Below are 57,671 nucleotides of genomic sequence, written 5' to 3'. Positions count from 1 at the left end.
TAGTAATACCAAGCAGGTAGTAAGCCACTATATCTAGATCTCGCTTAATACTGTAACGGTACCCAATGCCCGGCATAAGGGTATCCATTCGAGTTGTTGATTCATCTGGGTGAATGAAACGAGCACTGTAGTCACCCAACAATAGCCAATCATCCGTTATCGCATAGCTAATACCTAATCCATAGGATGATGCATTGTTATTGCTGCCTGCATCTTCATTCAAACTTCCCGAATGAGCGGTGGCGTATATATGGTCATAATCAAGAATATCCACACTGTGAGTTTCGGCCCACGAACTTGAAGAAAACATAAAAATTGCAGACACTAAACTAAGTTTCCACTTCGGCATTCCTATCATCCTTTAACTGTCACCCTATTATTTGAAAGATTAGTCTATCCCTAAGACTTTAAAAAGGTTTTAGCTCACAGATTGATTTGTGACGGCAAAATATTATCAAATGTTGTACCATGAAATCATACAAACCAATGGATGATCATTATGGATGCTGAGTTATTAGAGATTCAAAACTTTCTGGCACAATACCCCCCTTTCACAGAACTCCCAGAGGAGATGTTGGCGAAAGTGACCAGTAACGTCGAAATTTCTTATTACCGCCAAGATACCCCTATCATTCACTTTGGTGATCAGATTAACGACCTTTACATTGTTCGAAGCGGCGAAGTAGAAGTCTATCGTCGTAAAGGTGAGCTCTATAACCGGCTGGATGAGGGACACTTATTTGGCCAAATGGGGCTACTCACCAACAATAAAGTTCGCTTCCCGGTAAAAGCAACAGAAGACACCCTACTCTACTGTATCCCTGAACCTATTTTCCAAGAACTCTACGACAACTATGATTCATTCGCTGACTTTGTCGAAGTAGAAGATAATGCGCGACTGCGTCAGGCTAACTCAGACAGCAACGACGCTAACGATCTAACCACGTCAAAGGTAAAGACGCTGCTGACTAGCGAAGCGCCAATGATCGAAAAAACACGAACCATCCAACAAGCTGCTACCATGATGGCACAAGATAATGTTTCATCTTTGCTGATCATCGACCCGGATATTGTTGAAGATGATGAAGACGATTCTACGCCCGTTATTGGCATCATTACCGACCGTGATCTGTGTACCCGAGTTTTAGCAGAAGGACTCGATCCATCGGATGAAGTATCAAGTGTAATGACAGCAGAGGTTATCTCGCTCGATCATAATGCCTATGTCTACGAAGCCATGATGACCATGCTTCGCTACAACGTGCATCACCTACCAGTACTAAAAGACAAGAAGCCTATTGGTATTATTGAAGCGACCGATATTGTACGTTACGAGTCTCAAAACTCGCTGTTATTGGTAAGCAGCATCTTCCAACAGCAAAGCATCGAAGATCTTAAAGTCCTTTCTGAGCAAGTAAAAGACAGCTTTGTGCGCTTAGTTAACGAAGACGCCAACGCCCACATGGTGGGTACCGCAATGTCGGTAATTGGCCGTAGCTTTAAACAACGAATTATTGAACTAGCCGAAGATAAACTCGGTAAAGCGCCGATCCCTTATTGTTTCCTCGCGCTCGGCTCAATGGGGCGTGATGAGCAGCTGCTCGTTACTGACCAAGATAACGCAATTATTCTTGATGATACCTACGATGAGAAAAAGCACGGTAAGTACTTTGAAGAGCTGTCGACCTTCATTTGTGATGGCTTAGACCAATGTGGCTATGTGTACTGTACCGGTGACATCATGGCCACTAACCCAACTTGGCGTATGACACGTCGACAATGGGAAGAATGCTTCGCTGATTGGATTGATGATCCAAACCCGAAAGCACTGCTGAACGCCTCTATCTTCTTTGATTTAGATGGTGTTTATGGCCGCTTAAAATGGGCAGAACAGTTAAATAGTTTTATTGTAAGACGTGCGCGTAAGAACAACCGTTTCTTGGCGTGTCTTGCTCGTAACGCACTCAACCGAACACCGCCTCTGGGTTTCTTTAAAGATTTCGTAATGGAGAAAGATGGTCGTCATAACAACTCGATCAATCTTAAACGTCGTGGTACCGCACCACTTGCCGATCTAATCCGTGTTCACTCTTTAGCCGTCGCATCTCGCTCTAAGAACTCATTCGAACGTTTAGATGACATTATCGACGCAGGTATTTTGCCAAAAGGTCGAGCTCAAGACTTGAAAGATGCGATGGAATTCATCTCTTTAGTTCGTATTCGCCACCAAGCACACGATGTCGACAACAACATTGAGCCTGATAACAACATTGAGCCAGAGAACCTTTCTGACTTCGAGCGACGTAACCTGAAGGATGCATTCCAAATATTAAGTAATGCGCAGAACTTCCTTAAGTTTCGTTATCAAGCTAGCAATAAGTTTAAGTAGGCGCTATGAACAAACTATTCAGATCACCTGCAGTCGATTGGCCATTTAAGTTTGCTCAGAAATTGGAACGAGCGAGAGACGAGCGCTTAAAGCAATTTTATAGCCAGCCTCTTCCTGCACCTGATACGCCATTATCAGAAGTGACTTTCTTAGCTGTCGACTTTGAGACAACGGGTTTAAACCCAAACAAAGATGGCATCATTACCATTGGTCTAGTTCCGTTTACGCTAAATCGAATCTACCTAAGACAAGCCAAGCACTGGACCCTGAGACCAAAGCAGAAATTGGAAGAAGACTCGGTTGTTATCCATGGCATCACTCACAACGACATCATTGATGCGCCAGACTTAAGTGAAGTATTAGATGAGATCTTAGAATCAATGGGCGGCCATATCCCAGTCGTTCATTATCGCCGCATCGAGCGTGATTTCTTGGATAACGCGTTGAAGGTCAGATTAGGTGAAGGAATTGAGTTTCCAGTCCTCGACACGCTCGAGATTGAATCTCAAATCCAAAACAAACTGGCCGGCGGTCTATGGAATAAGCTAAAAGGTAAGAAGCCTGCGTCAGTAAGGCTTGGTCAGAGCCGTCGTAGATACCACTTGCCTGACTATACTCCGCATCATGCGTTAACTGATGCGATTGCGACAGCGGAGCTTCTACAAGCACAGATTGCGCACCATTTTAGCCCTGATATGCCTGTTAAAGATTTCTGGTTATAGCTAGATAAACTAGTCGCTGTTAGTTACTGACTAATAAGTGCTCACCTCAGAACTAAAAACGCTCACATCTTCTAGATAGTGAGCGTTTTGTTTTGCGCATGATTGTCTTTTAAGCATGAATAGAAAGTCTACTCGGCTGTCGGGCCAACCAATCTCATTTCCCAATCTTCAACTTCGCCAGTTTGAAGTCGACGTTCTACGAGCGTGCCCCAAGATTCCACTAGAGGCAGCTCCGCCAATTCTCTAAGCTCTTGTTTATCCAAACAACCCGTGAACACCGCACCCATAACCCGGCTTAACGGCCATTCTGGGTAAGGTCTTTCACACAGGATAATCTCGTCGCCGGAGCCGATATCACCCTCTTCCAAAACACGGAAGTACCAGCCAGTTCGAAGGGTGTCTTGTAGCCTTTTCGCCATATCATTTTGATCGAATCGTACATTGAGCTTCCAACAAGGCATACGACCTTGTGAAACTTCCAGCAAGGTTGAACCAATTCGAATCTTATCTTTTAAACAAATGGAAGCTTCAGTCACCCCACTTGAACTTATGTTCTCACCAAATGCACCTTCAGATTGGAAGATTGCTTTGTCGCCCAACTCCTCCTGCCAAATTAAGTAGTGCTCGCTTGGGTAGATATGAAGGGCTTTCTGAATACCACCATGAAAGCGAGGGTCGCCTTGCTCATCGTTAATAAATCCAAGCTCAGTGGTGTATTGGCGCTCAGATAAAACCTGCTTATTGATAGCACTCTGTGTACCGTGAGCAAAAGCAACAACCTTACCGCCCAAAACACTGTTTACTGTACCTAACTTCTTCATACCCTTCCTTTTCAGCAAGTAAAAAAAGAGGAGCTTTCGCTCCTCTTATTGTGAAATACGCCTTAATTAAGCGTATTTCTCTTCAAAGTTTTTCATGAAACTGACTAATACTTGCACGCCTTCCAGAGACATCGCGTTGTAAAGTGATGCTCGCATCCCACCTACCGCTCTGTGGCCTTTTAGTGATTTCAGACCAGCAGCATCAGCCAACTCTAAAAACTTAGCATCTAGCTCTGGTTTCGCTAATTGGAATGGCACGTTCATTCTTGAACGGTTTACTGTATGAACATCGTTTCTGTAGAAAGCTGAGCTATCAATCGCATTATAAAGCAGCGCAGCTTTCTCTTTGTTCACTAATTCCATCGCTTCAACACCACCTTGAGCTTTCAACCACTTGAATACGAGGCCTGATAGGTACCAAGCATACGTTGGCGGTGTGTTGAACATTGAGTCTTTTTCAGCAAGTACTTTGTAGTTAAGAATGCTCGGCAATACGTCGTTTGCTAGCTCTAGCAGATCATCACGCACGATAGCAATGCAAATACCAGCAGGGCCTATATTCTTTTGAGCGCCAGCGTAGATAACACCGTACTGAGACACATCGATCTTACGAGACAGAATGTTAGATGACATATCCGCTACGATTGGCTTATCCGTTTGAGGAAGCTCACTGATTTCAATACCATCGATGGTCTCATTTGGACAGAAATGTACATACGCCGCTTCCGGGTCGATTTTCCAATCTTTAGCTGGAACAACCGCTGCTTTGCCATCAATTGACGTCTTGGCGTTGAATACATCGATTTCGCAATATTTGCTCGCTTCAGTCACTGCACTTTCTGCCCAGTAACCCGCATCAATGTAAGTCGCTTTCGTCGCGTCACCTAAAAGGTTTAGAGGAACAGCAGCGAATTGAGCACGAGCGCCCCCCTGACAGAAAAGAACTTTGTAGTTGTCTGGGATGTTCAGAAGATCACGTAGGTCCTGTTCGGACTCGTCAGCAACTTGAATAAATTCCTTGCTGCGATGGCTGATTTCCATCACGGAAGTCCCTAAACCATTCCAATCAATAAAGTCCGCCTGCGCTTGTTTCATTACCGGTTTAGGCAGTGCAGCTGGGCCAGCACTGAAGTTGAATACGTTATCTAATGTAAGTTCCATGGGGATGATTGCTCCTGCTAAATAATAACTATGCAAGTAATACCATGTTTTACCCAACATAAAAACAACAAAAGAGGTCTTAAGACCTCTTTTGTTTTGTACCGTATAAAATGTTTAAGCTGAACCTGCTAAATCACCCTATCAGTATTCAGCCTTGTTCTGTTTATTGAACAAAAACCGGCATAAGTAGAGCGATTAATGGAATTTCTTGTCCATTTTCGAACACTAGGTTTCCATTTTCTAAGTCAGCGCTGATTTCATAACCACTTTCTGTTTCCTTGATCATTTCCATCACAAGCAATTCATCAATACCTTCACGGATGAATGGGTACTCTTCAACAAGCTCATTTGAGAAGCTAGAGTGAACGTTACCCTTTAATGCAGGTACAATCATCGAAGGATTACTGCTGATGTTTTCGGTTCCTTCCGGTACGCTCACTAACCACTTAGATTCGAATTGACCCTTACCTAGTTCTAACGACATATTGTTCATTGAAAGGTCGAAGCCTTTAGCGAACAAGATATCGATAAATGGAATGATCTCGGCAACGTCTTCTTGCGTCATTACTGGATTAGATTGGTAAATCTCAAAGATTTTCTCAAACGATTCGCTATCCAATTTAGACATTTCGAAATCGACGTTTAGGTTGTTCAACTGGCCTTCACTGGTCTCGATGTTTGCGATATCCAGCTTAAGGTTGCTGCGCAGACGCTTAGTCGCTTCATCTAGATGTGATTCAAAATCGTACTTAGAATTTTCAATGGTCATGAAAGGCTGCATTGCAGAGTCTGTAACCAAGAAGCTATCGATAGTAAAATTCTGAGAACCTAACCAGTAGCCTTTCGCTTGTTGACCTGAACCTACACCTTTTAGGTTTGACAGTGTTACCTCTTCACCGGTTTCAAAATCAATTTGAACTGAAGGGATTGAAAGCTCGTAATCAACTTGCCCTAAAACAGTGGCATGGCCAGACAGATTCGATTTCGTGATTGATACCGAAGTACCATTCTCATCAGAACCTTGATGATTGAACTGGCTTAACTCGAAGTTAAAGTCAGTGTTGCCGTTTAGCTCAGTGCTAGTTGTCAGAGTTAGAGGCAGAATATCAGTATTATCAAACGTCGACAGTGCATTCAGGCTCACCAAACCGTGGCTAACCGCACTATTGATGACAAACTCACTCGGCAGCCCATCAATCGCGAGTTGTTCTTTCAGGCTTTCATCGGTCACAGTTAGGCGAGTAGTTACGTTAGAAGACAGGTAACCTCTATCGTACTCCACGATCTCCGCTTGAATGCTTGAATTGTTAAGCTTTGCAACACCATCGGTAATGGCATTTTGTCCAATTTGGCCAACCGCTAGTGGCCAACAAAGTGCCAATGAGATTGCGCCGCCAATTGCACCAATTTTTCTTAACTGTTCCATGAGTTCTCTTTCTACACGTGTCTGTTTTTTTTAGTCTAACCCATCAGTAGCAAACAAGAAACATTGAGTTAAATCAGTCTATTGCTCGATACTTCGATTGCCTCAATAAATTAGCGGCTAGCTCTCATCCTTATTAGGCGATTCTTGCTAGGCTTGAGACGTCGCTACTATTAAGGTTGAGCTGTGAATCAATACGCTGTTATCTGTTTGGACAATAATCCGGTTAGCATTGAAAGAATACGTTCGGAGCTGGCTCCGTTGGCTTCTGTATTCGATATTTATACTGCCGAGAACATAGAAGACGCACATCACGCATTAGAAGATATTCATGATCACAACCAAACCGTAGCCTTGGTGATCACTCATCATCATTCTGAATTTAATGGCGTGCAATTTCTGATTGAACTCGAACAGCTGCCCCATAGTAATACCGCAAGAACGATATTAGTCAGCGCTTCGTCAGACATTCAATCCATTCTAACCGCTGTAAATGAAGGCAGGCTCAACCACTGTCTAACCAAGCCGGTTCAAGATCAGGTTCTATTCAAATCAGCGCAAAAAGAGCTGACTTCTTTTGTTATCCAATACGACTCAGAAAACCTGTTGTCTTACAGCGACGCACTCGACCAGCAGCGCTTACTCAGAGCGCACATTGAACAAAAGATTCACTCTTTCCAATCGGGTTTCATTCACGATTACCACCAGCTTTCGGATAACGCCCTTGCAGAGCGTGTCGTCAGTGCCTTACAAGAAGTGTTTTCAAAAGATGATAAAACCAAGGCCATTCGTGACTATTCCCCCGAGCATTTGCTCACTGTGGAAGGCGAAGACAATCGCTTTTTATGGCTGATCATTGAGGGTGAAGCGGCTCTTTATAAGAAAGATGAACTTGGGCAACAACGGGAAGTGGTACGTCACTCCAAGGGGAACATTGTCGGCGGGATGTCATTTGTGACAGGTGAGCCTTCGTTTTCTACCGCGATCACCCTAACGCAAACACGCGTTATCAAGCTGGATAAAGATAGCTTTGCTCAGGTGATGCATTCAAACAATACCCTGCTGCCTTTATTTACCAATCTATTGCTTCGTCATTTCAATAGACGTTTGCAACGCAGCATCACCAATAAGATCAAACTCCAGCAAACACTGGAATCGTTAGAATCAGCCCATCAACAACTGATCGAAAAAGAGAAAATGGCGATGCTTGGGCAGCTAGTCGCGGGAGTCGCACATGAGCTAAATAACCCGATTGCAGCCATATTAAGAAGCATCGAAACTCTGTCAGAACATCTCGACCAGATATTGGCAAACCTATCCGTTCCAGAGTCCAATAAAGGGACTGACGTACTGGCACATTCAAAGTTAGCTAAGCCACTATCGACGGCTCAAGAAAGACTGCTCGTAAAGCATCTTACGTCGACGATTGATGACCGTGCTTTAGCAAAAAAAGCCGTGAGACTAAACCTAAGCCAAGACTCTGCGGTTCTAGATACCTTAAAAGGCTCCCCAGTCGCAGGCAAAGAGCTACTTAATGACTTAGAGCATTATCACTATGTTGGAAACTCTATCCGCTCAATTCAAGTTTGCAGCAAACGTATTGCCGATATGGTCAAAAGCCTAAAAAGCTATGCCCGAGAAGATGAAGAGGTTCGCCACTACGCGGATGTTCACGAAGGACTTGAAGATACCTTAGTGATCTTTGAAAACAGGCTCAAACACCACCAACTAGAGAAGCATTACGACACCGACTTGCCGCCTCTATTGTGCCAGTCGCTCTCGCTGCAACAAGTGTGGACCAACCTTCTCTCTAATGCACTTGATGCTCTTTCAGAGCGAGGTAAAGTATCTATCACCACGTTTCAAAAAACTAAAGGTGACGACACGTTTCTTGTGGTGCAAATATCGGACACTGGACACGGTATCGCCAAAGAAGACATCAACACTATTTTCAACCCAAACTTTACGACAAAAAAAGAAGGCAACTTCGGTTTAGGGATTGGGTTATCCATTTCTCAACAAATCATTTCGGCTCATCAAGGTTTTATTTTGGTGGAGTCTGAGGTAGGCAGCCATACACACATGCAAGTGTGGCTTCCATTCAAACAAGAAGGAGCACCTCATGAATAAGTACCTAATTTTATGTGTCGATGATGAGCCAGAGGTTCTCAACAGTGTCCTTCAAGATTTAGCACCATTTGAAGACAATTTTATTGTTGAAGGAGCCGAATCGGTCGATGAAGCTAAGCAAGTGATTAAAGAAATGGGACAGGAAGGTATTAAACTCGCCTTAATCTTGTGTGACCACATCATGCCTGACAAAACGGGTATCGATTTTCTTATCGAACTTAACCAGCACGACTCTACAAAGCCAACACGCAAGCTGCTGCTCACCGGGCAAGCTGGGCTAGAAGATACCGTCACAGCAATTAACAACGCGGCGCTTGATTTTTATATTTCAAAACCTTGGCAAGGCGATCAACTTAGAGACACGATTACTCAACAACTGACAGACTATGTCATTGCAAACGACAAGCAGTTGTTAAACTGGACTTCCATTTTAGATACTGAGCGAATACTGACATCAATGTCAGACAAGCGAACTAGTTTCAGTGAATAGCGATAGGTTGGTAAATAGAGGTTGTTTGCTGAATAGTGATTAGATGATGAATAGCGATTAGTTAGTCGCGATGCATCTTTGACACTAAGTGTATTTTGTATAACAGCGAGTAAATTAAGTGTATCTAATAGTTATCGATAACAAGTGAATGGATACTAGATTTTGTTAAATAACCCTAAAACATGAGATCTCTGTAACAGAGCAGTACTTTACTTGCTTATTTTTTAGCTAAATGACAAATGAATAGCATTTTTATGGGTTACTTTTCCGCGAGTTAGATTAAACTGTCTCAATGTTTATGGTTTGGCTGTTTTTTATCAAACCAAAGGGATCAACACTAATAAAGGTTTACGGTCGTTATGCGCAAAATTCTACTTACTACCGCTATGCTATTGGCTTCTAGCCAAGCACTAGCTGTCGATGGACAACCAAATGAACAAGCACAAGTAATGAGCAACTTTAGCTACGATTACTTTGACGCTCGTATCGGTGCGAGCCCAATTACATTTGGTGGTGCGTTCAGTAAGTCAATCCACCCGAATGCTCACGCAGTAGCGCGTATCGATTCAGAATTTGAAGGCGATTACGACTCTGCTGTAGGTCTTGGTTTCCACGCTCCAATTAACAACTGGGCAGATCTAACGGGTGAAATGCTAGCTCGTATAGTTCAACCAGCAGCGAAAAGCTCTCCTGATGTTGGTATGGAATTCAACGTTGGTGTTCGTCAATGGCTTGGCCCACAACTAGAAGTTGGCGGCAAAGGCGGTTACGTTTCTATCGATGATAAAGATGATTGGATCGGTTCTGCTTACGTTCGTTTCCACTCTACAGAACTATTCTCTCTAGGTGCAGAAGTTCGTATCAATGATTTCTACGGTGATCAGTTAATGTTCACGACTCGTTTCAAGCTTTAAGTAAAACGAGAAAGCTCTTCATATGGGCTTAGCCTTTAAACGGGCTAGATAGAAACAAAAAACCGAGGAAATCCCTCGGTTTTTATATATAAACAGTAATCTTATGCATATACAGGCGATATCTTTAGTGGCAGCTCTTTAATAATTGCTGCTTGCGTGGCTCTTGTAATAGTTTCCAGTGAATACCATCAATTGCACCCGCAAACTTCCAAAGTAATTTTAGGTCAACATCGTTTCCGTACGCTTCGCGAACCTTATTAAACACTTCAGATGCACCCAACTGCATAAACATTGAAACATCATCCACTCCAGCCTTTTTAACCATGCGTTCTAACGTCAGTTGCATGTTAGGCAAATCCCTTAATCTACGGCTCGCAGATGATTTTTTGAAGCTACGCTGCTGAATTGAATTATCGATTGAAGTACGAATAATACTATCCAATTCAGGATGCTCAGACGTAAAAAGATCCGTGATGTCGTAGTAATTCACGGTTGCTGTCGTCTGCTTTTTTACGTGACGATACTTTTCACAATCAAGCCCCGTCAGCTTTTTATCTAATAACTTCCCACCTCGAATGAATACACAATCTTCACTCAACAAAGCGAACATAGCGTCATTTTGAAAGAGGCCAATACCTCCAAACATAGAGCGCTTTTGATGTTCACCAAATTGATTCACGTAATTAATAAATGCTGTCTCGGTCATATCCGTTGATCCTTAATCAAATTACCCCGATTAGGTTGATCGCCAGACAAGCAGCTTTTTATGCGAAAAATTTTAAATCTATTTAATGTTTAGGTGAATATTATGGTTTCGTTTGTCACCTTTGAAATAAATGATACTTCGAAAAGAAAAATAAGTCAGGGCGCAGCTCACATCAATCAGTTGAATATCCTTGCTTTTAATGATTTACATCACATTAAACTATCAAATCACGCCAAGAATTTAATTCTTAGTGATACCCCCGTTCAAGTTATCAAAGCTTATGTGGTTCGATGAGTATTGCCTCGCAGCATCGCGGCTTGTAAAATGGTACGACATACATGTTCTTACTCTTAATATGAATCATTTATCATTTTTCTGGCTACCACAAAATAAAGCTCTTCTCCTTAAGGGCCTAGAATCCGAGTTTGCCCAACTTGTTGGACATTCCATCTCAGCGGGAAAAATAACTCTTCCTCCGATTCCTGAGGTTGTACTTAAAATTCAAAAGCTATGTACTCTTGAACCAACAGGCGTCGCCGAAGTTGCCGAGTGCTTACTTGAAGACCCAGGGCTGACAGCAATCGTGATCAGAGTTGCTAACTCAGTTGTCTTCAACAGACGCAATATTACTTGTGTCGATGTTATGACGGCCGTATCGCGTCTTGGTATATTGAGAGTGCGTGACATTGTCACGGCTCAGGCTATTGAACAACTTAAACATTCCGTCAATTTGAGTAAAGAGTGCAACGAGCTATTGGTTCAGAGTGCTTCTGTATCAAAAGAACTCGCCGCAACTATGGTGTTAGTCACTAACCTATTTAAAGAACTATCCCCTACCGAATACCGTTATCTAGAGCATGAAAAGTCACTACTTGTTGGGTTACTTGCAGACATTGGCTTGTTCTGTTTGGTTAGTGAATATCACCTCTACCTAGACAACGGGAACTATTTAGATCACGACATCGCACTGCAAATATTCCAAGGCCAATGTTCAGCAACCAGTAAGTTGGTCCTTAGACGCTGGGGTTTCGACAGCGACTTTATCGATGTGTGCAGCAACACCATTAATAATCACGAAGAGCGCGAGGTGTCTTACCTTGATATTGCGCGAATAGCTAACCACCTACTGATGTTTAGAAACAAGGATGAGAACATTGATGAGCACGAAGTAGAACTAAACGTGACAGGAGCGGAAGTACTTTATAAATTAAGCAACTTGAGCAAACAGGATTTTAATGCAAAGCTAAGTGACGTGATCAATACTAGCGGCTTCTAAGTTACTGTTAAATTGCTAGTAAATGCAATATGAAGTCAATGCAATGGGGAAAGCATGTTTACAGGGATGATCTTTATATTTGCGCCACTCGTCGTGGGGTATCTTTTTTCAATTTCGAACGCTCAGACGCTAGAATTTATCAACCGCTCTACTTCGCGGTTGATCTACGTGATTCTCGCGTTGATGGGACTAAGCTTAGCCGCACTCGATAACCTAGGCAGTAACCTGCAGACAATTCTTCTATACACGGCCACTTTCTTTGTCTGCTTAAGCGTTTGTAACCTAATGGCGCTACCTGCTATTGATAAGTTACTGCCACTCCAGACAGACAGCTGTAATAAGAAACTCCCCCTGTCTTCTATGGCGATGGAGTCTGCCAAACTCATATTAGTGGTCGGTTCCGGCCTTATTGCGGGTTTAGTTCTGCCTATTGGCCTTGATTGGGTTGATACCGCGAGTGAATGGATTCTGTTTGTTCTACTGTTCTTTATTGGCATTCAGTTACGCAATAGCGGACTAACACTTCGTCAAATCTTACTCAACAAGCACGGTATGGTAATCGCAATCGCAATCATCGCCACCTCAATGCTTGGTGGTATTATTGCGGCTTATATCCTTGATATCCCTCTGTTCAAAGCCTTGGCAATGTCTTCAGGGTTTGGTTGGTATTCTTTAGCTGGTATCTTGATGGGCGACGCCTTTGGTCCTGTTTATGGCGGCGCTTCTTTCATGCTTGAGCTGTTAAGAGAGTTAGTTGCTTTGGTACTTATTCCTGTGCTGATCCGGAGCTACCCATGCACATCGATTGGTTATGCAGGCGCAACAGCGATGGATTTCACATTACCTGTCATTCAAACCACAGGTGGCGTTCGGTGCGTGCCAGTCGCCATAGTCAGTGGCTTTATCCTCAGCTTGCTTGTCCCGATTTTGATGTTGTTCTTTGTATCTCTTGCTAACTAGATCGCAGGAATAGCGTTTGTTTTAGATTAGAATGCAACTCGAATACCGATGCCCAAGACACCGATACAGTTACCGAAATAAAAAGACACTAAGTGTCATTGCTCAACAAATAATGATCACGGTAATCTGTAACGACAACGTTATAAAAAGAATAAACTTACAAAAGGAACCGCTATGAAACGCCTTTGCGTCGCATTACTGCTAGCTTCAACTTCGACTTTCTCTTTTGCAGCAGATTCAATGTCTGAGACAAATCAGTGCCAAGCAAAAAAATATGATGCGTACATCGACGCCTCTTTAGGTTGGTATGCTGACCTCGCTACATTAACTTCTGAGCAATACCCAGAATTGACAGAAGTAAGCGAGTGGTTCCTAGAAGGTCGTAAGCACCACTTCGAGCTTAATCGCGCTGCGGTAAACTACTACCTTGTGAACGATTCAAGCAAAGTGGCAACAGAGCAACCGGTAGAAGGCTGGCTGCAACTGGAACAACACGACATTAAGACGTTATCAACACGTGATGATGAACTTGGTAGAATTGCGAAAACAACGTTCGACGACCGCCAATCAACACCTCACGCTCAAAACTACGAGCTACGTTCCGCCTTTGCTGAGCTGCTTAGTCACCCTAAGCAAATCGATACAGCACTGCAGCGTTACAACCAGTCGATCGCCAAACTAGAAGCGATTAAGTGTAAATAACCCTTAATTTACTATGCTTTTATGGGAAGTTGGATTTCATAATTAAGACGGGACATTGTTCCCGTTTTCGTTTAGATTATCCCGCTCGCGTCAATATAAGAAAAATAACTCGCTTGCTATGGTTACGGAACAAAAAACAGCAGATGTTAGCTTTGACAGTCTTCTACGTATCTTTACAGTACCAGAAGGCCCAGACTCAACACTCACTCAAATCGAAGACAAACTTTCACGAAACCTGAATCAATTCTTACGTGAACACATTGTGGCTGAAGAAAAGCCATTACGTGAGATTGAGAAAGATTTTTCGAATGCTCATATCCCAGAGCTGCCTGAGTTTGTTTCAGAACATACCGAGCATCTCCTCGATTCTCTTGTATCTCATTCGGTTCATACGTCGTCGCCAAGTTTTATTGGTCACATGACGTCTGCGCTACCCTATTTCCTGATGCCGCTGTCTAAAATCATGATTGCGCTAAATCAGAATCTAGTAAAAATCGAGACCTCAAAAGCTTTCACTCCCTTAGAACGTCAAGTTCTGGGTATGTTACATCGCCTGATATATCAGGATAGCGACCAGTTTTATTCTCGCTGGATGCACAGTGCCAACCACTCTTTAGGAGCGTTTTGTTCTGGCGGTACCATCGCGAACATAACAGCGCTTTGGGTTGCACGTAACAACGCGCTAAAAGCACAAGGTTCGTTCAAAGGTGTGGAAAAAGAAGGCTTGTTTAAAGCCATGAAGCACTACGGCTACGAAGGCCTTGCTATCTTGGTTTCTGAACGTGGTCACTACTCTCTGAAAAAAGCAGCGGATGTCCTTGGTATTGGTCAAGAAGGTCTAGTGTCTGTTAAAACAGATAACGACAACCGCATTTGTACGGACGACCTAAGACTCAAGATTGAACAGCTCAAGCAGAATAAGATAAAGCCTTTCGCTGTCATTGGTGTGGCTGGTACAACCGAAACCGGTAATATCGACCCTCTAAGAGACATTGCAGAAGTGTGTGCTGAATCCGATTGTCATTTCCATGTTGATGCCGCTTGGGGAGGTGCGACTCTAATGTCGAACAACCATCGTCACCTTCTTGATGGTATTGAATTGGCTGATTCAGTCACGATTGATGCGCATAAACAGCTTTATATCCCTATGGGTGCTGGCATGGTTTTGTTTAAGAAGCCAGATGCGATGACCGCAATCGAACATCATGCTCAATACATCCTTCGTAAAGGCTCAAAAGACTTAGGTAGCCATACGTTAGAAGGCTCTCGTTCAGGCATGGCAATGTTAGTCTACGCCTCAATGCACATCATCAGTCGCCCTGGGTATGAACTGCTGATCGACCAGAGCATCAATAAAGCGCGCTACTTTGCTGACCTGATTAAAGATCAAAACGACTTCGAACTGGTTTCAGAGCCTGAGCTTTGCCTACTGACCTATCGCTATGTGCCTGGATCAGTCAAAGCAGCACTACTCAAGGCTAAAGCACCAGAGCGTGTTGAACTGAATGAGCTACTGAATGAACTGACCAAGTTTATTCAGAAGAAGCAACGTGAAACGGGCAAGTCTTTCGTATCGCGAACGCGCTTAAACCCCGAAATATGGGCGCATCAGCCAATCATCGTTTTCCGTGTAGTATTAGCAAATCCACTGACGGGCAACGATATTCTCTCTTCAGTGCTTGAAGAACAGCGTGAAATCTCTAAACTAGCACCCAATTTGATGAGTAAAATCACCAAATTGGTTAAGCTAATCAACGCCTAGCCATTCAATTTTAGTTGCATCAAATTGAAAATTTCTTTCTTTTTGATGTAACTTAGCTGTCAGTTCATACTCAATTTGCATTCTTTTTGCTCTAATCCTCTTCCAATTCTGTAGTTTTCTAAAATTTTGTTGAGGTTTGTCATATTCTTAAGCATTGATGCCGTGTTTTTGTATTAGTGAATAGTATCTTGGGTTTATACTGACTCTATGGTGCTAGTTAGCTTGATATCTATTTGATGCAGTAGAATTTACAATACCGAATGTAAGTTTGGTTTTGTATTTTCTTATATTTGTTTCAGCCATACCCCCTGGTAAAAGATATTAACTAGCAAGTTGTTCTCTATACCCTTGTGAACACTATGAATACATTAGAAAAAATACAAAAAAACCTGGAAAATTTCAGCAAGTCTGAGCGTAAGGTAGCCGAAGTAATCATGGCTTCCCCTCAAACTGCAATTCATTCTAGCATTGCTACCTTAGCGAAAATGGCTGACGTGAGTGAGCCTACAGTTAACCGCTTCTGTCGTCGTTTAGACACAAAGGGCTTCCCTGACTTTAAACTTCACCTAGCTCAAAGCTTGGCGAACGGCACACCTTACGTGAACCGTAATGTTGAAGAAGATGATGGCCCAGATGCTTACACGCATAAGATTTTTGAATCAACTATGGCTTGTCTAGATGTTGCTAAAAACAGTTTAGACGCGATGCAAGTAAACCGAGCGGTTGACTTACTGACACAAGCAAAACGCATTTCGTTCTTCGGACTGGGTGCCTCTTCTGCTGTAGCCAAAGATGCTCAAAACAAATTCATTCGTTTCAATATCCCAATCACTTGTTTCGAAGACATCGTGATGCAACGCATGAGCTGCATTAACTGCAGTGATAACGATGTTATTGTTCTGATCTCTCACACTGGCCGCACTAAAAGCCAAGTAGAGATTGCGAACTTAGCTCGTGAAAACGGGGCGACAGTTATCGCTATCACAGCAAAAGACTCTCCGCTAGATAAAGCGAGTTCTCTGTCTATCTCATTGGATGTACCGGAAGACACTGACGTTTACATGCCAATGGCAAGTCGTGTTGTTCAGATGACGGTTATCGATGTGTTAGCAACAGGCTTTACGCTTCGTCGTGGTTCTGGCTTCCGAGAGAACCTGAAACGAGTAAAAGAGTCACTTCGTGATTCACGTTACGAAAAGTACTCTCAGTTCTAATCTGTTAAGATGTGAGCTTAAGAATTAAATTCAATTGAAAAACGGAGCCTAGAGCTCCGTTTTTATTTGTCCCGCGTTAGCTTAGCTTTCTCGTTATGTGTGCTTTCTACTTTCTGCTATTAGATCGTCCAGCTATTACCTTTCTCTACTACATTATTTTCAGACGCATAAGAGTTGATAATGGTAAAACTCGACTCCGTAACCTGTTCTGGGGCACGTTGAGCACCTTGATTCATCGAGGCTGTCTCATGGTATTCACCTCCACAGTCACACTCCTCACAAACCTGCTGAAGAATATGTACGAGTCGTTCTTGGTTCAGCGGTAAAGGGTTCCCTTTAATCGCCACCGACTTGAGCGCGTCGGCAGACACCTCATCAAACTGGGCTTCACAGACACCAAATTCCAGTAAGCTTGGAAGCTTGAGCGTATCCAACACTTCAGACAACCAAGAAATTGCCTCTTCCTCTGTTGCTTCTACGTTACCTGTCACTATCTGAGAAATTCGCTGATAACGCGCTAGGATGTCACTCCTCTGCTGCTCCTTCGCAGCAGCTATATTCTCTAACATCACAAATGGTGCTAAACGTGCAGTTATCACACTATGAGGAGCCGAGATTTTGCCACCTAGCGCAGAAGCTAAACCATGCGCAGCGCCAAGTTTGGCGTTAGTTATCGCTATTCCCCCTAACATAGAGGAAAACGCGAGATCAGAACGCGCTTGAGGTTCATCGTAGATACACGCCTGAATGACAGAACCACTCAGCTTACGTAAGCCTTCTTCACAGATCATATCAGTCAGTGGGTTCGGTTCACCGCACACATAGGCTTCCATTAGATGGGTAAATGCGTCCATAGCACCTCGCCCCGATAAATACAGATTCGTACCATGAGTTAGGGTTGGGTCAACAATCGCAACGTCAGCCAGCATGTCTGGGTTTCTAAGGCTGATTTTTACTTGGTCTTGCCCTGATTTCAGCACCGCGTTTTTAGTGACTTCTGCACCTGTACTCGCTGTGGTTGGAATCGCAATGAACGGAAGCGGTTTGGTTTTAAGAGGGACATTACGCCCAACGACTTCAACATAGTCATACAAACTACCTTGGTTAGGTAAAACCGCGGCTAACGCTTTGCCCATATCGATGGCGCTACCGCCCCCCATAGCGACAACCATATCTGGCTTAAATCGACGTGCAGAAATAGCAGCCTCCTCAACCATTTTGATATTAGGTTCACCGGATACGGCAATGTGTTGATAGCGCATACTCTGTGCATCGAGATAGTCAGTGACTATTGAAGTGCGCTCTAATGTATTGCCAGTCACCAATAGCACGCTGTAACCGTATTGATTAAAGAGAGACAATGAAGCGGAGAGTGCTCCATCACCAAAGATGATCTTTGTAGATGTCATAAATTGAAACATGGTGCCTCCTGCGCCTATGACCGAACAAAACTGCGAACTCTTGGTTTTTAGGAAATTGGTCTCTTGGATTTCACATTTGAAATTTGAAATTTGATTTTCGTATTTACAACACAATCCCGGCACCCCAAATACGAATGCACTAAAACATCATTACTTCAGACTGCTTACAGAATATGGTTCCATACCTAGATAAAGGATGCCTCGTTCTGCGTTTGATTTTTTTGACAAGGTGCAACTTGTCGCACTAAATATCGACTAAAGTTGCAATCTTAGGGGTAATTCACATATTAATATTGAGGGGAATTCACGATGACAGTGGCCAGTAAACAATACTCTAGCCTTTTATGATTAATATTTGCGCTGATAGGCAAAACCTATCGTATTAAGAGGCAATTCCATCTTTATTTCCCCATGCCATTGAGGCATAGTTGGTTTTAAGAAATTTTGAGTGGCATTCATAATAGAATAGTTAACATAAATGAGTTAACGAGCCTCATCCCGTATTTAGGAGAAATTAAATGTTTGTAGTTATTTTTGGTCGCCCTGCTTGTCCATTCTGTGTTCGTGCAAAAGAGCATGCTGAAACTCTTAAAGCTAAACGCGATGACTTCAACTACCGTTACGTTGACATCCACGCTGAAGGCATCAGCAAAGCTGACCTAGAGAAGACTGTTGGTAAACCTGTAGACACAGTTCCACAAATCTTCATCGACCAAGATCACATTGGCGGCTGCACAGAATTTGAAGCATACGCAAAAGAAAACCTAGGTCTTTTCGATTAATCTAGAATTTCTCATACGAGAATCGAAGCTAAAGCCTTAAACGGCTGATAACTAAAATAGTTAGACTGTATGATTGATATAGAGCCCGCTGATTGTAGCGGGCTTTTTTATGACAATTTTTCAACCGAAGTAAGATTAAGGTCAATATCGAATAAAATTGAAAATAGCACTTATAATTTATTTATATTTAGATACAATTCATTCCTCAAACTGATCCTGTGTTTCACGCTAATTATTGAGCAATCACTGTGAATATCGACGTTGTCTTGCTGTTAAAACAAAACCCCATCCTTCTCATTTTTGTTGTGTTATCTATTGGCCTCGCCATTGGTAAAATTCGTTTCGGTAGTCTCCAACTAGGAAATTCAATCGGTGTTCTGATTACTTCTCTTATCATGGGACATCTTGGCTTTTCCTTTAACGCCGACGCTCTCACAATTGGTTTCATGCTCTTCATTTACTGTGTAGGTATTGAAGCCGGGCCCAACTTCTTCGGTATATTCTTCAGAGATGGTAAGCATTACCTCATTCTTAGCCTCGTTGTACTTTCTACGGCCATTGCCCTTACTTATTTTTGCAGCGAATATTTAGGTCTTGGTTTCGGACTTTCCGCAGGCATGATGGCGGGAGCACTAACTGCAACACCAATATTAGTTGGTGCGCAAGATGCACTCAATTCAGGTTTAGCTGAAGTACCAAGAAACATGGACCTGGGTCTGGTCATAGAAAACCTCTCTGTAGGTTACGCGATGGCTTATTTAGTCGGCTTAATCAGTATGATTATGTTTGCCCGCCTTATTCCAAAGCTTCAGAAAGTAAACCTGCACGACTCTGCAGAACAAATAGCTCAAGAGCGCGGCCTAGGCACCTCTGGCCAGCGTAAGGTTTACTTACCCATTATCCGAGCTTATCGTGTGGGACCAGAGCTAATTACCTGGACTGATGGCAAGAACCTTCGTGAGCTTGGCATCTATCGCCAAACTGGTTGCTACATCGAGCGGATTCGACGTAATGGTATTCTTGCCCACCCTGATGGCGATGCCATTCTGCAAGAAGGCGATGAAATCGCATTAGTTGGCTTCCCTGACAGCCACGCTCGTCTTGATCCAAGTTTCCGAAACGGTAAAGAAGTTTTTGACCGTAACCTTCTCGATCTACGAATCGTTGAAGAAGAGATCGTCGTTAAAAGCGACAACATCGCGGGTAAGCGTTTATCTGACTTAAACTTATCGGAATACGGCTGTTTCCTTAACCGCGTAGTAAGAGCTCAAATTGAAATGCCGATGGACTTAAACATCGTACTTTCTAAAGGTGATGTACTGCAGGTGAGTGGTGAAAAGAGCCGTGTTCACGGCCTTGCAGAAAAAATTGGTTTCATCTCGATTCACAGCCAAATGGCCGATTTGACGGCTTTCTGTAGCTTCTTCATTCTGGGTATTTTGTTTGGTTTGATCACCATGACATTCGGGCAAGTCTCATTTGGTTTAGGTAATGCAGTTGGTCTTCTTCTATCAGGCATCATGCTTGGCTTCTTACGAGCGAACCACCCTACCTTCGGTTACGTTCCTCAAGGGGCGTTGAATATGGTCAAAGATCTCGGTTTGATGTTCTTTATGGTCGGTATCGGCTTGAGCGCCGGGGGTAAGATATTTGAGCATTTGACCCAAGTGGGTCCGCAAGTCATTGGGATAGCACTTATCGTGAGTGTACTGCCGGTATTCTTCGCTTACTTAGTCGGCGCTTACGCACTGAAGATGAACCGAGCTCTTCTTTTTGGAGCCATCATTGGCGCACGAACCTGTGCTCCGGCGATGGACATAGTGAATGACCACGCTCGTTCAACTATCCCAGCTCTGGGGTACGCGGGTACGTACGCGATAGCCAATATATTGATGACCTTAGCGGGTACCTTTATCATTATCATTAGCTAGTTTATTCAGCGTTATAGATTAGATATTTTAAATGCACTAATTCATCTTTGAGTTAGTGCATTTTTTATTACTTAATCTCTTTTCTCATTCCACACCTCTATACTACTTTCCTCAAACTACAGACAAAAAAAATAGGCGCTCAATGAGCGCCTATTTCGTTTATTTGATTTGTGAATTAGATGTCAGCTACATCAAATTCAACAGCTGTCTCTACATCAGCTTCGTAATCAACACCGTCAACACCGAAACCGAACAACTTCAAGAACTCTTCTTTGTACTCAACGTAGTCAGTCAGTTCTTTTAAGTTTTCAGTTGTGATTTGAGGCCATAGGTTACGACAATGCTCTTGAATGTCATCACGAAGTTCTAGGTCGTCTAGACGTAGACGGTTCACTTCATCAACTTCTGCTGCACTGCCATCTGCTTTGTATAAACGTTGGCTGAACATACGGAAGATCTGTTCCATACAACCTTCGTGAATGCCTTCTTCACGCATCTTCTTGAACACCATAGCGATGTAAAGAGGCATAACAGGAATAGCAGAGCTTGCTTGAGTCACAACTGACTTAAGAACAGCAACGTTCGCAGTACCACCAGTTTGGCCTAGTTTCTCGTTAAGCGCTGACGCTGCACGGTCTAGATCCATCTTAGCTTTACCTAGCGCGCCATCCCAGTAGATTGGCCACGTTAGCTCAGTACCGATGTAGCTGTAAGCAACAGTCTTACAACCGTCAGCTAGAACACCCGCTTCAGAAAGTGCGTTGATCCAAAGTTCCCAATCTTCACCGCCCATTACAGTAACAGTGTCTTTGATCTCTTCTTCAGTAGCAGGCTCAACGCTTGCTTCGATGATCGCATCTTTGTTTGTATCTACCGCTGTAGATGTGTACGTTTCGCCGATAGGTTTAAGAGATGAACGAATCACTTCGCCAGTCTCTGGCATTTTACGCACTGGAGATGCCAGTGAGTACACAACCATATCGATTTGACCTAGATCTTCTTTGATCAGGTCAATTGTTTTCTGTTTAGCTTCGTTAGAGAAAGCATCGCCGTTAAGGCTTTTTGAATACAGGCCTTCTTCTTTAGCTAGCTTATCGAACGCTGCTGAGTTGTAAAAACCAGCTGTGCCCGGCTTTTTCTCAGTACCGGCTTTCTCGAAGAAAACACCGATAGTTGAAGCGCCGCCACCAAATGCAGCCGCAATACGTGAAGACAAGCCGTAGCCACTTGAAGAGCCAACAACGAGTACACGTTTAGGTGCACTTGCAATTGGGCCTTGAGCTTTTGTGTAAGCAATTTGTTCTTTTACATTAGCTTCACAACCGACTGGATGTGTTGTAGTACAGATGAATCCGCGAATTCGAGGTTTGATGATCATATTCAACTTCCTTAAAAAATCAGGTTAAGGATAAGAGTTTCGTGCGCAAATGGCATCTAATTTCTGTAAAAATGTGGTGAAAATGCAAGTGGTTGGAGCACTCAACTGATATTTGCCGACTAAGTCACCATTTGTTAACGCTTCTATTGCGACTTCTACGACAAAAACAAAAAAGGCACCTTATTAGGTGCCTTTTATCATTTCGTTATCTAAGCAACGCTATTTAGCTTAGGTTTTAACTCTTTTCGCGTCAAAGTTTCACTAAAGTCATGACTAAAGTGGTCAACTTGAATCGCTGTATAACGAAGTTTATCAGCAGCAACAATTTGGTCGACTTCTTCTTGTGTCAGAACGTCAGCAGCAAGTGCTTGAGCCAGTTTGTCTGCCAACAAGCCTTTACGAGCCACTTTGCCCTCTTTCACTGCTTTGAAGATCTTACGCTCCAGAGGCTTGATGCTGTACATCGCATTGAACGCGTTCTCCATAAGGCCAACACTATCATCCTCTTCCTTGCCGATGTAGCAAAGGTGAGTCAGACGTTCACGGTGTGCTCCCGGAGTCATCAGGCTTTCTGCTAGTTGAACTGTTAGGTTATCACTTGGTTTTTCGAAGTGGTTACCTACAGGGAAAACTAGACCTCTAAGTACTTTACCAACCATCTTGTTCGGGAAGTTACGGTACGCTTCTTGTAACGACTGAGCCGCATTGTGGAAACAGTGTTGAACCGCGTAGTGTACGTAGTCTAGGTCAGCTTGTTGGCGACCTTCATCTTCATACTTCTTAAGTGCAGCAGACGCCATGTATAGGTAACTTAGACCATCACCCAAACGTGCAGAGATAAGCTCTTTACGTTTCAGTTCACCACCTAGCGTCAGCATTGCGAAATCCGCACTCACTGCAAGCGCGCGGCTCAAGCGAGTCAAATCTTGGTAGTAAGGCTTCGTTGGACCACTCATGTCGGCTTTAATGAACTTAGAGCCAGTCAGTGCTGCACCAAAAGCGCCAAACGTGTTTTTAGTTGCGTGTGAGATGTGCTTGAACAACAAGCTATCAAAGTCTTTTGCACCTTGCTTCTCATCTGGGTTCGCTGCCGCTTCCATTTCGCTCAATACGTATGGGTGACAACGTGTCGCACCTTGACCGAAGATCATCAGGTTACGAGTTAGAATGTTCGCACCTTCTACTGTGATAGCAACTGGAATACCTAGGTAAGGCGCAGCCAAGTAGTTCATTGGGCCATCTTGAATTGCACGACCTGAATGGATATCCATTGAGTCATTCAGAATAGTACGAGCCATCTCTGTCATGTGATACTTCGCGATAGCCGTTACGATACCCGGCTTCTCTTTCATATCAAGTGAAGTGGTTGTCAGTGTACGAGTCGCTTCTAGTAGATACGTTAAACCACCAATACGGCCTAAGCTCTCTGCAACACCTTCAAATTTACCAATCGACATACCGAACTGCTTACGAACATAAGCGTATGCGCCGGTCGTTTTCGCTGTTAGGTGGCCCATCGCCGTGCCCAGTGCGGGTAATGAGATACCACGACCTGCAGACAGACATTCCACCAGCATACGCCAGCCTTTACCTGCGTAATCTGCGCCACCGATTAGCCATTCCATAGGAATAAATACATCGTGACCGCGTGTTGGACCATTCATAAACGCAAGACCAAGTGGATCATGACGCTCACCGATCACAACACCTTCGTGGTCTGCCGGGATAAGCGCACAAGTGATACCAATGTCTTCTTTGTCACCCAGTAGCTTTTCTGGATCGTGCAGTTTGAAAGCCAAACCAAGTACCGTTGCCACTGGTGCTAGCGTAATGTAACGCTTGTTCCAGTTAAGCTTGATGCCTAGTGTCTCTTTACCTTCGTGCATGCCCATACACACAGTGCCGACATCAGGGATACCACCCGCATCAGAACCTGCTTCAGGGCCTGTTAGTGCGAAACAAGGGATATCTGTACCGTCAGCAAGACGAGGTAGCCAGTAATCTTTTTGATCTTGAGTACCGTAGTGAGACAACAGCTCACCAGGGCCAAGAGAGTTTGGAACCATTACCGAAACCGCAGTACTGATACTACGCGTAGCAATCTTGGTTACTATGGTGGAGTTTGCGTGCGCCGAAAATTCACGGCCGCCGTACCCTTTCGCGATAATTAGCGAGAAGAAACGCTCTTTGCGTAAAAAGTTCCATACTTCCTCAGGAAGGTCTCGGTCTTCTTTGACAATTTTGTGGTCATCGAGCATAGCGAGCAAAGTTTCAAGTTCATTGTCCATGAACGATTGCTCTTCTGCTGTCAGCTGAGGTTTTGGATACTGGTGAAGCTTAGTGAAATCTGGTTTACCAGAAAACAGCTCTCCGTCCCACCACACGCTACCCGCTTCCATCGCTTCTTTCTCGGTGCTAGATAGGGGTGGTAGTACTTTTTTAAAGAGTTTAAAAGCTGGGTCACTTACCCATTTTTGTCTTAGAGAGCTCATAGTTCAGATCCTTTTGTTCACTATATTGTTTGTGAATATTTTGCTTTTTATTGTTTTATTCTTTTGCTGACATGCCAGCGGCCAAATATGGAATAAGAATATCGACCACTGCCTTAGCATCTATCTTTCTGTCATAGTCATTCTCTGCAATTTCTATTAGAGCTTGGCTAGATGCCATGGTGAATACACAAGTCCCTAGGGTGAAGTGCAATCGCCAAAATAACTGTTCTTGAGTGAGGTTGGGATTAGCTTTCATTACTGAGTTGGTAAACAAAGTCAGTACTTCGCTATAACGAGTAGTAATGAACCAACGCAAATGGCCTTGCACATCTGTATAGCCTCGACCGATGAGTAACATAAATCGGCTCGTACCATTTGGCCTTACATCATTGAGTGCCCTTAGTGGCTGCCTTAAAGACTCAAACACGTCACTCATAGAATACGTTTCGTTCAAATTTAAGTTCACTAGTGCATCTTGCAATGCTGGCATAAATGCTTCTAAGTAACGATTGAGTACCGCACGAACCAGAGTCTTCTTATCGCCAAAGTGGTAGTTCACTGAAGCAAGATTGACATTGGCTTTACTCGTAATCGTGCGTAAAGAGGTGTCATTAAAACCGTGCTCAGCAAATAAGCCTTCAGCCACATCTAAGATTTTGTCTTTGGTTGTACTTCTTGGTGCCATTTCAATCACTCGTATTAAACAACTGTTTGAAATATACGCTTAGAACATTTATTTAACAAGCAAGCAACATCACATTTTCACAAATTGGTCGTACCAGTTATAAGCATTACGTTCTAAGCGATTGAATAGAGACGCGTTTAATTAAAAAGAGAAAATTAATGAATTTTTTGGGGAACTGAAATGATAATCGAGGGTCATAAATTAAGTAGAAAACAGCGTATTTAGATGTTTAACAGGCCGTCAAACTTGTTTCTCACTGTTTTCTTAATTACTGCATTTTCCTTATTAACTCCTATACTTGTATCCGCCCAAACCGCGTTGGTTTGGGCTTTTTTTTGTCTAAGATCACGGTGTTTTTTTAGGTTAATAGTAGACACAAAAAAGCCCTCGAAACCGAAGGCTTTCATTACATTAAAGTTCAAAGCATTTCACGATCCGACTAGGCAGCATCATTTTTGATTAACTCGGCTAGCACCGAAAGATCATTGCCGAGATCAACCGAAGCTCCCATTTCCGTTGCAATACCTTCAACCACTATGGTTTGAGTATCACTGCCGCCATTGATTGGAATCGATAGTGCGATATCGTCTCCATCAACAGACACTTCAATCATGCCAAGCAGCTCGGCCATTTGAGTTTCATCTTGTGGGTCTTCAAGTAGATCATTGAGGTCAATCAGATCACCGGCGCCCTCCGTATAAAGCTCAAAGTCTTTAATGATATCGGTCCCATTGTCGAGCGTAGAGTCTAGCCAAGTGAAGATGTTGTCTCCGCTATCTCCAATCAGCAGATCGTTGCCTGACTCGGCATACAAAGGTTCATTACTCGCTGCACTGATCACGTTATATTGCTGCGGTTCTTCGATATCTATGTTGACCGTCTCTACCGTGCTTTCTGCGCCATTAGAGTCGACCGCGACATAATCAAACTGCGGGTCTTCAGTTACCGCCTCGTTACCTTGGACATAGCGTAACTCCCAACTGCCCCCTGTCGATGACAACTCCATTCCAACGATCGGATTATCTGGTGATGAATAACTGAAATCATAAAGTATTTGGCTGTTTCCGGTGTCTCCGGGGTCTTTCTGATACTGCTCTGTATGCGTTGTACCATCTGCAAAGGTATAGAGTACTTCAACATAAACATTACTATTGGTGTTAAATGAACCACCCAAACCATCTAGACCAAAATCAACAACCCCTAATGGATTATTCGTAAAATCGAGGACTAAGGTCTCCTGTTTGTTCATACCTCTACCATCGGTATCACCAATACCAAAACCGACATGAGACTGTTCACCTTGATACTGTTTCAAAGGCTTATTATTGTTGTCTTCAATCGTAACCGTAATCGTATTGCCGTTATCTAGGGTAATAAGTCTTTCGGTTGGTGACACCGCGACGCCCCAATTATAGAAACCATCAACGAGCTCTGGCATATCGTCAGGGTCACCACTGAAGCCCATTTCAAACATTTCTCCAGGCCCGGCAACGAAGCTGATATTGTTTGGGACAAACAACACACCGTTGTCGACGTCAGACTGCACAATTTCTCTCGTGACGCCATTTTCATCGGTATACAAAAGGCTGCCGTTGGTTGGCAAACTTTCTATCCGAATATGAAGCGGAATGTCGTCATGATCATCTTCTATATCTGAGATGTAATCTGGCATGCCGCCATCTTCAGAATCGAAGAGGATAGGTATAATCGCGTCCTCATCATTAACGACCGTAAAGCTGGTCGCTTCAGGTGCGTCATTGACACCATTGATTGTTATCTCGATAACATGCTCTACACCATCGATGGCGGTGACGACATATCGCTCAATAACCGTGTCGTCATCGTTCAAGTATTGAACCGCATCGTTATCAACGACATAACTCCATGCCCCTTCAGGAGTAATCGTTAACATTCCTAGTGCAAGTGCATAAGTAGATCCAACAGGGGTAAACACGCCATTAGGTTTAAATGCAGGCATGTCACTCGTGTCGACGTCAGTAATCGTTAAAGTACCAGACACCGAGAGTTCGTTGGTATCTTCATTGACATCGACGTCCTCTGTCACTTCTCCCACGTCAGAGTCACCTTCCCCAATCGTAATCTCAGATGGATCATCAGCACCATTAATAGTGATTGTCACTTCACTTGTGGTTCCGTCAATCGCAGTAACCGTGTAAACCTCGGTGATAAATTCATCGTCATCGAGATATTGCACATCATCGTTGTCGACGACGTAAGTCCATTCACCATCGTCGGTAATGGTCAACATACCCAACGCAGTATCATTGGTCGAACCTTCAGGATTAAACGTTCCGTTAGGTTGAAAAGCCGCGACATCGTTAGCATCAACATCGGTAATCGTCAGTGTTCCCGTCGCCATCAAGTCGTTACTCTCCGGGTCAACATCGACATCTTCCGTCACCTCACCCATGTCTGAGTCACCTTCCCCAACCGTAATCTCAGATGGATCATCAGCACCGTTAATGGTGATGGTCACTTCACTTGTGGTTCCGTCAATCGCAGTAACAGTGTAAACCTCGGTGACAAACTCATCATCATCGAGATACTGCACATCGTCGTTGTCTACGACATAAGTCCATTCACCATCGTCGGTAATGGTCAACATACCCAACGCAGTATCATTGGTCGAACCTTCAGGATTAAACGTTCCGTTAGGTTGAAAAGCCGCGACATCATTAGCATCAACATCGGTAATCGTCAGTGTTCCCGTCGCCATCAAGTCGTTACTCTCCGGATCAACATCGACATCTTCCGTCACCTCACCCATGTCTGAGTCACCTTCCCCGACAGTAATTTCGGATGGATCATCAGCACCATTGATGGTGATGGTTACTTCACTTGTGGTTCCATCAATCGCAGTAACAGTGTAAACCTCGGTAACAAACTCATCGTCGTCAAGGTATTGCACATCATCATTGTTGACGACGTAAGTCCATTCGCCACCATCGGTAATGGTCAAAACACCCAGAGCGGTATCATTGGTCGAACCTTCTGGGTTAAACACACCGTTTGGTTCGAAAGCAGCGACGTCGTTATCGTCGACATCGGTGATGGTTAGCGTCCCTGACGTCGCTAAGTTGTTGCTCTCTTGATCAACATCCACATCCTCAGTCACTTCTCCTGTGTCTGAATCACCTTCACCAACAGTTATGTCAGATGGATCATCGGCACCGTTAATAGTGATAGTCACTTCGCTAGTGGTACCGTCACTGGCTGTCACGGTATAAACCTCAGTAACGAATTCATCGTCATCCAAGTACTGAACATCGTCGTTGTTAACTACGTAAGTCCAAGCACCATCAGGGTCGATGCTCAATACGCCTAGCTGTGATTCGTTTGTTGAACCTACGAGGTTAAACTCACCGTCAGCTGAATAGGTAGGAGTGTCGCTGTCTACATCTGTAATTACGATCTGACCAGACGTCACTAATTGATTGGTGATCTCATCTACATCAATGTCCTCAGTCACACTGCCCGAGTCATCGGTAGCGACTGCCGCATCATCAGTACCAATGATGGTGACGGTGATGACTTGTTCGCCACCGTCGGAGGTTTGCACTGTCGTCGTATCTTGAATTTGCTCGCCATCAGCAAGTTCATCAAATGGACTGTTGGCCACGAATGTCCAGGAGCCATCCTCATTAACGACAAAAGACCCGAACCCATTTTCGCCTTCCGCATCTTTGGCGATAAAGGTAACGTCCGGATCGTCAATGGTTAAAGCGCCCCCGGTTTCAATAGGCTCATCCTGTTCAAACTCAATAACGTTGGTTTCACCTGAAACAAGCGCAAGAGCAATGATATCGAAAAGAGCAATACTTTGAGTTTCGGACAACCCTTGAGATTCAAGTCCGTCAGTTTCAAAGTTTGTTGAAGCCAGAGTTTCAGCCCCTGTACGTTCAATCCTACCGCTGTTGGTTAGACTTGAGCCTTGCTCACCTGCTGCGGCATCAAACTCTTCACCCAATTCTGTTGGATCAAACCCTTCTTCAATAGCACGTTGAACTTGAGCGATCGCATCATCAGTGTCTATCACGTTTTGCTGACCTTGGTCATCGACAAACCGTGCAGAAACGTTTGGCACGCTCTCTTCAGTTGTTTCGACAGTGACAATGACGTCGCTAGCAGCTGGTTGCTCGCCCGGAGGCAAACGTCTAACTTGGCCTTGAGCGTCGAGCACTATAACGCCGTTCGCAAGACCTAGTATACTTAGGTTGATATTTCCCATATCCATATTCCCACTTCTGCCCAGAACACACCAAACGCGGATCCAATCCCACTCTGCGCTGTGGCTATTTCCTACAATAAATTTAGTAGTGGCATTATTGATAATCAACTCACTAAAGGCATGGAAATGCGATGCTTTTTAAATTAGTCAATAGCAATAGCGACTTACATTCAAAAAAAAAACAACAAACTTCGCATTTTTTTGCAAATGTCCTAAGCTTCGTTTAATACCATTCACTCAATTCAACGGTAAACGTAGGTTGGGAAACGGATGAGGCATTGAAAGTAGAAGGAGAGCTACTTTGAAATTGTTTAAATTATCCATAATGTGTTGCTTAGTTGCTGCAGCACCACTCGCCGCTCAAACTCTGGAACAGTCTGTGGCTATTACCCTGGCAACGAATCCAGAGATAAAAAGCATCTTTAACGAATATGTGAGCGTGAAAAAGCGTAATGACGCCTCTGGTGGGGCATACAGGCCGAGTATCGACCTTGATGCCGGTATTGGTTATGAAGGTATAAACCCTGCACCAAATAACGGTCCAGACACGGATCTAACAAGAAAGGAAGCAACGATTTCCCTCACTCAATTGCTGTGGGATGGTTCTTCGACTCTGAACGATATTGACCGTACCGCTGCAGAAGCCGAATCAGTTCGTTTGCAATTGATAGCCGATGCCGAAGACAAAGCACTGGAGGTAACACAAATATATCTCGACGCAGTAAAAGCGACTGAGGTACTGGCGCTGTCAGAAAGTAACCTTGCGATACACAAGAAAATCTATAAAGACATAAAAAAACGAGCGAGTTCAGGCATAGGTTCTACCGCAGACGTTTCGCAAGTAGAAGCTAGGATTGCAAAAGCTCATGGTAACTTATTAGCCGCCCAGAATAATTTGATCGACACACATACCCAATTTAGAAGAGTTGTAGGACAAGAACCGCTAGGTCTGATTTACCCAAGGGCCGACATATCTTGGATTCCACTGTCATTGTCAGATGCCCTAGTTGACGCTTTAGATAAACACCCTGTAATTAAAATAGCGGCGGCAGATGTCGACGCAGCACATTTTCAATATAAACAGTCCAAAGGCGTAAACTATCCTACATTCTCTATCGAAGCGTCTCAGTCATGGCGTGATGATGCAGGAGGCGATGAAGGTTCAAGTCAAGAAACGCTCGCAATGCTGAGAATGCGGTATAACTTGTACAATGGTGGTACAGACAGCGCCAATTCAGAAGCTTCTGCTTACCAACTCAATAAGGCGAAAGATCTTAGAGATCGTGCTTATCGCCAAGTCGAAGAAGGACTTCGCCTCTCATGGAGCGCCTTAGATCTCACACTGCAACAGAAAAACTTTTTGTCCGACCATGTTGATTCAGCTTCAGAAACCGTTATCGCCTATGAAAAACAATACCGAATAGGTAAACGTACTCTGCTTGACCTGCTCAATACTGAGAACGAACTGTTTGAAGCACGCAAAGATTATCTGGATGCCCATTATTCGGAGCAGTACGCTAAATACCGAGTGATGAACGCTACAGGTTCTTTATTGAATGCTCTGCTGGTTGATATACCGGAAGAGTGGACAACGGCCGTGGAGTATTAATGATGAAAATAACTTACTTATTACTTCCCGTATTAACGATGACTTTATTTGCCTGCTCCAATCAGCAGCGAGAAACCTACATCGAGACGCCCGAAGCTGAACAAATTGCCGATCTACAAGACGATGATAAAGATGGTGTAGTAAACGCGCGAGATACCTGCCCTGGTACACCAGAAACATCACAAGTCGACAATGATGGCTGTGGTGAAACAATTCGAGCAGAAGAAGTACGACAGCTGAAAATACTCTTTGCTCATGACTCATTTGAAGTAAACCCAATATTTTCTAGCCAAATTAGCACCATGGCAGAGTTTCTTGAAAACTACAAAAGCGCTTCAATTGAAATCCAAGGTTACGCCAGTAAAGTGGGCTCCAACGAATACAACTTAGACTTGTCAAAGAAACGAGCAAACAATGTACAAGATGAGTTACTTTCGAATGGTATAGAACCAGAGCGCGTGAGAATTGTTGGCTATGGTGAAGAACGCTTAGAAAACGATGGTGACGATCCTACTTCACACGCACTGAATCGTAAGGTAACCGCGACCGTAGTTGGGTTAAGTGAGCAGATCGTTGAAGAGTGGACCATTTTTACCACACTAGAAAAGTAACGTGACATCATCACTGAAAGCGCAAGATGTAAGGTAAATTCGCTTACAAATACAGCTTAGCTTCAAGATCAATAAAGCCGTGATAGGGTTACCCATCACGGCTTTTTGTTCTTTGTCGTCACATGAATCGTAAAGGTGATTCTGTGACTCTTCTTGCTACTCAGAAATTGACTTGTTACTCAGTGAGTAGGCTCCCTCTTAAGCGAACCTACTACCGATTATGCTTTTACCTACCAATTATAGCTTTACTTCTTGATGCTTAGTTTTCGGTAGAGAAATACTTAGCAGGAAGTAACCTAAGATAGCTGCGGTCGTTGAGCCCATCAGGATACCTAATCGAGCAAGCGTATCAAAATCTGCGTTCGTTGGACCAAATGCTAGCGATGAAATAAAGATAGACATCGTAAAGCCAATACCACACAACACAGATACCGCGAAGATGTTCATGAAGTTCACACCTTCAGGAAGCTTAGCGATGCCCGTTTTCACAGCACCCCAGCTGAATAGGAAGATACCCAGAGGCTTACCAACCAATAGACCCATAGCAATACCAAGAGGTAGCATGCCTGTAAGGTTTGAAATTGAGATGCCTTCTAGTGAGATACCTGCGTTTGCAAATGCGAAGATTGGCAAAATTGCAAAAGCGACGTATGGGTGCAGAGCATGTTCTAGATGTTTCAGCGGAGAACGCTCTCCTTTATTGCCTTTCAGTGGGATAGCAAAACCAATGACTACACCAGCCAATGTTGCGTGAACACCTGACTTCAATACTGCGAACCACAGAATTGCACCAACAATAAGGTAAACACTCAACTTCGTTACATGCTTGTTGTTTAGCATGAACAGCACACCAGTTGCAATGAAGCCAACCGTTAGTGCAAGCGTCGATAGATCGCCTGAGTAGAACAGTGCAATGATAACAACAACCCCTAGATCATCGATAATTGCCAACGCTAGTAGGAATACCTTCAAGCTTACCGGTACACGGTTACCAAGAAGAGCCATGATGCCCAATGCGAAAGCGATATCAGTTGCCGCTGGGATAGCCCAACCTTGAAGCGCTTCAGGGTTACTTGAATTGAATAGCACGTAAATAAGTGCAGGAGCTAGCATACCACCCACCGCTGCGATAGCTGGGAAGATTGCTGTCTCTTTAGACTTTAATGCGCCTTCTAACAGTTCGCGCTTAACTTCTAAGCCAATTAGAAGGAAGAAGACAGCCATTAAGCCATCGTTAATCCAGTGTGATACAGACATACCAAGAACATAGCTGTGCAGTACCCCTTGGTACATTTCGTTCAATGGTGAGTTTGCTACAAACATTGCGATCGCCGCAGCGATGACTAGTATGATGCCGCCAGCAGATTCCAATTTAAAGAAGTCACGGATGACGTCGGTCATGATTTCGCCCTTATATTTATTATTTAAATAAACGAATAACAAAGAATAACCACGAGTTTATATCCAAGCTCTATCGATAGATAATCACTTCTTCGGATGTTTAACTTCGGTTTTTCCTACAAATACTAAACAATACGTCGTATATTCCATAATGTTGTTATGCACCATGAATTAAGTATAGATGAGTTCACCAAGGCTGTATGCACAAATAATTCGAGGGTTGTCGGAATATCAAACATAAAAAAAGGCTATCAAATGATAGCCTTAGGTGTTTTTTAGTAGCCAGTTAACTGCATAAAGCCTGTTGCTTCATGGCTTCCGCTCGCCATAATTGGCCCTTCCCAATAGGGTATGACAAAAGGCAGCCACATATCCCTACGTTTGATACGCGTAGTGAGATTGATATCGTGTTGTGGCACGTTAATAATCCATTGGAGCGGCATTCTTCTACCATTCATTAGCGTCGTATTCTGTAATGGCTTGATAGAAATGTCGGAGTCCGTTAGCTGATACACTTTGCCAGAACGAGTTGCCAATGTTCCAAAAACATAAGGCAATTGTTGATTATGGCGATATCGGTTAATGCTCAGTGCAGTACCGTCATCGAGATTAAACACGAACCAATCCCAGCCTTGCTGACCGACTCCGAGTAAACCACTGCCCCACTCTTTATGCACCCACGCAGTACCTTCGACTTCTTTCGTTACACCGTCGAGATTCAAAACCCCACTCAAAGATAAAAACGGAGCGCTGAAGTTATAAGACGCGACAGGCAATAAGTCGTGCTTTTTCTGATAGCCGTTATCGCCGTTGAGCACGTATGGCCCTTTCGCAATAGTGTCGAGTTCAAGGCCGAACGTATCGGTTTGTACTTGAAGGCGACCTGGAAACGGTGTGTTACCCAAGGCACGCCAGTTCCAGTTATCAATCCAAATTCTAAACGGATGACTGGTCATTCCCGCCTGTCCAATGCCACCACGCGCCAAACGTTGCTCTTTCCAAACCTTAGATTCAGACGAAATTACCACATTTGAAATATAAACCTGCGGGCTTTGCCACCCCCAGGTTTCTCGCTCATCGGTTGCAATTCGAAAGAAGCTCCACTGTACCGAGTACTTTTTCCCATCATCCCCTTTTAGAGACGCAAAATAATGCCACCACTCATGCTGGAATTCTGGGTGGAACTGGAAATCACGAGGCAACGAAACGCCTCGGTCTGGCAATACAGGTTCAAACACATTGAAGTGCTCACTTACAAGTACTGAATTAACCTCATTCTCGCCCTTATCGCCAACATCGACAAAATAGGAATAGTAAGCCCAGACACCTAAAATAGTGCCAAAGAAACCAATCAGTAATAGAGCAGAAACAAATCGGTGTCTGAGTTTTTTTGAGCCATTTCGTTGAAGCATATTAAAGCGCATCCCTCAGTGATTTCATCGGTGTGTTCCGAATCATTCTCATCACTGGCAATGCACCAGCTAACATTAATGCTGCCATGGCCCACGCAAATGTCTGCAAATAGTCCCAAGGAATCACTTGTAATTCGAGTGACCACCCAAAAGACTGCTTAATGACAATATCGACGATCAAGCTGGCTAACGCCAATCCGAGCGGGATAGCAATCAAGGAAGAAATAAGTCCGAACACAAACAACTGCAAGCTGCCTGTAAAAATCAGCTCTTTTGCCGAGACCCCTAAGCAACGTTGCAATGAAATATGCCTTTGTCGAGACACTTCACCCGCAACCGTCGCGAAAAAGATGCCAAAGACCGCGATGACCAAAGTGATGTTACCCAATGTATCAGCTATCGCGAATGTTCTATCAAACACTCTCATCGCCTGACTGTGAATATTGTTATTATCAAAAATACGCTCAGATCCAAGCCTGAATACGCTTTCCAATCGACTTCGAAGTCCTACGGAATTGACATCATCTTTGAGTATGACGCCTAGACCGACATTTCCGCGTCCAGCAAACCCAGATAGCCAGTTTCGATGTGACATCATGACTTGATGGTAAGGGTTGCCATAATCGTAATAAACACCAACAACCTGCCAACCAGAGCCAAGACTGTCATAAAGGTCTATATAGTCGCCTGGGCGAATCCCTAACTTGAGAGACATCGATTCACTGATCAACACACCTTTCGAATGATGCAGGTGGTACCAGTAATTCGGAATACCTAACTTGATCGTCAGCGCTTCTAATTCGCCTTCAGAAGGACCAGTACTGACCACCTGGGTACTTCCGACAGGGGAAGCGACATCTTTCTCCCAACGCCACCAAACTGAATCGACTTCAGGCTGTTCTGACAGCCAATTACTCATACGTGCAGCGGCGTTGTTGGTTGGGTAAATGTAAAGGTCTGCAGCCAAACGCTGTGTTAGCCATTTATCGGTGGTATCCCTAAAGCTACCCACCATGGTTTCTACACCAATATTCGCTGTTAACGCTAGCATGAACGCCATTGTCGCCACACCACGATAACTCATGCTTGAAGCGGCATCCGCAAAGAACCAGCGAGCACGAACCCAACGCAGTGAATAAGACAAACTGTTGAACAGCTTCCACATCAAGAAAGGCGTAAACAAAGCCACACTGACGAGCATCAGGGCAATAATCGCAAAACCAGATTCTTGCGTTTGTGGGGCTTGATACACAGCGACAGCTGCAACCAAGAAACCACAACCAATCAATGCTTGCCAAGTAAACTCAGTGCCAGCAAAACGCATCAAAGATAAACGAGATGACAAACGAATCGGTTGCGACCTCAGCAAACGAACCAATGGCCATGCACACGCTAGGAATGCACCAAGCAACGCCATTAATAAGCTATAACCACTCCAACGCCAACTCCAGCTAAGGGTTAAGCCCACATTCGCATCGTAAAGATCACCTAAACTCGAAGAAACGGCAGGTAACAGTTGGTTTGCCAACATGACACCGAATACATTGCCGCAGATCCAGCTCAGTAGAACCAATAACAATAACTCTAAGCAAAGCGCTTTAGTCAGTTGCCAACCAGACACACCTGTTTGTCTCAAGATTCCGACGAGTGGTTGTCGCTGAATGAAAGACAGCGACATCGCTTGGTAGAAAATAAACAAGCCAACGACAAACGACAGCATGCCCATCGCTTTTAGATTTAAGTGAAAAGCGCTAGTCAATGACTCAAGCTCAGCTTTAGAGCTGCGAGAGATTGTCAAACCATTGGGCAACATGTTTTTAAGACGTTCAAACTTCTCAGGAGACATGTCTGAACACGCAATCACGGAAAGCCCTGCACTGCGTTTAAGCATTCGGAGCAAAGAGATATCCGCAATCAACCTTGTACCATTAATCAGGTTATTTTGGTCCACTACCACTGGACCTAGCTCTGAACCATCCATAAGTGGAATGTAGTCCCCATCCTTCCATTCCATATGTTCAGCAAGATCATCACTCACTAGGATCGGATATGGTGGTTTCATGAGATCTAACGTGGTGAGTTCTTTTAGGGCAGCACCAGGCTGAAGCTGAAGCATAGAAACAGGGTCTATGCCAATAAGCATAAAGTTTGCACCATTTTCATCAGTGATACTATGGTGGTCAAAAGGAGAACACTGCTGAAAGCCTTCACGACGAAGCTGAATGTAAAAACCTTGCGGGATTTTATTCGCGTTATGTTTTGGTCGAATACGGTAAGGAAGAGGATTCGAAAAGAGTTTTTCGCCATGCGTATAACTTTGCTTGGCGTGTTGGTTGATAGCGGTAACACCAACCAAAAGTGATACGCCTAGGGTTAAACCAAGCCATACCAAGATAATCTGAAGTGGGTAACGTCGATAGTGACCAAGTAGCGCTTTAACTACGGGCCATAACATGCAGTTGCCCTCCTTGTAGGCGAATTCTGCCATCCATATGCAATGCAACTTTCTCACTGTGTGTCACCAGCAATAATGTACATTCTAATTGGCGGGCCAAAGAGGTCAGCAAACGCATCACAGCTTCCGCATTGCGCTCATCAAGGCTTCCCGTTGGTTCATCGGCCAACAAAATTTTCGGTTCCATATACAAGGCACGAGCAATCGCAGCACGTTGTTGCTGGCCACCAGACGCTTCTTCAGGGTAACGACCAAGCAAAGGCATAAGATCTAAAGCAGAAAGAATCTGTCTCCAGAGTCCCTTATCTTCAGGTAAACCTTTTAACTGGCGGCAAAAACGGATGTTGTCGGCAATGTTAAGCGTTGGTAGCAAGTTGAATTGCTGGAAGATATGACCGATGTTGTTTCTACGATAAGCGGTGCGGTCACGCTCGGTCGAGTCGTGCATATCGAAGTGAGGGAAAGCGATTTCACCTGAATCGGCGAGGTCTAAACCCGCGATAAGATTCAGCAAAGTACTCTTACCAGAGCCACTTTCTCCCATTAATGCCAGCTGATCACCTTGGTTTAATGTTAATTCAGCACCTTGCAAAACAGGGTGAAACTCCCCCCCATCGACATAGCCTTTACACAGGTCTGACAGCTTTAACATTAAACAGCTCACATTAGTTAGAATTTGGAATGAGAATCTACACTAATTCCCTGTTAGGAGGAAGTATTTTGAAAGATAGATCACACACCAACGATAAAGTGATGGGGTTGATGCGCTCTACTTCAATTTCCTATCAAGTTTTTAATCCATTTTCTTGTTTTCATGCGGTAGAGCGACCCACCCCACTTAAGCACTTCTTCAGTGAGGAAAAGCAGATATATCCACTCAGGTGGAAACTTCAGATAGATAGCAGCAATCGCGGCGAGCGGAATACCGATCACCCATTGGGCAATCAGGTCTTGATAAAGGCAGAACTTCACATCACCGCCCGCTCTCAACACACCAACAATGACAGTCAGCGGTACCGATCGGATAACAATACCCACGCTTAAAATTAGAATGAACTTTTCTGAGAGGGCTCTGGTTTCTTCCGTCAGTGCACTAAAAGCATTCAGTATTGGCGTTTGTACGAAGTAAAGAAAAATCGCGACCACGATACTGGTCAAGAAACACAAAATCGTTAAGCCTAACGCTTGGTAATAAACCGCTTCATTATTCTTTGCGCCAAGTTGATTACCCACCAGAACCGCTGCCGCATTCGAAAGGCCAATCAGTAAACTCAATGAGATAGATTCAACCGGCGTCATCACTGACAGTGCTGCCAGTCCTTGAACGCCCGATTGCCCCATGATCGCGTGGTAAGCAAATAAGCCACCCGCCCACGCCAAAAAGTTAAACGTCGTCGGCAGCGATAACTTTAAGAAGCGAACCACTTTTTCAATCGAAGCTGCTGCTTTTATATCGCATAACTTGAAAGCCAAGAGATGCTTTGAACAATAAAGATAACCATATAAGGTCGCCACTTCAATGGCACCGCTCAATACCGTCGCAATCGCCGCACCTTTGATTCCAAGCGCAGGAAAGCCTAAGTTACCGAAGATCAGCACCCAGTTTAAGAACACGTTAGACAGGATACCGATACCGCTGAAGAAGGTGCTTAGCCCGGGTTTGTGCATCGCTCTCAAACCTACAGCCATACTGCTAACGCACGATACAGCTAGCATGCTAAACGAGGTGATAACAATGTATTCAACACCAAGGTTGATCACTTCTTGGGAGTCAGTCGTCACGCCCATGATTTGTGCGGGAAATGAAACGAAGAAAACAATAGTTAGTAATGCAAACAGTGTTGAAACCAGCCAAGTCAACGCCGTACTTTCTCTGACGCCTTGCTTGTTACCTGCTCCCCAATATTGCGCAGTCAATAACGCACCACCCGTGGTGACACCCATCAGCATAATGGTCGTGACAAACATGGCTCGACTCGCCACACCCACCGCCGCAATATCCGCTTCACCCAATTGGCCTAACATCAACACATCCACTAAGCCTCGGCTTGAAAACATAATGCTCTGCAAAGTAATAGGCAAAGCAATCGCAATAAGCCTACGAACAAAATCACCTCGAGTGTGATGAATAATTGAAGAGAGCAACATAGAAATACCTAAACGGAACGTATTGATGAATAAAGATAAATATCACGCTATTATATCAATGTTCGGTTTTTAACCACAGAGATAAATGGAGTAACAATGAAGAAAGTACTGGTTTTGGGGGCTTCTGGATATGTTGGTTCGCAGCTCCTCCCTCTCCTGCTTGAGCAAGGCTATCTAGTCACAGCTGCAGCAAGGCATATCGACTATTTAAAAGCACGAACAGAGCCTCACGACAACTTGTCACTTGAATACCTTGATCTCGCAGATCAAGCTGCGACACAAGCGCTCGTCCCTGACTTTGACCTTATTTTCTTTCTTGTACATGGAATGGCTGAAGGCCATGATTTTATTGACTACGAATTGAACCTAGCACGTAACTTTGTTTCGGCTCTTGGGCCAAAGAATCAACACGTCATCTACCTGAGTTCGCTTCAACCGCAAACGGGTGATTCAGAACACCTTCAAGCGAGAAAGAAAACCGGAAAACTGCTTCGTAAAGGGCCAGTCCCCGTCACTGAACTGCAAGCAGGCGTGATCATCGGTCCAGGCTCTGCAGCGTTCGAGATCATGCGAGACTTCGTGTACAACTTACCTATCATGATTGCGCCCAAATGGGTCGACTCTAAAGCCAACCCCATTGCCTTGCAGAACCTGAACTACTATCTGCTAAAACTCGCACAGGACACGCCTAGCGAAAGCCAAACCTTCGAAGTTGGCGGGCCAGACATTGTCTCTTATCGAAATCAATTTGCTCACATTGCAAAAACTGCCGATCGCCCACTCAGGCTTTGGGCGACGTCACTCCTCACGCCCTCAATTGCGTCATATTGGTTGGGCGTGGTGACTTCTGTTCCGTCCAACATAGGCAGAGCGCTTCTCGCGGGCTTAAAGCATGACTTTATTGCCAGTTCGACCATCATTAGAGAAAAGTACCCTCAGAAGCTTATCTCGTTCGAAAATATGGTTGAGCAAGCGATTCATTCTGAAGGCAACTTCGTAAAAAGTAATGTTTGGGGCTTTGACAAAACCGCCTTCAAGCGCTGGCAAGCTGGGTATGGCTATTACCCGAAGAAAACAGGGGCAAGTATCACCTCAAGCGCATCCTTAGATTCCCTCTGGCACGTTGCTCAGCAAATAGGAAGTCCGAAGCAAGGTTACTTCTTTGCTAATGCTCTATGGCGCACACGCGAATGGTTAGATCTTCTCTTTGGCGGTGGTGTGCCGGTTAGACAAATGCCTGAAGGACCGACCCTAAAAGTCGGTGATAAAATCGATTCGTGGAAAGTCATTCGTTGTGAAGAAAACCAGTTTTTATCTCTGCTTTTCGGCATGAAAGGCCCGGGGTTGGGGCGACTCGAGATTACCGTCTCTGACCACGGTGATTCACGTGAACTGAACATCTCGGCTTGGTGGCATCCAAAAGGCTTTTTAGGCTTACTGTATTGGTTCGCGATGATGCCAGCTCACCTGTTTATCTTTAAAGGCATGGTGAAGGCGATTGAGAAGCAGGCTAAAGAGCAGATGCGAGATTCGAGTGTCGAGATGAGAAAAGATTAAAAGCGGATACGGGATGCGAAGAGATTAAAAGCAGATTCGTCTGTCGAGATGCGAAAAGACTTAACAGCAAATTTGCGACACGCGCTATGAGAGGCAAAAAAAGAGCGGATAGTTCCGCTCTTCGTATCTCTCATCTCGCATCCCGAATCCGCTACTAGCCAATAACGCTAATTGAGATCTCTGCAAGTTGGTTGCCTTGGTTAGCAGGGTAAACAATGTATTCACCGTGATACTTCACCGCAGACTTATAGTCAGTCACTTTGTGAAGCATAAAGCCCGCTTCCATCGCTGCTTGAATGAACTCTGCGTGGTTACCACGAACAAACCAGTTCATTGGCTTAACCATCAGCTCACCGTCGAAAGAGTCGTCACACTGTTTGCCACACAAAGCAAAAGAATGCTCACCATCGGTGAAGAATTGAATCTTGCCGCCAGTCGTTAGCTCGTCTTCACTTGATACACTCCAACCCATCTCGTACATTTTGTCCATGAACGCTTCAACATCACTGTCTTTTAGCGCTTTAGGCTCTTCGCCTTCAGGGAAGAAACGTCCGTAAAACGCAGAAATACGTTTAAAGGTAAAAGTTAAATCAGAGTTATTGCCCTTTGAACGGCCCTGTTTCTGCCAACGCACCAAATCAGGCACAATCACACGATCATAAGACTGAGCCTTAATCGCCTTCGTTACCCAACGAACTAAATAAAGGTTGTTCGCAATAGGCGCATCAATCGCTTTGCCTGCTTTGTGCAGAGCATAAAGCTCGCCTAATGCATCATTCACTAACTTCTGAATTTCAATATAGTATTTTGACATTATGCCTTCTTTCCTAATGTCCAATATAGTAATGCTGACATTACTGCACACGCAGCCATTACCATAGCCATAGACCCAGCACTGTCACTTGGCAGCATCGCAACGATAGCTCCAACGACAGAACCAGTACCAAATCTTAATGTTCCCGCAAGCGATGAAGCCGTGCCGGCCATGTTTGGATAACCACTGAGCAATAGACCCATAGAGTTACTGCCGATAGTAGAAATGGTGCCAATAAATAGCATCACAAACGGCACAATACCCCAAAGCCCGAGATCCAATAACCAACCAACCAGTAAACCGACGCCAGCTAATAATTGAATGACCAGCGCGGCTCTCAGCATGGTATGAGAGCCAACCTTCTTAACAATTCGACCATTAATTGTCGTCATCAGAATCATCGCAACGATGTTCAGACCAAACAGGTAACCAAACAGGTCAGGACGTACTCCATAGACATCAATGTAGACAAAAGAGCCTGCGGTTAAGAATGCAAACATCCCAGAGAACGAGAACGCACCCGAGAAAATTAGGCCCATAGCGGTCGAGTTTTTACATAAACGAGCGTAATTACGAATCGTGGTTTTAAAGCGTAATGGTTGACGATTTTCAACAGGCAGAGTTTCAGGGATTTTGATTATCACCGCGAGAATCACAATCACTGCAAAAATAGCTAACACCCAAAAGATTGAACGCCAGCCGAACCACAATGCCAAATAGCCGCCAATCATCGGCGCGATAAGTGGCGCAACCGTCATCACTAAGGTAACGAACGACATGGTTCTTGCGAAATCTTCACGGTCGAACATATCACGCACAACCGCTTGGATAATGACCGCCGCCGCCGCACCTGCAAAACCTTGAGCGGTACGAACTAACGTTAACGCTTCAATGCCATGAGTGGTTGCACTCACGACAGACGCTATCGCAAAGAAGAGCACACCAATCAGTAGAACTGGCTTGCGACCATAACTGTCGGCTAACGGACCATGTAACAACTGACCTAAAGCGAAACCTGCGGTGTACGCGGTAAGTGTGATTTGCACTTCCCCTGCTGTCACACCAAGATCTTTGGCGATCGTTGGCATTGCAGGTAGGTACATATCGATGGCGAGTGGTGTCAAAGCACCAATAGCGCCCAAAACCAAAAATAGCATCCAACCTAACTGAGGCGTTTGTGGTTGTGAGCTTGGGGTCTGTGAGGTAGACGTTTGCATAACTCTCCGACTAAGTACTAAGTTCTATGTGAACACGAGCATGCACGCAGCAATATACGAATATACACATAGCAATACACGAATACGCACAGTGATACACGAATATGCGCACACATACATGAACATATAGTAATAATGGCTGAAACTGTCCTAGTACCAGTCAAAATAATCAGCCGACGCTATCCTTGGTCGGCCACATCTACGGTAGAAAAGATTACTTCCAGATAGAGTCTACTTCTTCTTGTGTTAGGTAACGGTATTCACCCAACTCTAAAGACTCGTCCATCTCGATTTCACCAATACGTTCACGGTGCAGTGCTTCGACCTTGTTACCAAGTGCTGCAAACATGCGTTTTACTTGGTGGTATTTTCCTTCGTGAATCGTTAGCAACACTTCACGCTCTGCACGTACTTCAAGGTGTGCTGGAAGTGTTAGGCCGTCTTCGCTCTTAAGCTGGATGCCCTCTTTGAACTTTTCAACGTAATCGTCTTCAACAGGTTCAACCAACCACACTCGGTACATCTTCTCGCACTTGTGCTTTGGCGACGTAATACGATGAGACCACTTACCGTCGTCTGTCATTAAGACAAGACCCGTTGTATCAACATCTAAACGACCTGCAAAGTGCAGCTTGTCCATTTTGATTTCATCGAGTAATTCAAACGCAGTGCGATTTGAACCATCTTCATGCGAACAAACAAAACCTTCTGGCTTGTAAAGCATGATGTAACGCGGGCCGTGAACATTCAGTTCATTGCCTTGCCATTCCACAACGCACTCTTCAGTTACCTTAAGTGAGCCGCTTTTTTGAATGACATCATTTACTGTCACTGCTTTTGATTTTAATAAGTGTGTTGCTTCTCTTCGAGTGACGCCTAACGCATCGCACAGAAATTTATCTAAACGCATGAATACCTCAACTAATCTAAGTCGGGTATTATAGTCACCTTTGCTCAATTAGTTGAGCTATTTCACACTATTTGTTTTCTACCCTACAAGACGCGATATGTATACACTCCGCCCGTACCAAGCTGATTCTGTAAAATCAGTGATTCATTACTTCAGAAAACACCAAACTCCAGCTGTTCTTGTGTTGCCTACAGGCGCTGGAAAAAGCCTGGTGATTGCAGAGCTAGCAAGGCTTGCGAAAGGTCGAGTTCTAGTACTCGCTCACGTTAAAGAGTTGGTCGAACAAAACCATGAAAAGTATGAAGGTTATGGGCTAAAAGGCTCAATTTTCTCTGCGGGTTTAGGGCGAAAAGAAACAGACCAACAAGTGGTGTTCGCTTCGGTTCAATCTGTGGTTCGCAACCTCGATTCATTCTCGAACCAATTTTCACTGTTGGTTATCGACGAATGCCACCGTGTTCCCGATGAAAAGACCAGTAGCTACCAAAAAGTGATCACTCACTTGCGCGAGAATAATTCGGGCATCAAGGTGCTTGGACTAACCGCGACCCCTTATCGTCTTGGTATGGGGTGGCTTTACCAATATCACACGCGTGGCCAAGTGCGTTCTGAAGAGCCGAGATTTTTCAGAGACTGTATTTTCGAACTGCCGATTCGTTATTTGTTGGACGAAGGCTTTCTAACACCAGCACGCATGATCGATGCGCCAGTATTGAGTTATGACTTTTCACAGCTAAAACCTGCAAGTACAGGCCGCTACAAAGAATCAGAACTCGATATGGTGATTGAGCAATCGAAGCGTGCTACCCCGCAAATTGTCGACCAAATTATTGAGCTGGCCAAAGACAAACTCGGCATCATGGTATTTGCAGCCACCGTTCGACACGCACAAGAGATCCTTGGTTTACTACCCGAAGGTGAAGCTTCAATTGTAATCGGCGACACACCGACACTCGAACGTGACCAAATCATCAATGATTTCAAGGAACGTAAAATCAAGTTCTTGGTTAACGTGTCAGTATTAACCACAGGTTTTGATGCGCCCCATGTGGATTTAATCGCGATTTTGCGCCCAACAGAATCTATTAGCTTGTACCAACAAATCGTTGGCCGTGGCTTACGCCTATCTCCGGGTAAAAAAGAGTGTTTAGTGCTCGACTATGCGGGCAACAGTTACGACCTTTACCAACCAGAGGTCGGAGACCCAAAGCCTGACTCAGACAGTGAAATCATCACTATTCCCTGCCCTGCTTGCGGCTTCAATAATAACTTCTGGGGCAAGCTAGACAGCAACGGCTTCTTACTCGAACACTTTGGCCGTAAATGCCAAGGCTACTTTACCGATGAAGACACGGGCGAACGCGAGCACTGTAACTATCGTTTTCGTGCTAAGTATTGTGGTGAATGCGGCGCTGACAACGACATTGCCGCGCGCATTTGTCATGAGTGTGATGCCACCTTGGTCGACCCAGATAAAAAGCTTAAGGAAGCGTTAAACCTCAAAGATGCGTTGGTGTTTGAGTGTTTAGAAATGGACCTTAACGTTCTCAAGGACGAAAAAGGCAAGTCGCAGCTTAAGGTCACTTACCGTGGAGAAAACCAAGCACAAGTGCATGAGTTTTGGTCATTAACCACCAAGAAACAGAAACAGAACTTTAAGGATCAGTTTGTTCGCCCTCACCTTGCAGACAGGCACCGCCCCTTCGAGGAATCTTCACCAACGAAAGTGGTCGCTCACCAACATAGATTCCGCCCACCTCAATTCGTCATTGCCCGTAAAGTTGGGCGCTTTTGGAAAATGAGAGACAAGATATTCGAAGATGAACTCAAGCAATAGGCTCCCAATAATCAACAGAATTAATAAAAAGAGTATTATACTCCTTTTATTAACATTCTAATGACCATACATCAGTTAACTTGTTAAACCACAAATTAGATTGCGCTCAGCTTTTTCTGATTCCCGCGCCTCTTTAGCCATATTATCAAAAATCTCAATGGCTAAAGTTGGCTTATGAATATAAAAGCCTTGAATGAAGTCAATGCCTAACGCTTCTAACATTCTTAATTCTTCAATTGTTTCAACACGTTCCGCAACCACTTTAGTTTGGCTCATTTCTGCCAACTCAACTAATGAGTGCACCATTTTTTTCTTAAAATCAGAACCGTTAATATTTTCAACGAGGAACCATCAAGCTTGATCGTATCAAAACAACCTTCAGACAAAATTGAATACGATGAATAACCTGAACCAAAATCATCTAAGGCAACTATGATCTGGTGGTGTTGTAGTCGTTCTACTATTTTTCGAAACTTCTCATCTGCACGATAAAAAACAAGCTCAGTCACTTCAACACATAAACGGGAACGGATATAAGGGGGTAAATGACATAAACGATCGATAACACTCATATCGAAAATGGTTTTAACTGAGAAATTTAATGACAATTGAATAGTTGAATAGTGCTCAAGTAAGCCAATTGCGTAAGTAAGCATACGAGAATCGAGCTCCTTCTCAAGCCCATGAGAGGCTACAACATCGAGCAATTCACCAGCAGAAACGATTTTTTCACGTCCCTCTTCGTCCTCCATTTTTAAACGACACAGTAACTCATAGCTCGAAGCAACACCCTTTAAAGAATGAATTTTTTGAGCAAAGCAAAGCAACCTATCCGAGTTAAGTAATTCAACTGCTTCTACTCTAAGGTTCGGTAAGCTATAGAGCATGACCCCGTCTTGTTGCTGCCAGTCTTGGTAAGATTCATTGTTGGACTTTGCTTTACGGCAACAGTATTCAGCTTTGTAAATACAATCTTCGACAGATTCATTAGGACCACTTCGATAACGGCCAAAACTAAAGCTTAGAGCGTTTTCTGTTTCTTGGGTGAGGTTCTGTTCCAACAAATATTCAAGTAACTCCTTGGAAACCGACGTTTGGCAAATTAATACAAATTCATCGCCACCGACTCTATACGCCTTCCCTATGCCTTGTGCGGCTATTTTTTTGAAGCGCATAGCTAAATTTATTATCATTCGATCACCTACATGGTGACCTTGACTATCATTGAGAAACTTCAATTGATTTGCATCAATGTAATAATAGCAACGAGAACTCTCAATGACCTTTTTATATTCTATGGATTTTCGATTATACAACCCTGTCATGAAATCCTTATCAGAGTTAGACAACAATTTCTTATAATCGCCCAGATTAATAACTCTTAATTCTCCAAGATCATAAACACACGCTAATACAAAAGAAGCATGAGACAAGTAGAATAACGCCTGTATTAAATAGTAATACTCAGGTATGAATGAAATAGTCATTGATGATTCAAGAACCACCACAGACATAATAAAACAGGAAAGATAGCTAATTATTATTTGAACTTTATTATTAACTTCTTTTGATATCAAGCAAAATGCTATAACAACGGCTGCTAGGATAATACTAATTAAAAATCCAACAATAACGTCAAAGTTTATATAAACTGAAAAGAACTGTAGAAACACAAATGAGGAACAAATCAGTAAGTGCTTAGTATTTATTCTATCGCAACTTGAAAAAACAAGCATTAAATACACGCAAACTAAAGATAATGAATAAGAAACGAACCAGTAGTCGCTTCTAAAAAAATTTATAACGTAGGTTCCTTTATCATCATACCCATCCCATAAAAACCCAAACTTGTAAATATAAAACATAGAGAACAGCACTATATAACAAGTTATAAATAGTGTTTTAGATCGCTTTATCGGCCAAACATAATAAACATAAACTAACGATATTGCGCTCGCCAATATAAATAGCGAGAGAATCACGCCATATTTCATGACAAGCGATTGCTTTAATTGATGCTCTTTCGAAAATAACGCACTGGCATTTACAGTCTTACCTCTAGGAAATTTCACTAAAACATGACTGTATTCAAAATTTTTGTTCAGGCGTAGCGAGCGATAATACTCAAACAAAAAATTGCCAACAACTTTGCCGTCTTGATCAACAAAAAACAGCTCGCCGGTCCGGGATGAAAGAGATTTCCAAACTAGATGTTCATATGATTGGTTGTCTGAAGGTAGTACAAGCTTAAGCCAACACGACTGATTAGGTTCAGGAATACAAGTAACAATTGAGCTCCAGCCTTCTTCCTTATATAGGATGGCATCAACCGAAGAATCACTCACTACCATGCCATATTCGAAATCACTGATTTGCTTGAAATCTAACTCATTAGCATGGCTAGTGAACGTTATCAGCACTGAAAAAAACAACATAACTAGCACTGTAAATGGCACTCTAAAATCCTTATTAAATCAAATATCGCGCGGCAAAGAGCCCCATAAGTCCATATACTTGCGAGTTTACCATGTTAATTATTTGTAATTTGTAAGGGAATGTAATAACGTCAACGCATTACTATTGAGCAAATGAATCAACATGAATATCAGGTTGGTTAATTGCACGTTGATACAACACTTTACATTGCTAAGATGATAAAGCGTCTCTCGTATTCACATTCATACTCCATTCATTTTTATTGTATTAAACTGTCGTTACTTGCTTCTTTTACTAAGGCCACTGCATGCAAAAACCAAGCGCTATACTCATCTGTATCGCTGTAGCTATAGGCTCGACATCAAGCTTTGCACAAGATGATCACCATAACGGTCATGATCTTGTACAAGATGTTCATAAAGCGGGAACCCGTATCGAATTTGAAGAAGATCAAGACGAAGTCTATGAAGCGGTGCAAGAGGGCTACATTCGCCCTTTCTCAGAAATGTATGCTGCGGTTGAAAATGATCTTCATGGCCGAATCATTAAAGTAGAACTAGAAGAAGACGATGATATTTGGGTGTATGAGCTAAAAATAAATTTCCAAAACAATATCATTAAAGTGGAATACAACGCTGAAACGTTAGAAATGCTGATGATTAAAGGTCGCAACTTTAAAGAAGCGATCAAAAACTCCCACGAATAATAAATAACAATAAAAAGAGTGATACATGAAAATTTTAGTCGTTGAAGACGAACCTCGTTTGGGCCAACAAATTCTAGAGACCCTTGAGGGAGCCGACTGGGTTCCAGAGCTTTCTCAAGACGGTATCGACGCACTCTACCGTGCAACATCGGAAGAGTGGGATGCCATCGTTCTCGATTTAGGTCTACCTAAGCTTGACGGCCTAACCGTATTAAAAGGCATTCGAGACGAAAACATTAACACGCCAGTGATTATCCTTAGTGCGCGTGACACGCTTACTCAGCGTGTAGAAGGCTTGAATGCAGGCGCTGATGACTACCTAACTAAGCCATTCGAAATGGTCGAGCTGATAGCCCGCATTCGTGCTCAACTGCGCCGAGCGTCAGGCAGTGCTGCTCCTATACTTCAAATTGGTGATTTAAGCCTAGACACACGCAGCTCTAAAGTGTTGTGGCAAGGTCAAGCGGTTAGCCTCACGGCGCTAGAATATAAAGTTGTCGCGTACTTCATGCATAACCAAAACAAAGTTATCTCGCGCACTGAGTTGGTTGAGCACATCTACAAGCAAGACTTCGACCGCGACTCAAACACGGTTGAAGTGTTCATCGGTCGTATTCGTAAGAAAATCGCACCAAAGATCATCAAAACCGTTCGTGGCCTTGGCTACCAACTGAATGCTGAATAACGCTGTATTTAATTAAGCTAAGAGCAATCTCCAATTAGTGGACAGCCTGTGCTGATCGTTGTTGTTCTCATAGCAAGATGAGCAAAGACAGGCTGGTAACGTATGAATCTAAAAAAACGAACACTTAAAAACGTCAGTCTAAAAAGCCGCTTGCTCCTCGCCGCGGCTTTTTGGCTAGGTGCGATGATATTAGCGGCAGGCGTCGGAATACCTAAGTTGGTTAACGATTACTTGGTCGATGACGTCAAGCAACAGCTCAGCCTAACCATGGACGAGTTAACCGCCAACATAGAAACCAACGACAGTGGTAACCTCATCATGGCAGAGCGTCTGTCTGACCCTAGGTTTAACCAACCCTACAGTGGTATTTATTGGCGAGCCGCTACCCAAGACCAGATTATTCGATCTCGCTCGCTATGGGACAAAGACCTCACTATCAAGCGTTCGCCGATTCATACTTCAATCAAAGGGCCTGAGAAAGAAAAGCTTATTTACATCGAGCAAGATATCTACCTGCCTGAACTGAGCGACCCTGTCACGATCACTATTGGTATTGATGAAGATCCGCTAGAATCCACACTGACCGAACTGACTGGCCAAGTCTGGTTGATCCTAATGCTGCTGTTTGTTGGTGTGCTGATGTTGATCGGTATTCAAGTCAGTTGGTCGCTATTACCGCTCAGCAAGATGCAACGCGAACTGGTGATGCTAAGAAACGGCGAGCAACAAGGGTTAAGCGATAACTACCCAAAAGAAGTTTCTCCATTAGTCTCTGATCTCAATGCCCTGCTCTTTCACTATCAAGAGCTATTAGAACGAGCTCGTAACCACGCGGGTAACTTATCTCACGCGTTGAAAACACCGCTTTCAGTTCTGAAAAATGAGATTGAGCGACTTCCAGAGGATGACAAGGCACTGCTACAACAGCCCATTCATCAGATTCAAAGCCAAATCGATTATCACCTTGGCCGCGCTCGTATGGCAGGTGCAATGAACATTCTTTCGGTGAAGTCTTCACCTTGTGAGCGTGTCGAAGCTATCTCAATGGCGTTTGATAAAGTCTACGCTGCCAATGAAGTCACCATGATTAACGAGCTAGACTCTGAGATTGAAGTGGCGGTAGAAAAAACCGATCTTGATGAAATGGTCGGTAACCTACTCGAGAACAGTTACAAATGGGCGGGCAGCATTATTCGTGTCCATGCAAATGAACTCGACGATGGCAACATTGAATTGGTGATTGAAGATGATGGCCAAGGCATTCCTGAAGAGAAGCTTGAGCAAGTGACCAAACGTGGCGTTCGACTTGATGAAACCACGCCAGGAACAGGCTTAGGGCTTAACATCGTGAATGAAATGGCGCACAGCTACCGAGGCAGCCTAACGCTCAGCAAGAGTTCAATGGGCGGATTAAAAGCCTCTCTGGTGCTAAAACTAAGCAAAGGTTAAGTAAGCTAAACGCGCTAAGTAAACTAAGTAAACCATGTAAACACGATAAGCCCTAGCGCAACGCTAGGGCTTAACTTTATTCTGGCTTAACAAAGCTTTTCTCACTTCAATATGATTAGCTCATCGAGTGAAGCCCAATCATATTGCCTTCCGTGTCACTCACTACACTGATAAAACCATGCTCACCAATGTCCATTTTGGGTACTTGTAGCGCGCCACCGTTGGCCGCTGCCAAACTTGCTTCTGTGGCACAATCCTCACAAGAGAAGTAAACCATGGTGCTGTTGCCTCCCGCTTTTACACCAGACATCTTACATATAGCTCCAGTGGCTCCATAGTTCCCCATATCGCAAGGAAATACCCACATCTCAACTTCGATTCCGGTTTCATTGTCTAACTTGTCCAGCGTCACTTTAAATACTGATTCATAAAAAATTTTTGCTCTTGCCATGTCATCAACATATATTTCAAACCAACCAATCGGATTCATTTGCATAACGTTATCCTCAGTTTTCGCTGCTTGTTCGCCCTTAATCAGCATAGTCAAAGTTGAACAATTTATAGTTGAGGAGTTACATGAGAGCAGGTAAGTTTCTTTAGATATAGTCCAGTAGAAATCACAAAGCCTTGTTTGAAGGAGGTCCAAACAAGGCGCAAGTTAGTCGCTCTTATATATCGCTCTGTATCTCATTCACAGCGACATCTAGAGTTTGTAAATTATCATTATGAGTTGCGACTCCGATCATCAAGATCTTACCGTCGGTATAATAGTCATGATCTTCATTCATTACTTCCACCGTTGCTAATGGGTACTTGTCTAGATCAATATCTGGCAGTGACGTTCGTATCTGATTAGCAAGCCTATCTCGTTCTTCATCAACATTAGGGTCAATGTTATGCAGTATGGTCACAATGCCTGAGTAAGGGGTGACTTTAAGGCCATCATCATAGCTGATTGCACCTAACCACTGAGGCTGGTTAGTTTGAACATCAACACCAGCACGCCACCAACGAATATGGCTGCGCTTCATCAAATTACCCGGCAATTGAAACGCCATATCTTGCGGCTTGTCTCGCCAATACAAATCGGACACTGGCGGCGTTTTGTCTCTAAGCAATGCGACATAGCCAGCCCATTCAATCTCATTTCGAGAAAAAGTTTGATTCTCTATCCAGCCCAATTGTTTCATTAAATCTCTTGGGGTTGCTCCAACATATATTACGTTGATCGCTTGTGCCGAGTAGAATGAAGATTTGCCTGGGAACGCTTTATAGGTCACCGAATTCCAGTCGACGTTGTCAATTTGAGCCGTCTTTTGTTGATTCTGAAAATCATCGGCCTTCCAGAAAAAGTGAGCGTAGTTCGCAAACAATACCCACCCCAACAGCAGCGCACTGGATTTAAGCACCAAGCGTCGCCACTTCATTCGATAACCAATAATGGTGAAGACCAATACCGTGAACGCGCCGACGATCAGGCTATTATGCTCAGAGATAAATATCTTAAGGCTATTAAGCCACGGGAAGTTTTCAACACCGTGCGCCAGTAACATGCCCCAAGCAATGAACTGTCCACCACCAAGAGCCAAGCCGAACAACGCCAACACACTAAAATTACGCCACGGTACACGATGCGAGCCAGCTATAAATGGCACAACCCAAGCAATAGGCCCTAATAAACGAGCAAAAAGAATGATGTATGTGCCTTTGCGAGCAACCAGATAGCGGCAGCGCGCAATTAATCTTTTGGTTTTAGGGCGAAACTTAATGAGCCTTCGTTGCGCCTTAGCACCGTATTTATAACCAATGAAATAACTGAGTTGGTCACCAAGCAAGCCACCTAGCATCACCAAAACCAACGCCATCCATGCACCTGAATACAGTTGAAAGCCCGCTGCGATAAAGAAGGGCTCTCCCGGTACAAATAGGTTTGGGCCAATGAGAGCATCACCCAATGCCCCCAGAAACAGCCCTAGTCCATCAAACATAACAACCTCAATACTTACTGTTCTTTGTAGTGACCAAACTTGTAGTTCATCTCGTTGTTACGCATTTCGCCTTTGAAGAAGCGTCTTACATTGGCTTTAAGATAAGTTGAGCCTGTCTTCACAACGCCATCTTGGTCTAAACGACGTGGGTCAAAACCAAAGGTCATATTCAGGAATCTAAATCGCCATGTTTTGCTCGCACGTTTTACGTAGTCACAGTCTTCACACAGGACGATCTCTTCATCGAAACCGCCGATCTCATCATGCGCTCGTTTAGTCGAAAAAATACAGGCGCCAATCGCCGTCGGGAAAAAGAACTGGGTAGTAAATAAGCCTGCGTTAAATAGCCCGTAACCAAACTTGTGTACAAGCGGCAGACCTTTGGAACTCATGTACACACCCGCCACTTCAAGCTTCTTCTCCTCTAATTCATAAAGCGCTTTCGCAAGGAAGTTTCGAGGCAAACTCACGTCAGCATCTAAGAAAAGGATTCGGTTGTATTGCGCCAATGAAGCACCTGTGTTTCGTCCAAGGCTCACACCACGATTTTCCATATGATGAACCGTTAATTTTGGCAACGCGTTTTCATAGGCTTGCGCAACGTCCCTTGTGTTGTCTTCACTGTTCGAGTCGACAACAATCACCTCAAATTCTTGATGGGTTTGCACACTCAACTCTTCCATTAAGCGGCTGATGCGTTTCTCTTCGTTTAGCGTAATTACGACAATGCTTACCGGTTCCATATTTTCACCTATTCATTCTGCTGTTTAATTACCACTAAGATTAACCAACCAAGCCTTAACCAAGTCTTAGGCAAACATTCATTTTCCGTTCATTAACTTGATGATTTAGCAACGCTATAAATAGATAAGATAGGCAATGTAAAAGACGATAAAATGGGGTAAATAAGCGCTAGTGAACGTTTTATCTCCAAACGAATCATTTATCGAAGGAAATTCACTTTGAGATGGGCTTCTGACTTGCTCAGATTTGAATGTGATGTTAGTATCCGCGCTCGCTTAAGCATGAACTCGTTTATGCCTAAGCTTTACCACATACTCAAGGTCGCATTGAGGTGTGAAGTTAATTTTTACTAATTTGAGAGTAAAACTATGAAATTTGAAGCAGTAGTACGTACTGAACTAGGTAAAGGTGCGAGCCGCCGCCTACGTCACGCTGGTAAATTCCCAGCTGTAATCTACGGTGGCGAAGCAGCAGCTGTAGCTATCGAACTTGTTCACGCTGACGTGATCAACCAAATGGATAAGCCTGAATTCTACGAAACAATCACTCTAGTGATTGACGGCGCAGAAGTTAAGGTTAAGCCGCAAGACGTTCAACGTCACGCGTTCAAGCCTAAAGTTGAGCACATGGACTTCATCCGTATCTAATTCCCTACCAAGGAATAAGATTGGATTAATCCAGCCTTCTGCATAGAAAAGATAATCGATCTTACCAGTCGAGAAATCTAGAAATTCGAAACCCCGATGCTACCAACATCGGGGTTTCACCGTTTTTGAGCCCTCAAAAACATCGTAAATCTCGCGCAATACACTGAAAATAATCAACTTTCCTCTTCCCCACTTTATCCCGGTCTTGCTTGGGTGGATTAAGGGTGGACGAAAGGTGGACTTATACAGTAGTTTTTCTAACACAAAGACTAGACCGCTTTTTCGCTAGCCTCCACACACTCACTTTTCAAAACATAACACTCAGCCTCCCTGGCCAAAAATTATGGATTCGGATACCGAATTAGCGAATAAAGAGGAGTAATATTAGGATGGTTGTAGCAGTTTACCTTGGAAGGTTATCGTACATTTACAGGGTCAAGCGGCCTGATTGCCCGACTTTCCTTAGGCTCTTCTTTCTAGAGCGTTCGTAATGTCTTTTTTGAGTTCCTCTGAAAGGCGTTCGAACTGTTTTGGTACAACCAAACCTTCCTCGCACATTTGCATGAGTTGGATAAATGCTCGGCTTCGAGAATGGCCATCAAAAATAAGCTTCATTTGCTTTTGAGATTCTTTGGAGTACTCGCACATAAAGTGAAACCTTTCCCCTACAGATTCTGATTCATCAGTAATCGCTTTGATGGCTTCATCTAGCTGACGAGTACAAAACAGTTGCGCAGCTTCACTCTTTATCTCGCAAAAGATTTTCCAATCAGACTCTTTGATATTCATACAGACCTCCACAAAGTGTTACGTCTTAGGGTAGAACATTACGGCGTTTAAAGGACGTGAACGACGCGATTACCCAATAGTAAACAGAGCGCTGTTAACACGAAATCTATTCTTTCATTTGAGTGTTCTATAGCTGTAACTAGTAGCCGGCTTCCAATACCCTTGTTCTGGTAATTTCGATTTCACTTGATGCTAAGAAATACAGGTATAAAATTTGGCCAGAGGTACATATAAGAATCAGCCTTAAACGATTTATTATGTGCGTTTCTGAAGATTAGCGACATGATGCTTATACTTCTTCTCACGCCAAAACCATATTGCATAACTTAAGGGGATAGCACCAATCGAGCTCCAGAAACCACTCATTAATACATCGGTAGTTTGTATCCACCCCCAAGCTGTTTCTGACATAAACAACGGCTCAATACTTTGACCTACCATCACGCCTAAGATTGCTGGAAATGATGTACGAGCAGTAAATCTGAGACTTCCTTTTTTCCTCTCGAGCTTCCATTTTGAAAACTCGATATCAGGATCTTTCACTATTGCCTCCATAAGATAATTTGCCTGAAGCACATAATGCCTAATTGAGTCGCTGACAACACTACCTAAACACTCAAACCTACGACCGAAATCACTGAAACTAATCCAAGTAGAAAATTACAAGCGTAACAGTCTGCTTAAATGCTTGCCATGGCGCAACTTGCAACACCTGTGGCGATTTACTACAATATAATACAAACTAAATTAGGAGACATATTATGGCTACTGCAAGTGTACGTATTGACCAAGATCTTTTTGATAAGGCTGCGATAATGGCTAAAGCACTAAACCGCACTACACCAAAACAAATTGAGCACTGGGCTAAAATCGGGAAAATGATGGAAGACAACCCCGATCTACCTTATGAGTTCGTAAAGCAAGCAGTCATAGCAAAAGCTGAGAAGGAAGCAGGTAAATTAGAGGCTTACTCTTTTGACTAAGATTACCAACATTCTACAGACACCTACTTTTAAGAAGGCGGTCAAGAAATTACACAAGAACCAAAAAACGGATCTAGATAATGCTATTCGAGCCCTTATGGAAGATCCGCATCTTGGTGAGCAGAAGAAAGGTGACCTGTTTTTCTTGAGAGTGCATAAATTTAAGATGGTTAAGCAATTAACATTGCTCGGTTATAGCTATGAAGATGGTACTGTAACTCTCGAACTAATAGCTCTCGGCTCGCACGAAAATTTTTATCGAGATATGAAGAAAATATATTGATTCAATGTAATCGAAAATATCCTTGCCCGTCTGAGCCATACTCGTTTGTTGAACGAAGCCGCTACGCGGCAGAGTAAAACAGCTACCATCCATACTCTTGTAACGCTATAACTCTCCTTATGAACAACACCTTACTAACCTTAAACTGCAAGGTAAACCACCTGCAACTATTGATGCCTATTCTCGTGTGGTTCGTCGAAAGGCATTTGATAATAAGGAGAATGGCATCAACCAAAATAGAGGAGGTGTAACGACGAAAGAAACGAAAAATAGCTAACTGGTTAATAAGATTGCTATCGCAACCTTATCTTGGCCTCGCTTGCCTTGAGAAAAACCTCAAAGCGATGTGCCCTTCAAACTAAATTACACAATTTACTTAATAATGTGGCTTCGGGCTTGTTCAACACTTGGGATTTAGTGTTGACTACGCAACACCTTAATCCTTAGTTCTTGCTGCTCATTTTGCAGCACGTGCTCCCCAAAGGGTTACAGCGAGTAAGAGACTACGGATTTTTACGTGGTCAAGCACACGCCTTAAGAGTTCGTATTCAGCTGTTGCTGTTGAACCTACTCTATATGATGCCGCCAGTGACAGTACCGATAAGGAGCAAAGCGATACGAATATGCCCTTGCTGTGCACATGAAATGGCATGTGTTGGAGTAAGCCGACCCACCTAGCCGAAAGGCATTGGATAATAAGGAGAATGGCATTGACGAAATCAGAGGAGATGTGACGACGAAAGAAACGAAAAACAGCTAACTGGTTGATAAGATTGCTATCGCAACCTTATCTTGACCTCGCTCGCCTTGAGAAAAGCCTCAAAGCGATGTGCCCTTCAAGTTCAATCGTACAATTTACTTAATAAAGTGGCTTCGGGCTTGTTCAACACTTGGGATTTAGTGTTGGCTACGCAACACCTTAATCCTTATTTGTTATGAATAAAGTAAGTCGCTTAAGATAGGCTACATAAGAAACTAGATAGAAAAATTCTGTATTTAAGTACAGAATTTCTCTGTCTAATCGCTGTTAGAACTACGTATTTAGAGTTAAAGTTATATGGATAATATTGAAACAATTATTGTTACAGCTATAGTCACATTAGTGGTGACAGTTCTGGCTGGAATTGCTGTTGAGTATTTCAAAAAAATTAAGCCTAAGTTGAGCTATTCGATTAAGGAGTCCATCCCAATTACTTTGAACGAGAACAAGATTGGTGCGAATGTAATCGAGGTTCATAATCCTTCCTCTAAAACTGTGAAAAATATTACGGTAAGGATTAAATCTTCAGGTGTTGATATTAAGAACAGTGGAGTAAACTCAACTATAGCGGCGTTTTTCAAGGTAGTTGTCATCATTCGCTTGTTTACTAAGCAGCTTCTCT

46 protein-coding genes and 3 pseudogenes (1 of these 49 running past the window's edge) are annotated in these 57,671 nt (G+C 43.6%); 25 read left to right on the top strand and 24 right to left on the bottom strand.

What is annotated here, in order from left to right; all coding sequences use genetic code 11:
* Window positions 1-349: the 5' portion of an outer membrane beta-barrel protein gene (locus ACED28_RS08545; RefSeq protein ID WP_029223784.1), read on the bottom strand. The gene continues 293 nt to the left of window position 1, outside the view; the window shows 349 of its 642 coding nt (coding positions 1-349); its start codon is at window positions 347-349; its stop codon lies off the left edge, out of view.
* A gap of 150 nt (window positions 350-499) precedes the next feature.
* Here ACED28_RS08545 and ACED28_RS08540 point away from each other — a divergent pair, with 150 nt between their 5' ends.
* Together ACED28_RS08540 and ACED28_RS08535 are read left to right on the top strand one after the other, a co-directional pair.
* A complete protein-coding gene (locus ACED28_RS08540) occupies window positions 500-2,389 on the top strand; it encodes a DUF294 nucleotidyltransferase-like domain-containing protein (RefSeq protein ID WP_371709648.1) in 1,890 nt (629 codons plus the stop codon).
* A 5-nt stretch (window positions 2,390-2,394) separates the two neighbouring features.
* Window positions 2,395-3,111 carry a 3'-5' exonuclease gene (locus tag ACED28_RS08535; protein ID WP_012604226.1) on the top strand — a complete coding sequence of 239 codons (717 nt, stop codon included), beginning with the start codon at window positions 2,395-2,397 and terminating at the stop codon, window positions 3,109-3,111.
* Between the two features lie 128 nt (window positions 3,112-3,239).
* Here ACED28_RS08535 and ACED28_RS08530 read toward each other — a convergent pair whose 3' ends face one another.
* The 3 genes from ACED28_RS08530 to ACED28_RS08520 all read right to left on the bottom strand — a co-directional run bounded on the left by ACED28_RS08530 (window position 3,240) and on the right by ACED28_RS08520 (window position 6,519).
* Window positions 3,240-3,932, bottom strand: a complete 693-nt coding sequence (locus ACED28_RS08530; RefSeq protein WP_029222858.1) for an MOSC domain-containing protein — start codon at window positions 3,930-3,932, stop codon at window positions 3,240-3,242.
* 66 nt (window positions 3,933-3,998) lie between these two features.
* Complete coding sequence (serC, locus tag ACED28_RS08525; RefSeq protein WP_371709647.1) at window positions 3,999-5,093, bottom strand: 3-phosphoserine/phosphohydroxythreonine transaminase; 1,095 nt, start codon at window positions 5,091-5,093, stop codon at window positions 3,999-4,001.
* 163 nt (window positions 5,094-5,256) lie between these two features.
* On the bottom strand, window positions 5,257-6,519 hold the full coding sequence (locus tag ACED28_RS08520) for a DUF945 family protein (RefSeq protein ID WP_371709646.1): 1,263 nt from the start codon (window positions 6,517-6,519) through the stop codon (window positions 5,257-5,259).
* A 183-nt stretch (window positions 6,520-6,702) separates the two neighbouring features.
* Between ACED28_RS08520 and ACED28_RS08515 the strand changes: the two genes are divergently transcribed.
* From ACED28_RS08515 to ACED28_RS08505, 3 genes are all read left to right on the top strand, one after another.
* The gene (locus ACED28_RS08515) at window positions 6,703-8,646 is read left to right on the top strand and encodes an ATP-binding protein (RefSeq protein ID WP_371709645.1); all 1,944 of its coding nucleotides are present in this window, start codon (window positions 6,703-6,705) and stop codon (window positions 8,644-8,646) included.
* The gene (locus ACED28_RS08510) at window positions 8,639-9,136 is read left to right on the top strand and encodes a response regulator (RefSeq protein ID WP_017096722.1); all 498 of its coding nucleotides are present in this window, start codon (window positions 8,639-8,641) and stop codon (window positions 9,134-9,136) included. Before ACED28_RS08515 ends, ACED28_RS08510 begins: the two co-directional genes overlap by 8 nt.
* A gap of 359 nt (window positions 9,137-9,495) precedes the next feature.
* Window positions 9,496-10,050: a hypothetical protein gene (locus ACED28_RS08505; RefSeq protein WP_009847060.1), complete on the top strand. Its 555-nt coding sequence runs from the start codon at window positions 9,496-9,498 to the stop codon at window positions 10,048-10,050.
* Between the two features lie 124 nt (window positions 10,051-10,174).
* Here ACED28_RS08505 and ACED28_RS08500 read toward each other — a convergent pair whose 3' ends face one another.
* Window positions 10,175-10,756 carry a TfoX/Sxy family DNA transformation protein gene (locus ACED28_RS08500; protein WP_009847061.1) on the bottom strand — a complete coding sequence of 194 codons (582 nt, stop codon included), beginning with the start codon at window positions 10,754-10,756 and terminating at the stop codon, window positions 10,175-10,177.
* 355 nt (window positions 10,757-11,111) lie between these two features.
* On the opposite strand from ACED28_RS08500, the gene ACED28_RS08495 reads away from it, so the two are divergent.
* The 5 genes from ACED28_RS08495 (at window position 11,112) to ACED28_RS08475 (ending at window position 16,670) form a co-directional block, all read left to right on the top strand.
* Window positions 11,112-12,032, top strand: a complete 921-nt coding sequence (locus tag ACED28_RS08495; RefSeq protein ID WP_017096721.1) for an HDOD domain-containing protein — start codon at window positions 11,112-11,114, stop codon at window positions 12,030-12,032.
* A gap of 54 nt (window positions 12,033-12,086) precedes the next feature.
* Window positions 12,087-12,992: a lysine exporter LysO family protein gene (locus ACED28_RS08490; protein WP_009847064.1), complete on the top strand. Its 906-nt coding sequence runs from the start codon at window positions 12,087-12,089 to the stop codon at window positions 12,990-12,992.
* Between the two features lie 174 nt (window positions 12,993-13,166).
* Window positions 13,167-13,694, top strand: coding sequence for a hypothetical protein (locus tag ACED28_RS08485; RefSeq protein WP_009847065.1), 528 nt, complete (start codon window positions 13,167-13,169; stop codon window positions 13,692-13,694).
* A gap of 118 nt (window positions 13,695-13,812) precedes the next feature.
* Window positions 13,813-15,456, top strand: a complete 1,644-nt coding sequence (gene panP / locus ACED28_RS08480) for a pyridoxal-dependent aspartate 1-decarboxylase PanP (RefSeq protein ID WP_009847066.1) — start codon at window positions 13,813-13,815, stop codon at window positions 15,454-15,456.
* Between the two features lie 359 nt (window positions 15,457-15,815).
* Window positions 15,816-16,670, top strand: a complete 855-nt coding sequence (locus ACED28_RS08475) for a MurR/RpiR family transcriptional regulator (protein WP_004734686.1) — start codon at window positions 15,816-15,818, stop codon at window positions 16,668-16,670.
* Between the two features lie 119 nt (window positions 16,671-16,789).
* Here ACED28_RS08475 and ACED28_RS08470 read toward each other — a convergent pair whose 3' ends face one another.
* Window positions 16,790-18,091, bottom strand: a complete 1,302-nt coding sequence (locus ACED28_RS08470) for an iron-containing alcohol dehydrogenase (RefSeq protein WP_009847068.1) — start codon at window positions 18,089-18,091, stop codon at window positions 16,790-16,792.
* 518 nt (window positions 18,092-18,609) lie between these two features.
* Here ACED28_RS08470 and ACED28_RS08465 point away from each other — a divergent pair.
* Window positions 18,610-18,873 (top strand): GrxA family glutaredoxin, encoded by a 264-nt coding sequence (locus ACED28_RS08465; RefSeq protein WP_009847069.1) that lies wholly within the window; start codon window positions 18,610-18,612, stop codon window positions 18,871-18,873.
* A gap of 248 nt (window positions 18,874-19,121) precedes the next feature.
* Window positions 19,122-20,804 (top strand): aspartate:alanine antiporter, encoded by a 1,683-nt coding sequence (locus ACED28_RS08460; protein WP_012604238.1) that lies wholly within the window; start codon window positions 19,122-19,124, stop codon window positions 20,802-20,804.
* Window positions 20,805-20,979: 175 nt separating this feature from the next.
* Here the strand turns inward: ACED28_RS08460 and fabV are convergent, their stop codons facing one another.
* The 4 genes from fabV to ACED28_RS08440 all read right to left on the bottom strand — a co-directional run bounded on the left by fabV (window position 20,980) and on the right by ACED28_RS08440 (window position 29,608).
* Window positions 20,980-22,182 (bottom strand): enoyl-ACP reductase FabV, encoded by a 1,203-nt coding sequence (fabV, locus tag ACED28_RS08455; protein WP_371709644.1) that lies wholly within the window; start codon window positions 22,180-22,182, stop codon window positions 20,980-20,982.
* 209 nt (window positions 22,183-22,391) lie between these two features.
* Window positions 22,392-24,674 (bottom strand): acyl-CoA dehydrogenase, encoded by a 2,283-nt coding sequence (locus ACED28_RS08450; RefSeq protein ID WP_371709643.1) that lies wholly within the window; start codon window positions 24,672-24,674, stop codon window positions 22,392-22,394.
* Between the two features lie 55 nt (window positions 24,675-24,729).
* Window positions 24,730-25,359: a TetR/AcrR family transcriptional regulator gene (locus ACED28_RS08445; protein ID WP_009847073.1), complete on the bottom strand. Its 630-nt coding sequence runs from the start codon at window positions 25,357-25,359 to the stop codon at window positions 24,730-24,732.
* A 439-nt stretch (window positions 25,360-25,798) separates the two neighbouring features.
* Entirely contained in the window at window positions 25,799-29,608 is a 3,810-nt protein-coding gene (locus ACED28_RS08440; RefSeq protein WP_371709642.1) for a VCBS domain-containing protein, read from the bottom strand.
* A gap of 301 nt (window positions 29,609-29,909) precedes the next feature.
* On the opposite strand from ACED28_RS08440, the gene ACED28_RS08435 reads away from it, so the two are divergent.
* Both ACED28_RS08435 and ACED28_RS08430 read left to right on the top strand, forming a co-directional pair.
* On the top strand, window positions 29,910-31,217 hold the full coding sequence (locus tag ACED28_RS08435; RefSeq protein ID WP_017096715.1) for a TolC family outer membrane protein: 1,308 nt from the start codon (window positions 29,910-29,912) through the stop codon (window positions 31,215-31,217).
* Window positions 31,217-31,828, top strand: coding sequence for an OmpA family protein (locus ACED28_RS08430; protein ID WP_032499350.1), 612 nt, complete (start codon window positions 31,217-31,219; stop codon window positions 31,826-31,828). Before ACED28_RS08435 ends, ACED28_RS08430 begins: the two co-directional genes overlap by 1 nt.
* Before the next feature lie 237 nt (window positions 31,829-32,065).
* Here ACED28_RS08430 and nhaA read toward each other — a convergent pair whose 3' ends face one another.
* The 5 genes from nhaA to ACED28_RS08405 form a co-directional block, all read right to left on the bottom strand.
* Complete coding sequence (nhaA, locus tag ACED28_RS08425; protein WP_029222855.1) at window positions 32,066-33,229, bottom strand: Na+/H+ antiporter NhaA; 1,164 nt, start codon at window positions 33,227-33,229, stop codon at window positions 32,066-32,068.
* A gap of 275 nt (window positions 33,230-33,504) precedes the next feature.
* Window positions 33,505-34,653 (bottom strand): lipocalin-like domain-containing protein, encoded by a 1,149-nt coding sequence (locus tag ACED28_RS08420; protein WP_012604245.1) that lies wholly within the window; start codon window positions 34,651-34,653, stop codon window positions 33,505-33,507.
* Window positions 34,643-37,096: an ABC transporter permease gene (locus tag ACED28_RS08415; RefSeq protein ID WP_009847079.1), complete on the bottom strand. Its 2,454-nt coding sequence runs from the start codon at window positions 37,094-37,096 to the stop codon at window positions 34,643-34,645. The genes ACED28_RS08420 and ACED28_RS08415 overlap by 11 nt, the downstream gene beginning before the upstream one ends.
* On the bottom strand, window positions 37,077-37,748 hold the full coding sequence (locus ACED28_RS08410) for an ABC transporter ATP-binding protein (protein WP_009847080.1): 672 nt from the start codon (window positions 37,746-37,748) through the stop codon (window positions 37,077-37,079). Before ACED28_RS08410 ends, ACED28_RS08415 begins: the two co-directional genes overlap by 20 nt.
* A 122-nt stretch (window positions 37,749-37,870) precedes the next feature.
* Window positions 37,871-39,244, bottom strand: a complete 1,374-nt coding sequence (locus tag ACED28_RS08405; RefSeq protein ID WP_371709641.1) for an MATE family efflux transporter — start codon at window positions 39,242-39,244, stop codon at window positions 37,871-37,873.
* A 96-nt stretch (window positions 39,245-39,340) separates the two neighbouring features.
* Here ACED28_RS08405 and ACED28_RS08400 point away from each other — a divergent pair, with 96 nt between their 5' ends.
* Window positions 39,341-40,801 (top strand): DUF2867 domain-containing protein, encoded by a 1,461-nt coding sequence (locus ACED28_RS08400; RefSeq protein WP_371709639.1) that lies wholly within the window; start codon window positions 39,341-39,343, stop codon window positions 40,799-40,801.
* A gap of 154 nt (window positions 40,802-40,955) precedes the next feature.
* Here the strand turns inward: ACED28_RS08400 and ACED28_RS08395 are convergent, their stop codons facing one another.
* From ACED28_RS08395 to rsuA, 3 genes are all read right to left on the bottom strand, one after another.
* Entirely contained in the window at window positions 40,956-41,615 is a 660-nt protein-coding gene (locus ACED28_RS08395; RefSeq protein WP_371709638.1) for a DUF2913 family protein, read from the bottom strand.
* Window positions 41,615-42,832 (bottom strand): Bcr/CflA family multidrug efflux MFS transporter, encoded by a 1,218-nt coding sequence (locus ACED28_RS08390; protein ID WP_017101184.1) that lies wholly within the window; start codon window positions 42,830-42,832, stop codon window positions 41,615-41,617. Before ACED28_RS08390 ends, ACED28_RS08395 begins: the two co-directional genes overlap by 1 nt.
* Window positions 42,833-43,046: 214 nt before the next feature.
* Window positions 43,047-43,742, bottom strand: coding sequence for a 16S rRNA pseudouridine(516) synthase RsuA (gene rsuA / locus ACED28_RS08385; RefSeq protein ID WP_009847085.1), 696 nt, complete (start codon window positions 43,740-43,742; stop codon window positions 43,047-43,049).
* Window positions 43,743-43,839: 97 nt separating this feature from the next.
* Between rsuA and ACED28_RS08380 the strand changes: the two genes are divergently transcribed.
* The gene (locus tag ACED28_RS08380; RefSeq protein WP_371709637.1) at window positions 43,840-45,579 is read left to right on the top strand and encodes a DEAD/DEAH box helicase; all 1,740 of its coding nucleotides are present in this window, start codon (window positions 43,840-43,842) and stop codon (window positions 45,577-45,579) included.
* Window positions 45,580-45,654: 75 nt separating this feature from the next.
* Here the strand turns inward: ACED28_RS08380 and ACED28_RS08375 are convergent.
* Window positions 45,655-46,904: pseudogene (locus tag ACED28_RS08375) on the bottom strand (EAL domain-containing protein).
* Window positions 46,905-48,322: 1,418 nt separating this feature from the next.
* Between ACED28_RS08375 and ACED28_RS08370 the strand changes: the two are divergent.
* The 3 genes from ACED28_RS08370 to ACED28_RS08360 all read left to right on the top strand — a co-directional run bounded on the left by ACED28_RS08370 (window position 48,323) and on the right by ACED28_RS08360 (window position 50,855).
* Window positions 48,323-48,721: a PepSY domain-containing protein gene (locus ACED28_RS08370; protein WP_009847088.1), complete on the top strand. Its 399-nt coding sequence runs from the start codon at window positions 48,323-48,325 to the stop codon at window positions 48,719-48,721.
* A 25-nt stretch (window positions 48,722-48,746) separates the two neighbouring features.
* A complete protein-coding gene (locus ACED28_RS08365; RefSeq protein WP_004734666.1) occupies window positions 48,747-49,406 on the top strand; it encodes a response regulator transcription factor in 660 nt (219 codons plus the stop codon).
* Window positions 49,407-49,508: 102 nt separating this feature from the next.
* On the top strand, window positions 49,509-50,855 hold the full coding sequence (locus tag ACED28_RS08360) for an ATP-binding protein (protein ID WP_371709636.1): 1,347 nt from the start codon (window positions 49,509-49,511) through the stop codon (window positions 50,853-50,855).
* A 115-nt stretch (window positions 50,856-50,970) separates the two neighbouring features.
* Here the strand turns inward: ACED28_RS08360 and ACED28_RS08355 are convergent, their stop codons facing one another.
* From ACED28_RS08355 to ACED28_RS08345, 3 genes are all read right to left on the bottom strand, one after another.
* Window positions 50,971-51,351 (bottom strand): VOC family protein, encoded by a 381-nt coding sequence (locus ACED28_RS08355; protein ID WP_371709635.1) that lies wholly within the window; start codon window positions 51,349-51,351, stop codon window positions 50,971-50,973.
* A gap of 172 nt (window positions 51,352-51,523) precedes the next feature.
* On the bottom strand, window positions 51,524-52,843 hold the full coding sequence (locus ACED28_RS08350) for an LssY C-terminal domain-containing protein (RefSeq protein ID WP_371709634.1): 1,320 nt from the start codon (window positions 52,841-52,843) through the stop codon (window positions 51,524-51,526).
* Window positions 52,844-52,857: 14 nt separating this feature from the next.
* Entirely contained in the window at window positions 52,858-53,586 is a 729-nt protein-coding gene (locus ACED28_RS08345) for a glycosyltransferase (protein WP_054540994.1), read from the bottom strand.
* A 369-nt stretch (window positions 53,587-53,955) separates the two neighbouring features.
* Here ACED28_RS08345 and rplY point away from each other — a divergent pair, with 369 nt between their 5' ends.
* Window positions 53,956-54,234, top strand: coding sequence for a 50S ribosomal protein L25 (gene rplY / locus ACED28_RS08340; protein ID WP_009847093.1), 279 nt, complete (start codon window positions 53,956-53,958; stop codon window positions 54,232-54,234).
* 462 nt (window positions 54,235-54,696) lie between these two features.
* Here the strand turns inward: rplY and ACED28_RS08335 are convergent, their stop codons facing one another.
* Window positions 54,697-55,023, bottom strand: coding sequence for a hypothetical protein (locus ACED28_RS08335; protein WP_041472845.1), 327 nt, complete (start codon window positions 55,021-55,023; stop codon window positions 54,697-54,699).
* A gap of 255 nt (window positions 55,024-55,278) precedes the next feature.
* Entirely contained in the window at window positions 55,279-55,599 is a 321-nt protein-coding gene (locus ACED28_RS08330) for a hypothetical protein (RefSeq protein ID WP_017103805.1), read from the bottom strand.
* Window positions 55,600-55,784: 185 nt separating this feature from the next.
* On the opposite strand from ACED28_RS08330, the gene ACED28_RS08325 reads away from it, so the two are divergent.
* The 5 genes and pseudogenes from ACED28_RS08325 to ACED28_RS08305 all read left to right on the top strand — a co-directional run.
* The gene (locus ACED28_RS08325) at window positions 55,785-56,006 is read left to right on the top strand and encodes a hypothetical protein (protein WP_009847096.1); all 222 of its coding nucleotides are present in this window, start codon (window positions 55,785-55,787) and stop codon (window positions 56,004-56,006) included.
* The gene (locus ACED28_RS08320; RefSeq protein WP_009847097.1) at window positions 55,999-56,289 is read left to right on the top strand and encodes a type II toxin-antitoxin system RelE/ParE family toxin; all 291 of its coding nucleotides are present in this window, start codon (window positions 55,999-56,001) and stop codon (window positions 56,287-56,289) included. The genes ACED28_RS08325 and ACED28_RS08320 overlap by 8 nt, the downstream gene beginning before the upstream one ends.
* Window positions 56,290-56,392: 103 nt before the next feature.
* Window positions 56,393-56,488 (top strand): annotated as a pseudogene (locus ACED28_RS08315) (integrase); the annotation flags it as partial.
* A gap of 248 nt (window positions 56,489-56,736) precedes the next feature.
* Window positions 56,737-56,967: pseudogene (locus ACED28_RS08310) on the top strand (transposase); the annotation flags it as partial.
* A gap of 379 nt (window positions 56,968-57,346) precedes the next feature.
* A partial coding sequence (locus ACED28_RS08305; RefSeq protein ID WP_371709633.1) for a hypothetical protein occupies window positions 57,347-57,671 on the top strand: 325 nt, incomplete at its 3' end.

The sequence above is a fragment of the Vibrio sp. 1F253 genome (assembly GCF_041439295.1).
Lineage (GTDB): Bacteria > Pseudomonadota > Gammaproteobacteria > Enterobacterales > Vibrionaceae > Vibrio > Vibrio tasmaniensis_A.
This window is presented reverse-complemented; position numbering and strand designations above follow the sequence as displayed.

Bases quoted from the DNA above. Each gene is read 5' to 3' on its own strand.
- fabV (WP_371709644.1), bottom strand. From the start codon at position 22,182: ATGATCATCAAACCTCGAATTCGCGGATTCATCTGTACTACAACACAT.
- ACED28_RS08540 (WP_371709648.1), top strand. From the start codon at position 500: ATGGATGCTGAGTTATTAGAGATTCAAAACTTTCTGGCACAATACCCC.
- ACED28_RS08410 (WP_009847080.1), bottom strand. From the start codon at position 37,748: ATGTTAAAGCTGTCAGACCTGTGTAAAGGCTATGTCGATGGGGGGGAG.
- ACED28_RS08360 (WP_371709636.1), top strand. From the start codon at position 49,509: ATGAATCTAAAAAAACGAACACTTAAAAACGTCAGTCTAAAAAGCCGC.
- ACED28_RS08325 (WP_009847096.1), top strand. From the start codon at position 55,785: ATGGCTACTGCAAGTGTACGTATTGACCAAGATCTTTTTGATAAGGCT.
- ACED28_RS08450 (WP_371709643.1), bottom strand. From the start codon at position 24,674: ATGAGCTCTCTAAGACAAAAATGGGTAAGTGACCCAGCTTTTAAACTC.
- ACED28_RS08470 (WP_009847068.1), bottom strand. From the start codon at position 18,091: ATGTTTCAATTTATGACATCTACAAAGATCATCTTTGGTGATGGAGCA.
- ACED28_RS08415 (WP_009847079.1), bottom strand. From the start codon at position 37,096: ATGTTATGGCCCGTAGTTAAAGCGCTACTTGGTCACTATCGACGTTAC.
- ACED28_RS08475 (WP_004734686.1), top strand. From the start codon at position 15,816: ATGAATACATTAGAAAAAATACAAAAAAACCTGGAAAATTTCAGCAAG.
- ACED28_RS08350 (WP_371709634.1), bottom strand. From the start codon at position 52,843: ATGTTTGATGGACTAGGGCTGTTTCTGGGGGCATTGGGTGATGCTCTC.
- ACED28_RS08335 (WP_041472845.1), bottom strand. From the start codon at position 55,023: ATGAATATCAAAGAGTCTGATTGGAAAATCTTTTGCGAGATAAAGAGT.
- ACED28_RS08365 (WP_004734666.1), top strand. From the start codon at position 48,747: ATGAAAATTTTAGTCGTTGAAGACGAACCTCGTTTGGGCCAACAAATT.
- ACED28_RS08530 (WP_029222858.1), bottom strand. From the start codon at position 3,932: ATGAAGAAGTTAGGTACAGTAAACAGTGTTTTGGGCGGTAAGGTTGTT.
- ACED28_RS08400 (WP_371709639.1), top strand. From the start codon at position 39,341: ATGAAGAAAGTACTGGTTTTGGGGGCTTCTGGATATGTTGGTTCGCAG.
- ACED28_RS08510 (WP_017096722.1), top strand. From the start codon at position 8,639: ATGAATAAGTACCTAATTTTATGTGTCGATGATGAGCCAGAGGTTCTC.
- ACED28_RS08395 (WP_371709638.1), bottom strand. From the start codon at position 41,615: ATGTCAAAATACTATATTGAAATTCAGAAGTTAGTGAATGATGCATTA.
- rplY (WP_009847093.1), top strand. From the start codon at position 53,956: ATGAAATTTGAAGCAGTAGTACGTACTGAACTAGGTAAAGGTGCGAGC.
- ACED28_RS08430 (WP_032499350.1), top strand. From the start codon at position 31,217: ATGATGAAAATAACTTACTTATTACTTCCCGTATTAACGATGACTTTA.
- panP (WP_009847066.1), top strand. From the start codon at position 13,813: ATGGTTACGGAACAAAAAACAGCAGATGTTAGCTTTGACAGTCTTCTA.
- ACED28_RS08440 (WP_371709642.1), bottom strand. From the start codon at position 29,608: ATGGGAAATATCAACCTAAGTATACTAGGTCTTGCGAACGGCGTTATA.
- ACED28_RS08520 (WP_371709646.1), bottom strand. From the start codon at position 6,519: ATGGAACAGTTAAGAAAAATTGGTGCAATTGGCGGCGCAATCTCATTG.
- ACED28_RS08505 (WP_009847060.1), top strand. From the start codon at position 9,496: ATGCGCAAAATTCTACTTACTACCGCTATGCTATTGGCTTCTAGCCAA.
- ACED28_RS08445 (WP_009847073.1), bottom strand. From the start codon at position 25,359: ATGGCACCAAGAAGTACAACCAAAGACAAAATCTTAGATGTGGCTGAA.
- serC (WP_371709647.1), bottom strand. From the start codon at position 5,093: ATGGAACTTACATTAGATAACGTATTCAACTTCAGTGCTGGCCCAGCT.
- ACED28_RS08420 (WP_012604245.1), bottom strand. From the start codon at position 34,653: ATGCGCTTTAATATGCTTCAACGAAATGGCTCAAAAAAACTCAGACAC.
- ACED28_RS08380 (WP_371709637.1), top strand. From the start codon at position 43,840: ATGTATACACTCCGCCCGTACCAAGCTGATTCTGTAAAATCAGTGATT.
- ACED28_RS08405 (WP_371709641.1), bottom strand. From the start codon at position 39,244: ATGTTGCTCTCTTCAATTATTCATCACACTCGAGGTGATTTTGTTCGT.
- nhaA (WP_029222855.1), bottom strand. From the start codon at position 33,229: ATGACCGACGTCATCCGTGACTTCTTTAAATTGGAATCTGCTGGCGGC.
- ACED28_RS08345 (WP_054540994.1), bottom strand. From the start codon at position 53,586: ATGGAACCGGTAAGCATTGTCGTAATTACGCTAAACGAAGAGAAACGC.
- ACED28_RS08465 (WP_009847069.1), top strand. From the start codon at position 18,610: ATGTTTGTAGTTATTTTTGGTCGCCCTGCTTGTCCATTCTGTGTTCGT.
- ACED28_RS08490 (WP_009847064.1), top strand. From the start codon at position 12,087: ATGTTTACAGGGATGATCTTTATATTTGCGCCACTCGTCGTGGGGTAT.
- ACED28_RS08355 (WP_371709635.1), bottom strand. From the start codon at position 51,351: ATGCAAATGAATCCGATTGGTTGGTTTGAAATATATGTTGATGACATG.
- ACED28_RS08390 (WP_017101184.1), bottom strand. From the start codon at position 42,832: ATGCAAACGTCTACCTCACAGACCCCAAGCTCACAACCACAAACGCCT.
- ACED28_RS08495 (WP_017096721.1), top strand. From the start codon at position 11,112: ATGAATCATTTATCATTTTTCTGGCTACCACAAAATAAAGCTCTTCTC.
- ACED28_RS08485 (WP_009847065.1), top strand. From the start codon at position 13,167: ATGAAACGCCTTTGCGTCGCATTACTGCTAGCTTCAACTTCGACTTTC.
- ACED28_RS08370 (WP_009847088.1), top strand. From the start codon at position 48,323: ATGCAAAAACCAAGCGCTATACTCATCTGTATCGCTGTAGCTATAGGC.
- ACED28_RS08535 (WP_012604226.1), top strand. From the start codon at position 2,395: ATGAACAAACTATTCAGATCACCTGCAGTCGATTGGCCATTTAAGTTT.
- ACED28_RS08500 (WP_009847061.1), bottom strand. From the start codon at position 10,756: ATGACCGAGACAGCATTTATTAATTACGTGAATCAATTTGGTGAACAT.
- rsuA (WP_009847085.1), bottom strand. From the start codon at position 43,742: ATGCGTTTAGATAAATTTCTGTGCGATGCGTTAGGCGTCACTCGAAGA.